Here is a 55,648-nt window from a genome sequence, read left to right as displayed (position 1 = left end):
CCACGGGCGCCGTTCCGTACGGGGAAGGGGCCGCCCTGAGCGAAGGGGACAACCGCTGTCCAAAGTCAGCCGGTAATATGGAAAAGGGCGCCCGCGAGGGGCGCCCCGAAGCAGCGCAGTCCTTGGGAGTGCTTAGAAGGACAGCACCGCGCCGACGCTGTAGTTGGACGAGGAGTTATCATTGCCGTTGTGGTTCTCGGCGGTGAAGTCGCTGTACTCGCCCACCAGCAGCAGGTTGTCGGTCATGTTGTGATAGACGCCCACGGTGTACTTCTCATGCTTGTCGAGAAGGGTATCCGGATCGTTATCGGTCTGGTCCAGGTTGCTCACGCCGTAGTTGACGCCGAGCTTGGTGTCACCGAAGGCATACGTGGCCTGGGCCAGGAAGCCGTCTGAATCCCGCTTGTCCCCCTGGCCATCGAAGCCGTCGAAGAACAACGCGGTGGTGCCGAGACCTTCGCCGGCATAGTAGGAGCCGAGCAGCGAAAGGTCGGCTACATTCAGCGTGGCGGTTACATCGTAGCCCGTGGACTCGCTGCCGTTATTCCCAACCGCCGGCATATCTTGCTGAATGAAAGAGGCGGATACGAACCCTTCCACCATTTCTGCGCCATACCGGTATTTAACCCGGCCATGGTATCCAGGGGTTTCAACCAGCTGTCCAGTAGTACTGGAAGAAATAGTTCCTTGGGCATTGCTAGCGGTTATGTCCGCCAAAGAGAACGTATCCAGGGGTTCAAACACGCCAACAGTGGCGGTAAAGCCCGAGAAATTGGGAGTGGTATAGTTGACCTGCGCCAGGGTGTCGGTATAGAGGTAGCCTACACCAATGGAGCCCAGGGTGGTGTTGGCGGGCGCCCCTACACTGCCATGAATGGGGCCCATACCCTGAATGGTCATGTCATTAATGATGGCGTCGAAGCCGAAGATGCCGTAATCGCGGCCCAGCTTGAAGGTGCCCACCTCATCCTTACCAAATTTCAGGAAAACCTGGCGGACATCCAAACCGGTGCTCCCCAGGCCAGTATTCTGTCCAGCACCACCGCCCCGAAGATTGGGTCCGCCTCCTCCGAGGGTATCGTTAGTGGCAATGCCGGGATACAGCCCGAGCTGGGCGTGAAGGTCCCAGCCATTCTGAACAGTGGAAGCGCCGAAGACGAAAGAAGCGGGAAGCAGGCCATTCTGAACGGAGAAGTTATCCTGATCTGTAGAACTAGTCGCCTGCGCACACGCCAAACCTGCGTCAACGGAAACAGCTGAAGAAGCGCTTTCGCAGCTCGTCATCGCCGCATGAACGTTCACCTGCCCGGACATGCTAAGCGTCCAGTCACCGGCCTCCCAGGACGCTGCTTGGGAGGAAGTGGCGGCGCTCATCAGTAGCGCGCCCGCCGCAGCGACAGATAAAGACTTGTAGTGCATTGCTCACCCTCTAGCGAGTGGGGGGAGCGCACCTGCCGGCGGTCTGTCCTTCCAGGCAGGGGCTCCCGTCCGTGGAAGTGCTATCCCATCCTGAAAGCAACTGGTATGCCACTATGTCGTATGCCCCTTGGAATATGCCGGGCATCCGGTGTCCCGGAAGTTTTCGGCTCCAAGGAAAGGGCAGGCTGATACAAAATGGGAACGAGCCTATTCCGTCAATGCTTCGTTTTTGGCGCAACGGAGCGGCATTGCGCAGCAAAAATATAAGCATATTTTTCTTTTTGTCAGGTATATATTTAGAACGTGTCTAAGGCAAAAAAGTCGGTGAATCGGACATAACGTCTCCTACGGACGCCGGAATATCCTGGGGAAGGGCATGCTATGGGTGCTCGGCCGGGATGAGCTGGTGACGGCTCAGGGGGTCAGCAGGCCCTTGATTACGGCGGTCACGCAACGGCCCAGGACGTCTGGGATATAGCCGCCTTCCAGGACCAGCCCAGTGGGTGGCGGGACGGCCGTCCCCGAGGCGGCGCGGCATTCCGTCACGAGCCGGGAGAAGTCACCTTCCGACAACCGCAGGTCGGAGAGGTCTTCGTCCCGGTGGCCGTCGAATCCGGCCGAGAACAGTAACAGGTCCGGCTGGAAGCTGTTCAGCGCGGGGAACAGCGTGTCACGGGCCAGGGCGTCCAGCTCGATGCCGGTGCAGCGCACCGGCAGGGGGATGCGGCTGGAATTGGCCGGAGCCGGTCCGGCGGGCGCGCCGAAACCGCCCTCCTGGTACAGGGAGAAGAACCGGACCTCCGGGCAGTCGGCCACCAGCCCCTCCGTGCCGTCGCCGTGGTGGGCATCGAAATCCACGATGGCGATACGCTCCGCGTTCAGGTTGCGGCGCGCATGGTGTGCCGCGATTGCCACATGGTTGAGCAGACAGAAGCCCCCTGCGGTGGATGTTCCGGCATGATGACCCGGGGGGCGCGTTAGGGCGAAGGCCGCCTCGGCCTCGCCCGACATCGCCAGCTCGGCGGCACGCAGGGCGGCGCCGGCCGCTCCCCGGGCGGCCTCCAGGGAGCCGGGGACCAGCAGGGTGTCCCGGTCCAGTGCGCTCCAGCCGCTCTCGGGCAGGTTCCGGGCGAGGTCCGCCAGGTATTGGGGGGCATGCAACGCGGTGATCTGGGCATCCGTGGCCGCTTTCGCCTCCACGTGCCGCACCAGGGGATCCAGGCCGGAGGCGATCAGCTGGTCGTTGACGGCATCCAGCCGGCCCGGCTGGTCCGGGTACGGGGCGGGCAGGCTGTATCGCTCGCACGCGGGATGCGAGACCACGGCAAGACTCATGACGGCTCCGTTGTAGGGGGACGCTACTTTACACCCCCGGAGACCCGGCTTGAAGGCCCCGGATCGGGTCCGTGGAGCCCGGGGAAGCGTGCCCTTCGCGATGCCCGTCGGGGTTCCAAAGGCCGCCGCTCGGACCTATCAGGGAGAACGGAATACCCGGCGGGCTGTGGGGGCTTTCCTCCCGATCCGTTCAATAAAAAGCCCCGCCGTTTGGCGGGGCTTTTGGGTGCTGCGGTCGGCGGGGGCTACTCCAGCTTGTACTGGTCCACCGAGGCGCGCAGGTTGTGGGCGAGCTCGCCGAGCTGCTCGGCGGCGGACTCCACCTGGGTGACGCTGCCGGCCACCTGCTCCACGGAGCTGGAGATCTCGGTCATGTTGCTGGTGGTCTCGCCCATGGTGGCGGCGAGCTCCTCGGCGGCGGCAGCGATCTGGTTGGCGGTGCTGTCGGTGTGCTCGATCATCTCCAGGACCTCCTTCATCTGGGTCTGGACATCGCTCATGGCGGTGACCGAGGACTCGGACTGCTCGCGTAGCTCGGAGACGATCTTGTTCACCTGGCCGGTGGCGTCGGAGGTCTGCTCGGCGAGCTTGCGGACCTCGTCGGCCACCACGGCGAAGCCCTTGCCCTGCTCGCCGGCGTTGGCGGCCTCGATGGCGGCGTTTAGGGCCAGCAGGTCGGTCTGCTTGGCGATGTTCTCGATGGTCTCCATGATCTCGTCGACGCGCTGGGTAGAGCCCTTGAGGTTGTCGATGCGCTCGGCGGCCTGGTCCACCGTCTGCATGCCCTTCTGGGTGCGGTCGGTGGTCTTGGAGGCGGAGTCGGAGACCTCGGCGATGTTGTTGGCCACGTCCTGGACGACGTTGTTGACCTCCTGGGCGGAGCTGGAGACCTCCTCGACGCGCTGGCTGGAGGAGCGGGCGTTGCGGGTGATCTCGTCGGCGGTGGAGGACAGCTCCTCGCTGGCGGCGGCCACCTGGGCGGTCTGCTGCTGGAGGCCGTTGAGCAGCTCGGTCTGGTTGTCCACGAGGTCGTTGACGGAGCCCGCCATGCGGCCGATCTCGTCGTTGCCGTCGGCGCGGGCGCGCTCGGTGAAGTCCTTGTCGCGCTGGATATGCTGGACGGTGGCGCTCACCGAGTTGATGGGGCCGAGGATGATCCGGGTGGTGACGAAGGCGATCAGGCCGATCACCGCCATGGCCGCCAGGGTCACCGTCAGTACCGTGGTCTCCATGCCGGCTCGTACCGCATTCCTTTGCTGTTTCTGGCCTTCCATGAAGGTGATGGCCGCCTTTTCCATGGAGTGGGCCGCCCCTTCCAGGTCCAGTATCTGCTTCTGGAATTCATCCCGGGTGGCGCTGTACTCGTCGAGGAGCTTCTTGTAGGTCGCCCCTTTCTCCAGGATGGTGTCCATGCGCGCCCGATCCCTGGCTTCCCGCAGGGCGTCCTTCTCGCTCCGGGCCAGCTCGCGAAGCTGGTCCACCCGGTCCTTGGCCTCCTGGAATTCCGTCTTGTTGTCGCGCCGCTTGTAGTTCTTCTCGGCGATGCGGGCTTCTTTCTTGAGGAAGACGATGCGGTTGGCGGCCTTTACCCGCTCCTGCCTGTGCCCGATTTCCTGCTGGCTGCCTCCGGAGCCGGCCACCGCGTTGAGCTCCCGCCGTTGGTCCTCGGCTAGGGCCGTGGCCGCCTGCTCCACGGCCTGGGCGGAGCTTACCAGCTTCTCATTGACCCCCCGGAAGCTTTTCCGCAGCTCCACCATGTGATGAAACCCTGAGCGATAGTTTTCGAGCGCCTGCAGGGTACGGTCCATGAGCGCCCGGTCTTCCTCCGCGCTGAGCGTGGTCCGGGTTTTCTGGGCCAGCGCTTCCACCTTGCCCAGGGCCTCGTTCAGCTTCTCTATTTCCTGGTCGTTATAGGTGTTCAGGTAGGTCTGCTCGGCGATGCGGGCCTCCCGCAATTGCTTGATGACGGCATCCGCATCGGCGGCGTGGTCCACCTTCGTCTGGTAGGACTCCAGGTTGATCTTGGTGATCAGGTACACGCCCAGGAGGGCGACGATGGCCAGAACCGGAATGACGGCCATCTTCCAGGCCATTGGCAGGTTTTTCAGAAAATTGAGACGAGACCCGTCCATGGGCAGGGCTCCTTTCCCCGGGGGTTGCGGAGGAAGTCTTAGTCCATCAGCTTAGTCGGCATTCTGCGACCAACGGCGGCGCATTGTGTCGTCCAGCGGCGACGAAGTCTCGTAAAGTTACCACTTTTTGAAAACGCTCAAAAAAAGAATGTTGGGTGCGACACAGGGGTTTCGGGTATGCCTTCCGAAGTACGCAAGGCGGAGCCCAAGGCCGGCGTATGGACGAAATCGGGCCTTGTCCGAAGAGGGCCCGTGCTGGTTGCCCCTGGGAATACCGGACGGAGTCGTCAAGTAGGGGGCCGGACATTTGAAGGGGAAGTCGGCAGGTTTCGGCGAGTACTTGGCAGACGACCGATAATCCCAAAAAAAGCCCCGCCTTATGGCGGGGCTTTTGGGTGCTGCGGTCGGCGGGGGCTACTCCAGCTTGTACTGGTCCACCGAGGCGCGCAGGTTGTGGGCGAGCTCGCCGAGCTGCTCGGCGGCGGACTCCACCTGGGTGACGCTGCCGGCCACCTGCTCCACGGAGCTGGAGATCTCGGTCATGTTGCTGGTGGTCTCGCCCATGGTGGCGGCGAGCTCCTCGGCGGCGGCAGCGATCTGGTTGGCGGTGCTGTCGGTGTGCTCGATCATCTCCAGGACCTCCTTCATCTGGGTCTGGACATCGCTCATGGCGGTGACCGAGGACTCGGACTGCTCGCGTAGCTCGGAGACGATCTTGTTCACCTGGCCGGTGGCGTCGGAGGTCTGCTCGGCGAGCTTGCGGACCTCGTCGGCCACCACGGCGAAGCCCTTGCCCTGCTCGCCGGCGTTGGCGGCCTCGATGGCGGCGTTTAGGGCCAGCAGGTCGGTCTGCTTGGCGATGTTCTCGATGGTCTCCATGATCTCGTCGACGCGCTGGGTAGAGCCCTTGAGGTTGTCGATGCGCTCGGCGGCCTGGTCCACCGTCTGCATGCCCTTCTGGGTGCGGTCGGTGGTCTTGGAGGCGGAGTCGGAGACCTCGGCGATGTTGTTGGCCACGTCCTGGACGACGTTGTTGACCTCCTGGGCGGAGCTGGAGACCTCCTCGACGCGCTGGCTGGAGGAGCGGGCGTTGCGGGTGATCTCGTCGGCGGTGGAGGACAGCTCCTCGCTGGCGGCGGCCACCTGGGCGGTCTGCTGCTGGAGGCCGTTGAGCAGCTCGGTCTGGTTGTCCACGAGGTCGTTGACGGAGCCCGCCATGCGGCCGATCTCGTCGTTGCCGTCGGCGCGGGCGCGCTCGGTGAAGTCCTTGTCGCGCTGGATATGCTGGACGGTGGCGCTCACCGAGTTGATGGGGCCGAGGATGATCCGGGTGGTGACGAAGGCGATCAGGCCGATCACCGCCATGGCCGCCAGGGTCACCGTCAGTACCGTGGTCTCCAGGCCCGCGCGAACCGCGTTGCGCTCCCGTACCTGGCTGCTGGAAAATTGGGAGGCCTCCTGCTCCAGGGAGCGGGCGGCCTGTACCATGGTGTCCACCTGTTTCTGGGACTTCTCGCGGGTGCTCGCGTATTTGTCCAGCAGGGCCCCGTAATTGCCGCCCGCCTCGAGGATGGAATCCATGCGGGCCCTATCCTCGGCCTGATTCAGTCGGTCCTTGGTCTGCTGCGCGAGGGTGCGCACCTGGTCGATGTTCTCCTTGGCCTTCTGGAGGGCGCCCTCGTCGTCGCGCCGGATATAGTTCTTCTCGGCGACGCGGGCCTCCTTCAGCAGCAGCACCATGCGGTTGAGGGTTTCCAGGTGCATCCGCTTGTCGGCAATGGCCCCGGAGGCATCGCCGGAGTCGATGAGGGACTGCAGCTCCTGGCGGAGCTCCTTGGCCAGGTTGACGGCCGCCTCTTCCACGCTGCGGGCCGCCGTCACCATCTTGTCGCTGACCGTCTGGAAGGTCTCCCGGTACTCCGCCACCTGGTCGAAGCCTTCTGCGTAGCGCTCCTTGGCCTGAAGAATGCGCTCCATGCGCGCCCGCTCGGACTGCTCGTCGAGCGAGGCCTTCGTTTCCTGCACCAGGGTGTCGATTTGCGCGAGATGCTCGCGCAGCTTCTCGATTTCTTTTTCCGCATCCCGGCGCAAGTAGTTCTTCTCGGCGATGCGGGCCGCCTTCTCGTGCTTGATGATGGCTTCCGCGGCGGCAGCCTGGTCCACCTTGACCTGATAGGTGTCCAGGTTGGTTTTGGTGATCAGGTACACGCCCAGGAGGGCGACGATGGCCATCACTGGAATGACGGTCATCTTCCAGGCCATCGGTAGGTTTTTCAGAATATTGAGACGAGACCAGTCCATTGGAGGATGGCTCCTTTCCCGGTGACGTGGGGGGTGGGGCCTTGCTCTATCCGTCAGGTCGGCATTTTGCTGCCCACGGTAGTACGTAATTTCACGTAGGGGGTGCGCACTATAAAAGAGTTATTAAAATTAGTAAATGCTTAAAAAAGAAAATTGATTGTGGCGGAGCGCTTTTGCAAAGCCCCTGCCGGGATCTGCAATGTGGAAGCCAAGGCCCTGATCATCGGCACATGCAGCGAGCGAGGTCGCCGTATCCATGCGCCCCCATTACCTGAACAAGCTGTTCGCACCGGAATCCGTGGCCGTCTATGGCGCCAGCGAGAAAGGCGGCTCCGTGGGCGGGCAGGTGCTGCACAACCTGCTGGAGGGGGGCTTCTCCGGGGCCCTCTACGCAGTCAACCCCAAATACGAGGCGGTGATGGGCCAGCCCTGCTACGCGCGGCTGGCGGATATCGGGCAGCGGGTGGACATGGCGGTGGTGGCCACGCCCGCGGAGACCGTGCCCGGCATCGTCCGGGAATGCGGAGAGACCGGTGTGGAAGTGGCGGTGATCATGTCCGCCGGCTTCGGCGAGGCCGGGGGCAGGGGACGCCGGCTGGAGCGCGAGATCCAGGAGTACGCGCGCTACTACGGAATGCGGGTGCTGGGCCCCAACTGCCTGGGTGTCATCCGGCCGGGCCACGGCCTGAACGCCACTTTCAGCAACAACAGCGCCGAGCCCGGGAATCTCGCCCTGGTGTCCCAATCCGGGGCCCTGTGCACGGCGATCCTGGACTGGGCGCGTCCCCACCAAGTGGGCTTCTCCGCCATGGTCTCCCTGGGCGACGCCGCCGACGTGGATTTCGGCGACGTCCTGGACTACCTCGCCCTGGACCCCCGTACTTCCAGCATCCTGCTGTACGTGGAAGGCATCCACAACGCGCGCCGGTTCATGAGCGGCCTGCGCATCGCGGCGCGCATGAAGCCGGTGATCGTGGTGAAGGCCGGGCGCCATTCCGAGGGCTCCCGGGCCGCCATGTCCCATACCGGGGCCCTGGTGGGCGGCGACGACGTGTTCGAGGCCGCCCTGGGCCGGGCGGGCGCGGTCCGGGCCCGGAGCATCGATCAGCTCTTTGCCGCTGCTCAGATGCTGGCGGAGCGGCCCAAGGTGGCCGGCGACCGGTTGGGGATCATCACCAACGCCGGAGGACCGGGCGTGCTGGCCACGGATCGGGCCATCGACGTGGGCGTCTCGGTACCCCGGCTCGCCGAGCCGACCCTGGAGCGGCTCAATCAGCGCCTGCCGGCGCACTGGTCCGGGGGCAATCCCCTGGACATCCTTGGCGACGCCAGCCCGGAGCGCTACGGCGAGGCCCTGTCCGCCTGTTTAACCGATCCCAATCTGGACGGCGTGCTGGCCATGCTCACGCCGCAGGCCATGACCCGTCCGCTGGAGGCCGCCGAGGCGGTGATCGAGGCCCGGCAGGGTAGCGATAAGCCGGTGCTGGCCTGCTGGATGGGCGAGGAGCAGGTGGCGCCCGCCTGGAGCCGGTTCCTGGAGGCGCAGGTACCCTATTTTGGCAGCCCGGAGGCGGCGGTGGAGGCCTTCTCCTACCTGGCCACCCATCGCCGCAACCAGGAAATGCTCATGCAGGTGCCGGGTCCGCGCTCCTACCGCAGCGAGCCGGACGTGGAGGGCGCGCGCCTGATCATCGAGGGCGCACTGGCGGAGCACCGCAAGGTGCTCACGGAGATGGAGTCCAAGGCGGTGCTCACGGCCTTCGGCGTTCCTGTGCTGCCGTCCATGGAGGTGACCTCCGCCAATCAGGCCCTGGTGGTGGCCGAGTCCATCGGCTTCCCGGTGGCCATGAAGATCAACTCCCCGGACATAACCCACAAGTCCGACGTGGGGGGCGTCCGGCTGAATATCGCCAATGCCCAGGCGGTGCGCCATGCCTACAACGATCTCATGGACAAAGTGCGCCAGGAGCGTCCGGAGGCGCGCCTGCACGGCGTGGTCCTGGAGCGCATGTACACCCAGGCCCATGGCCGGGAGCTGCTGGTGGGCGTGCTCCGGGACGCCGTGTTCGGTCCGGTGGTGAGCTTCGGTGCCGGCGGAACGGCGGTGGAGATCATGCGCGACCGGGCCGTCGCGCTGCCGCCCCTGAACAGCTTCCTTGCCGGGCGGCTGGTGGGGGAGACCCGGATTTCCCGATTGCTGGACTCCTATCGCAATATGCCCGCAGTGGACCGAACGGCACTGGAGAACGTCCTGCTGCGCGTCTCGGAGCTGGTATGCGAGCTGCCGCATATCCAGGAGCTGGATATCAACCCGCTCATGGCCGATCCCGGCGGCGCTTGGGCGCTGGACGCCCGGATCCGCGTGGAAGCGCCAGCGCCGACCCTGGAGCCCTACGGGCACATGGCGGTCCATCCCTATCCTTCCGAGCTAGGGGGGCACTTCCAATTGGTGGACGGCACGGAGATCTCGATTCGGCCCATTCGTCCCGAGGACGCGGAGATCGAGCAGGAGTTCGTCCGCAACCTCTCGGAGGAGTCCAAGTACTTCCGGTTCATGCGTACCCTGCACGAGCTGACCCAGGAGATGCTGGTACGCTTCACGCAGATCGACTACGACCGGGAGATGGCGTTCATCGCCGTTACCGAGCGCGAGGGGCGGGAGGTGGAGCTGGGCGTGGCCCGCTACACCATAAACCCGGACGGCGAAAGCTGCGAGCTGGCCATCGTGGTGGCGGACGAGTGGCGGCGTCTGGGCCTGGGGACCCGCCTCGGCCGGATCCTCATGGAGTCCGCCAAGGACCGCGGCCTGCAGGTCATGGAAGGGGAGATGCTCTCTAACAATTCCGAGATGCGGGCGCTGGCCGAGCGCCTGGGCTTCACCATCCGACCCAGTGACCAGGACCCGGGGATCCTGGTGATGCGCAAGGAGCTGTGAGCGGGCGAGCCTCCCCTGGTGGCCCGGGCCGGGATCGTGATGCGCGCTTGCGGAAGGGGGAAGGCAGGGTAAGGCCCCGGCCCGGGCCACCCGGGGAGGCCCGCCTCGGGCCTCCCCGGCCGGAAGGGCTTAAAGCCCGCCGAACTGCAGCCGGTCGGCCACCTTGTCCAGGCTGGCTTGGGCACACTCGGCGTCGATGTCGCCGCCCGGGGCCCCGCTCACCGCCACCGCGCCCACCAGGGAGCCCTGGCTCTCGATGGGGAGGCCGCCCGCCATGGTGAGTACCTCTTCCAGATGGTTCAGGTCGCTGGCGATGTCGGAGCGGTTCCGGTCCAGCTGGGCGCTGGAAGCCCCCGAGAGGATGACGGCGCCGGCCTTTTGGCGGGCGATGTCGATGGTCATGCGCGGGGCGTAGACGTCGCGGAGCATGGCCTGCATGTCGCCGCCGCGGTCCAGGACCACCGCGGAGACCTGGTAGCCCTTCTTCCGGCAGGCCTTCACGGCGCCCTCCGCGATGTCCTGCGCCAGCTCCATGGACATCCGTTTCACGTTCACCAAGTCGGCCGCCTGGACGCCGGTGGTGCCGGCGGAAAGAGTGAAGGCGGCGACCATTCCGGTTAATGCGCTCTTCCAGCGGTTGCTTCCTTGCATGGCGTTCCTCCTAGGGGTGGGTTGGGGTTGCTCCCGCAGGGGTTGAACGGGGGGCTGGGCCCATCCAACAATCGGGATCTATATTCGCTATCTCTGCCCGCGGAGCGGGCCGGGACATCCTTTGGAGGGCAGCAAGCATGGCCGAGGTAACCTTTCAGGGCGTTCCCATACATACCAACGGCGACCTTCCCGCGGAGGGTGCCCAGGCTCCGGGATTCATCCTCGCGGACCAGGAGCTCAACGACCGCACGCTGGAGGAGCTCCGAGGCAAGAAAAAGCTCCTGAATATCGTGCCCAGTCTGGACACCCCCGTGTGCGCCCAGTCCACCCGCCGCTTCAACGAATACGCGCGGAACCACGCGGACACGGTGACGCTGATCATATCCGCGGACCTGCCCTTCGCCCAGCAGCGATTCGTCCAGGACGAGGGGCTGTCCAGCGTCCTCCCGCTGTCCATGATGCGGGATAAGCAGTTCGCGCGCGACTACGGCGTGCTGATCGAGGACGGTCCCCTCGCCGGACTGACCGCCCGCGCGGTGGTGGTGCTCGATGAGAACGACCGGGTGATCTATCGTCAGCTCGTAAAGGAGATCGCCGAAGAGCCGGGCTACGAGGACGCGCTGGCGGCCCTCGGCTGAACGGGTGCGCTATTGTCCGCGGCCGGAACGGGCCGTCCCCATGGGGGAACCCCGAAGTCAAAGGGGCATCCTACCCTGGTAGGGTCCGATAGCCCCATGGAGGATCGGATATGAGTCAATCCCACGGCCACAGGCCGGATATGGAAAAGGCGCGCAGGGACCCCGTATCGGTGTTCGCCTCGCCGGAAGCGGTGCGGGATCATCCCACCCTGAGTCGGGCGGAGAAGTTGGAGCTGCTGCGCCGCTGGGAATACGACGCCCGCGAACTGGAGATCGCCGAGGAGGAAGGCATGGGCGGCGGCGAGCCGGATATCCTGGACCGGATCGAGGCGGCCCTGCTGGCCCTGTCCGAGGAGGACCGGCCCCATCCGGCCAGCGGCAATTAGGGGGTCAGGGCGCGCCCACCACCAGAGCACCCCGCTCGCGGGCCGGCAGCAGGCCGGCGGGAATCCGGAACCGGCAGCGGTCGCCCGGTTCCACGCCGTGCCGTCGGAACCAGCCCCGGTTGGCTTCCAGGGCGAATCGGGCGGCCCCGCGGGAGCGGTAGTGGCGGTCCTCCCGCAGGGGCGCCATGGCTTCGATGTTGAGGATTCGGCCCCGGTCGTCCAGAAAGGCCACCGAAAGGGGCAGGGGGGTATTCTTCATCCAGAAGGTCCGGGATCCGGATCGCCGCCAGACGAACAGCATGCCGCTATCCGCCCCCAGGTGCTCCCGGCCCATCAGGCCCCGCCTGTGCGCCTCGGGCGTGGCCGCCACCTCCGCGTGCAGCCGGGCATCGCCGACCGCCACCGTTACCGTGGGCGCTGCGGCGGCTTCCGGGGCCGCACCGCCGGCAATCAGGAGGGGGAGCAGGCAGAGGCGCAGCGCCCGGCGCATCATCCCCCGCCGCCTCCGGCCGCTGCCTCTTCGACAAGGTCTTCCTTGAGGGCCCGGATGCGCCGGTAGGAACGCTGAATCCGCTCCTCGCTAACCCGCCCCTGTTCCACCAGCTCGCGGATGATCCGGTGCGCGCGCTCGGTGATGCGCGGCTGGTAGACCAGATTGTTGCCGAACAGCAGTATATCCGCGTCCGCCCGCAGGGCGCGCCGGATCACCGTCCGCAGCTCGTAGTGCTTGCGGATGGCGCCCATCTGCAGGTCGTCGAGGATCACCACGCCCTCGTAGCCGAGCTTCTCCCGGAGCAGTCCGTGAACGGTGCGGCGGGACAGGGAGGCGGGCCAATCCGGGTCCAGCTCGCGGTTCACCAGGTGCCCCACCATCACCGTATCCGCCAGCCCGGCGTCTATGAGGCGCCGGTACGGCGCCAGCTCCACCGGCTCCCAGGTGGCGGTTATATCCACCAGCCCCTTGTGCGTGTCGCCGCGCGAGCTGCCGTGGCCGGGGAAATGCTTGAGGGAGGTGCGCACGCCGGCCGCCCTGTGCGCCCGGACCACCTGGCCGGCATTCCGGGAGACCGGCCCCGGGCGCGCGCCGAAGCTCCGGTCCAAGCCCGCTATGATGGGGCTCGCGGGGTTGCGTGCCAGGTCCACCACCGGAGCCAGATTGAGGTTGAAGCCCAGCCCGGCCAGTTGGCGCGCGGTTCCAAGAGCCGCACGCCGGGTGGCGTCGGGTCCCCGCTCGGCGAGCGCGGCCGGGGAGGGGGCCACGGAGAATCCCCGCTCCGGCGAGAGCCGGTTGACCTTCCCTCCTTCTTGGTCGACGGCGATCAGCAGCGGATAGTCCGCCGATGCCTGGAGCCGCCCGGTGAGCCGGCGGACCTGTTCGGGGCCGCGAATATTGCGCTCGTCCGACTCCAGGGCCACATCCCGGTCGAACAGGATGACCCCGCCGATATGCTGTTCACGGATCGCCCGGCGGACGGGATGGTCAGGACCCGGCTGCATGCCCCGAAAGCCCACCATCAGCATCTGGCCGATCTGGAAATCCAGGCCCGGATGGGGCGGTATCTCCCCGGAACGGACCGCCAGCGGCTGAATCAGGAGCGTCAGCAGAACGAGGGCGGCATGAATACGCCGCGCGGGAGCTCCGTGGCCGGCCATGGAGCTTATCGGCCCAGGAATTCCGCAAACCCGGCCAGGAAGCCCCGGAGGCGCTCGCGGTAATCGGGGTCCATCAGGGTGCCGGATTCATCGAAGGCCTGCCGCGCCTGGGACAGATAGAAGGCGCCACCGAACCAGGGGCGCATCCCCAGGTTCTGGATGACCGGGAGCCAGGCCGTCTGGGCGTAGCGGGTACCCGTGGGACCCGGTGTCGCGCCCACCAGGGCAACGGGCCGTCCGTGAAAAACGCGGGGCTGATCCGCCTGCGGCCGGGACAGCCAGTCCACGGCGTTCTTCAGCGGACCGGGCAGGGAATGGTTGTACTCTGGCGTGGCGAGCAGCAGGCCGTCGCATTCGGCGATTCGGTCCTTGAGGGCCGTCACCACGTCCGGAACGCCCTCCCGCTCCACATCGCCGTCGAAGAGGGGGATGCCGTGCAGGGTGGCGATCTCCAGGCGAACGCCGTCCGGGGCCAGGGATTCGGCGGCGTGCAGCAGGGCGGTATTGAAGGAGCCGCGACGCAGGCTGCCGGAGATTCCTAGAAGGGTGGCCATGGGCTTGCCGTCCGTTGCTGCTCAGTTGGAGGAGTGGTCGTCGCCGTTGCGCCCGTCGCCCGGCTGCTGGACCTGGCCTTGGGCTTCCAGGGCGAGGTTGTTTCGAAGGGTATGGGTATAGGAGCGGGCCTTTCTGAGGTAGCGGTCGGTTATCTCCGAATCTCCCTGGCCGAGCTCGGCCAACCGATCCGCCGTTTCCCGCAGGACCTCGTCCAGCTCATGCAGGGTCGCCATTTCCACCTCCGGTGGCGTCTGAATTACCCGCAGATTGGCGCATTGCGCCCTCGGCTTCAAGCCGCAGGAGCAGTCGGCTGTGCCGGACCAGGTCCGGAACCCCCTGGCAGAGGGGCCCGGGCAGGTGGTCCGGTGCATACCAGTCCGCCGCGAGGGCATCATCGCTGGCTTCCGGGGTGCCCGAGCGGTAGAGGAGGTGGACGGCGATCAGGGCGTAATGGTGCCGCAGGATGCCCGATTCGTCCCGGTCCAGGACATCCAGCGCACTGAAGGCCTCGCGGGGCTCGCCCACGATTCCCGTCTCCTCCCGGAGCTCCCGGCGGGCGGCCTCGAGGAGTGTCTCCCCCCATTCCAGCCGGCCGCCCGGAAATCCCCAGTGCCCGGCCTGGGGTGGATTGCGGCGCTTCACGAGCAGAACCCGGGGACCGTTCCAGACCACCGCCAGAACGCCGGGCCGGGGCTGCGGAGCCTCCGCCTCCCGACCTTGCTGACCTTCTCCCATGATTCCTCCGAACGACTGAAGGACGACCGGATCCGGGCGGGCCGTGACGAGCGCCGCTGGACACGGCTACACTCTGGGCCCGAAAGGCGGATTCCCAAGGCGCGCGCTCCGCGAGCCCGCAACCCGGAGACCCCGGATGACCGATGCCCAGAAGTGGCTGATCCTGGCCGGAACCGTGGCCGTAGGCTGGCTGCTCTACCTGCTGGCCCCTATCCTAACGCCATTCCTGGTGGCGGCGCTCCTCGCCTATCTCGGCGACCCCCTGGTGGACCGGATCGAGGCGCGGGGAACGGCGCGTACGGTGGCGGTGGGTATCGTGTTCATGATTCTGGTGGCCGGCCTGCTGGCGCTGGTGCTGCTGTTGATCCCCTTGCTGGACCATCAGGTGCGCTCCCTGATCCGGCAGCTCCCCGATTACATCGCCTGGGTGCAGAATGCCCTGCTGCCGTTCCTGGCCACCAATCTTGGGCTGGAGCCGGACGGCTCCACCCTGGAAGCCCTCAAGCAATCCGTTCAGGAGAACTGGCAGGAAGCGGGCGGCATCGCCGCGGGCCTGGTTTCCTCCATTTCCCGCTCCGGACTGGCCCTGGTGGGCTGGATGGCGAACCTGCTGCTGATCCCGGTGGTGACCTTCTACCTGCTGCGCGACTGGGACCATCTGGTGGCCGGGGTGCGGGACCTGTTCCCGCGTCCCTACGTGGAAACGGTCTCCAAGCTGGCCCGGGAGTCGGACGAGGTGCTTGCCGGGTTCCTGCGCGGCCAGTTCCTCGTCATGCTGGGCCTGGGCGGGGTCTATGCCGTCGGCCTCTGGCTGGCCGGGCTGAATCTGGCCTTCCTGGTGGGACTGGTGGCCGGCCTTGTGAGCTTCGTGCCGTATCTGGGCTTCATCCTGGGCATGCTCATGGCCGGGATCGCCATGATCGTCCAGACCGGCTCGCCGCTGGACCTGTTGCTGGTGCTCGCCGTATTCACGGCGGGGCAGGTGCTCGAAAGCGTCCTGTTCCAGCCGCTCCTGGTGGGCGACCGGATCGGCCTCCACCCGGTGGCGGTGATCTTCGCGGTCCTGGCGGGCGGTCAGCTGTTCGGCTTCGTCGGCGTCCTGCTCGGCCTGCCCGCGGCGGCCGTGATCGCCGTTTTCGTACGCCATGCCCATGAGCGGTATCTGGAGAGCCAGCTCTATCATCAGGGAGCGGAGGAGGAATGAGCGGTATCGAGCCGTCCGCGCTGTTCCTGGGTGCCGACGTGGGGACCTCCGGGGTCCGGGTGTGCGCCTTGACCGAGACCGGAGCGCCGTTCGCGCAGGAAGAAGCGACCCTGCCCGCCGGGTACCGCTCCGGCAGCGGGCACGAGCAGGACCCGGAGAGCTGGTGGGAGGCACTGGTTGCGGCCATCTCGAAGCTGGCCGCCGCCCTGCCTGAGGTGCCGGTCCGGGGGCTGGCCTTGGACTCCACCTCCGGGACCCTGCTGCTCGCCGATGCACGGGGCGCTCCGTTGGGGCCGGCGCTGATGTACGATGACCGGCGAAGCCGGGGGGAGGCGGAGCGCATTGCCCGGAATGCGCCGGCCGATAGCGGCGCCCACGGCGCGAGCAGCAGTCTGGCGAAATTGCTGTACCGGGCCGGCCGGGGGGAGACGGCACAGGCCGCCCACGCCTTGCACGCCGCCGACTGGCTGACCGGATGCCTTCTCGGGCGGTACGGGGTAAGCGACGAGAACAATGCCCTCAAGCTGGGGTACGACCCGGTGCGCCGGACTTGGCCGGACTGGGTGCACGGGCTGGTGGATTCCGGGCTTCTGCCCGAGGTGGTGCCGCCGGGAGCCCGGGTGGGTGAGCTATCCGCGGACGCCGCGCGGCGATTGGGACTGCCGGGAGGTATTCCGGTCATGGCGGGCACCACCGACAGCGTTGCCGGCTTCCTGGCCACCGGTGCCGGAGGGCCCGGCGAAGCGGTGACCTCCCTGGGCTCCACCCTGGCGCTCAAGGTGGTGGGGGAGCATCCGGTGTTCGCACCGGAGTACGGGGTGTACAGCCACCGCCTCGGCGAGCGCTGGCTGCCGGGCGGGGCCTCCAACAGCGGCGGGGCCGTGCTTCGCCGGTTCTTCAGCGACGCGGAGCTGACCGAGCTCACGCCATATCTGCACCCGGAACGACCCACCGGGCTTGATTACCTGCCCCTTCCCGGTCCGGGAGAACGGTTCCCGGACAACGACCCGGATCTGGAGCCGCGGCTGGAGCCGAGGCCGGCGGAGCGGGCCGAGCTCCTGCAGGGCCTGCTGGAGGGCATCGCCGCCATTGAGGCGCGCGGTTATCGCCGACTGGCGGAGCTGGGGGCTCCAAATCCCGACTCCGTGCGCACGGTGGGCGGCGGGGCCCGGAATCCGGCGTGGACCCGCATCCGCGGCGATCTTCTGGGGGTGCCCATGCTGGGAGCCGGGGATGCGGAGGCGGCCTGCGGCACGGCCCGGCTGGCGGCGGGACGCCTGGAATAAGGATTCCGTGGGGAATCGGGGCCGGACTCCGGATCCTCGCACGGGTACGACGATACGGTTCATGCCCCGGATCGCCGTGGAAGGGCCCCAGGCGGGTGCCTGACGGGAAGGGGCTACCCGGAAGCGGAATCGAGGAACTGCAGCACCCGGCGAATACCGGGAACCCCTTCCTCCAGCATCAGATCCACCGGCCTCCGTTCCTCCAGGCCGGCCTCGGGCGTGACCATCCAGGTATAGACACGCGGGTCGTCCGCGGGATAGTGATCCGCCAGCTGCTGATGGATGGCGAGCAGGGCGCTGGCCCTGCCCAGAATCTCCGGCTCTTCGGGTAGTGGCTCCCCTTTGCGGAACCGGTCCAACTGTTTCTTATCCCGCCGGGACAGCCCCAGGAGGCCCGTCTGCTCGGCGTCCTCCAGGCCCCAGCGCTTGAACAGGGTGGTGACATTGTAGGCCAGGTAGGTCCGCTCCGTGGGCTCGGTGGTCGGCGAGCCGGACATACATCGTCCCTCCTCGGTGCAAATGGCGATACCGTATCACTCGTGCTCCCCGCGCGGGCATCCGTTCCGATCCCGTCCCGGCTCCGGGGGAATGGGCCCTGAAAAAACCGTATGAAATGTATTTCACTTTATCCGCCCGGAGATTGCGGAGGGGCTCGGCCGCCTCGGAACGCCCGACTTCCAGGGGCTTGGATGTCCCGGCCAGGGTATAGTCCCGGAAAAAAGCGGACCAACGGTTTTTGATGCTCGGGTCAGCGCGTTCGGGCGAGGGCCGGATACGATTGAAGGCGAAGACCGCCGGCTGGGGGCGCCGGTGCTAGGGGGAGGCCGGGGCGGACAGCTCCTGCAGGAATCCGTCCATGGCGGAAACGGACTCGGCCAGATTCTGCTCCGCGCTGCGTCCGGACCGCTTGCGCGGGGCGAGGTCGTGGTTGCCATCCTCCGCCCAGTGAAGGCGCATGGTCGGGGAAAGGGGGTAGCCGGCAACCTCTTCGGCATTGCCGAAGGGGTCCCGCGTGCCCTGGACGATGAGCGCGGGCGTCGCCAGCTCCCGCAGGTGGTCGATGCGGAGGCGGTCCGGCTTGCCGGGGGGATGAAAGGGATAACCGAGGCAGACCAGTCCCGGAACGCCGGATTCCTCCGCCACGAGGCTCGCCATGCGCCCCCCCATGGACTTGCCGCCGATGACCAGGCCTTGCGGGCCGAGGTCGGCAATCACCGCCCGCCAGGTGTCGAGCAGCACCGGTTGGCGGTCGGGGGGGCGCTTCTTGCCGTCCTCCCGCCGGCGCACCATGTAGGGAAACTCGAAACGGGCCACCCGCCAGGAGCGGGCGGCGAGGGCCTCGGCCACCTCCTCCATGAACGGGGAGTCCATGGGCGCGCCCGCGCCGTGGGCGAGGGCGATGGTGAGGGCGGCGTCCTCGGGGCCGTTGAAAAGGTAGTCCATGGCGCGTTCGTTACCGGCAGGGGAGCTTAGCCGCCGATGTGCGACATCTCCACCTTGGGAAGGTGGGCGGTCTCTTCGGTGCGCAGCTCCGAGTAGCGGTCCGCTCGGAGGGACCAGAGGCCGCTCAGGAATTCGGAGATCTCCGCATCGGAAGCGCCGCCGCGCAGGAGGGCGCGGAAGTCGTGTCCGCGCGATCCGAACAGGCAGGTGTACAGCTCCCCCTGAGCGGACAGGCGGGCGCGGGTGCAGGAGCCGCAGAACGGCTCGGTTACCGAGGAGATGATGCCCACCTCGCCGGCGCCGTCCCTGTAGCGATAGCGGCTCGCCACCTCGCCGGGATAGTTGGGGTCCAGGGGCTCGATGGGCCATTCCGCGTCCAGGGTATCGCGGATCTGGGCGGCGGTTACCACGTCGTCCATGCGCCAGCCGTTGCTGTTGCCCACGTCCATGAACTCGATGAAGCGCAGGATGTGGCCCGTTCCGCGGAAGTGGCGGGCCATGGGGAGGATCTGCTCCTCGTTCATGCCGCGCTTGACCACCATGTTGACCTTGATGGGACCCAGCCCGGCGGCGGAGGCGGCGTCGATACCCTCCAGCACCCGATCCACGGGATAGCCCACATCGTTGATCTGCCGGAAGACCTCATCCTCGATGGCGTCCAGGCTCACCGTGATGCGGCTCAGGCCCGCCTCCCGCAGCGCCTCGGCCTTGCCGGGGAGCAGGGTGGCGTTGGTGGTGAGGGTGATGTCCTCGATTCCTTCCACCGCCGCGACCATGGCCACGAAATGCTCGATGTCGTGCCGCACCAGGGGCTCGCCGCCGGTGATCCGGAGCTTGCTAACGCCGTGCTCGGTGAAAATCCGGGTAAGCCGGGTGATCTCCTCGAAGGAGAGGATCTCGTCCCGCGGCAGAAAGGCGTGCCCCGAGCCGAACAGCTCCTTGGGCATGCAGTAGACGCAGCGGAAGTTGCAGCGGTCGGTGACCGAGATGCGCAGATCCCGGAGCGGTCGATTCAGCGTGTCGCGGATACTCATGGCAGATGGGTCCCGTCGCCGGCCCCGGGCGCCTGGGAATCCCGGGCCGGGCGTAATTCCTGAGAGGGAAGCTCAGTCATTTGAGCCGATTATAACCCTAGTCCAGGCGGATAACGGCGTCAAACCACCCCAATGGGTAGGCAGTGGCGGACCGATGCGGGTTCCCCTTTGCCGGCCTATCCGTGGAGGCCGCGCCCGGCGGAAGGCCTAAGCCTGGACGCCGCCGGAAAATCCTTAACTTTCATTGGTCTGGAAGAAGAAAAGGGCTTGTGCACCCGTTTGTCGTTGGCAGAAGACGCGGGAAAGATTCGCGTAAGCCCAGGATGCGCAAGGGATTCAGGCTTGTCCCGGGTCCTGAAGCGGTGGCGCCCCGGTGCGCCGCGTCGGTAAAAGGAGACGCCGCGGCGAACGGGAAGAAGGATTTCCTGAGAAAACAGAAGGCATAACGCGCTGGCCCGGTGTTTGCTTAATCGGGGGTACCGACGTTCCACTTCTTGTTACCGGAGGCCTGACTATGTGGAGCTCCCTCTCCCATAATGCGATATCCCAGATCGAATCCTTCCGCACCATGGCGTCGATGGGGCTCTCTTCCTTCTTCCTGTTCGCGGCCTTGGCCATGGGCGGTATGGCGCTTTTCGAGATGCTACGCGGTTTATACGGCCTCCTGGCGGCGGCCATGCACAGCGGGGAATCCGTGAGCGGATTCATCCAGGGCCTCAATACCGCCGTCATAGCCATGGCTGCCTATGATCGGGCCACCTCCTGGCGCAACCCCCTCGTGGACAATAGAGGATAGCGGCGCTCAGCAGCGCATTGTCCTTCGGGCAGCGGGGCTGCCACGCCGTAAAAGGAAGCCCGCTCCCGGGACGCCGCGCTACCTGCTCCATACCGGCTCTCCGGCGGACTCGGCGGCGAAGGCCCGGCGTCCTCGTGGGAAGGGCCGGTGAAGCCGGGCGGCGGCAGGCCCCCGGGCACCGGAGCTAGAAATAGCGCCGCATCTGGCTCACCACCACACCCTGGATTCGGACCCGTTCCGGAGCGTATTCCTGCGGCGCGTGATCGGCATTGGCGGGATGCAGAACCACCTTGTCCGGGCGTTGCTCGATGCGCTTCAGCGTGGCCTCCTCGCCGTCTATGAGGGCCACCACCAGCTCGCCGTTGTCGGCGCGGTCCCGCTCCTCGACCACGACCCAGTCGCCGTCGAAGATCCCCTCGTCGATCATGGAGTCGCCATCCACCTCGAGGACGTAGCAAGGCTGGTCGCGCCGGAGCTGGGTGGGCACCTCGAGGGTTTCCGGCTGGGGGAGGGCGGCGATGGGCTGTCCGGCGGCGATCCGGCCCAGGAGGGGCAGCTCGTCGTCCCGCTCGTGCGTAGTCTCGGCGAGCCGCACACCCCGTTTCTTGCCGTCCATGGGCTCCACCAGGCCCGCGTCCACCAGGGCCTGCACGTGCCGGTGCAGCGATCCCCGGGAGCGCATGCCGAGTCCCCGGGCCAGCTCGTCCAGGGTGGGGGGCGGCTCGTCCGCGTGGGCCAGGAGGTATTCGTGGATCTCGCGTTGGCGTCGCGTCAGCGGCGTGTCCATGGCGCTTGTCCCTGAATGGGTTTTGGGGCTAGTATCGCATACGGAGAACATAACGAGAACACCCCCGTGCCCGAAACCATTCCGCCCCCGGCTGCCACTGACGATGACCCGGTCCGCGCCCTCGCCGAACGGCTGAAGGCCAAGTACGGCGGCCGGATCACGGGGCAGCGCGTCCTCCCGGCCCGGGAAGGGAGCTACGCCCCGTTCCCGGAGGAGCTCGACGGGCGGGTGCGCGCCGCCCTGGAGGCGCGCGGCGTTACCGCCCTCTACAGCCACCAGCGTGCCGCATGGGACCGGGTCCGGGCTGGCGGACATGCCGTGGTGGTCACGCCCACGGCCTCCGGCAAGACTCTGTGCTACAACCTCCCCGTCCTGCACGATGTGCTCGGCACGGGCGCCAAGGCCCTCTACCTCTTCCCCACCAAAGCGCTCTCCCAGGATCAGGTGGCCGAGCTCGCGGAGCTCAACGAAGCCGGGGACCTGGGCGTGCGGGCCCATACCTTCGACGGCGACACGCCCGGGGACGCCCGCAAGGCCGTACGCAGCCGCGGCGACATCGTGGTCTCCAACCCAGATATGCTGCACCAGGGGGTCCTGCCGCATCACACCAAGTGGGCGCAGTTCTTCGAGTCGCTGCGCTACGTGGTCATCGACGAGACGCACACCTACCGCGGCGTATTCGGTTCGCACATGGCCAACGTGATTCGCCGCTTGCGGCGGGTCTGCCGGTTCTACGGCGCCGATCCCGTGTTCATCCTCTCCTCCGCCACCATCGCCAACCCGGCGGAGCTGGCGGAACAGCTGGTGGGGGAGCCGGTATCCGCCATCACCGAAAGTGGCGCGCCGGCCGGAGAGAAGCACCTGCTGCTGTGGAATCCGCCGGTGGTGAACCCCGATCTGGGCCTGCGCGCCTCGGCGCGCTCCCAGGTGACCCGGATCGTGCGCACCGCCATGCGCACGGGCCTGAAGAGCATCCTGTTCGCCCGCTCCCGGCTCATGGTGGAGGTGCTCACCAAGTACCTGAAGGATGTATTCGATACCGACCCGCGCCAGCCGCAGCGTGTCGCCGCCTACCGGGGCGGTTACCTGCCCACGGAGCGCCGGGCCACGGAGAAGCGTCTGCGCGAGGGCGACCTGGGCTGCGTGGTGGCCACCTCGGCCCTGGAGCTGGGGGTGGACATCGGCGCCCTCGACGTCTGCGTGCTCAACGGCTACCCGGGGACCATCGCCGGGACCCTGCAGCGCCTCGGCCGGGCGGGCCGGCGAAGCCGTGCCGCGCTGGGGGTGGTGGTGGCCTCCAGCCTGCCGTTGGATCAGTACGTGGTCCGCAATCCGGACTTCTTCTTCGGCGGCTCGCCGGAGCACGCCCGAATAGACCCCGACCAGCTCCTGATCCTGCTCGATCACGTGCGGTGCGCCGCCTTCGAGCTGCCCTTCCGGGAAGGGGAGTCCTTCGGCGGGGAGGACCTGGAGGCTCTCCTGGACTATCTGGAAGAGGAGGGGCTGCTGCACCGGGAAGGGGAGCGCTGGCACTGGACCGCCGACAGCTACCCGGCCAATGCCGTCAGCCTGCGCTCCATCGCCGAGGGCAACTTCGTGGTGGTGGATATCACGGACGGCGGTCGGACCATTGTCGCCGAGGTGGACTACGCCAGCGCCCCAATGACCATCTACGAGGGCGCCATCTACATGATCCAGGCCCAGCCCTACCAGGTGGAGCAGCTGGACTGGGAGGGTCGCAAGGCGTACGTGCGCGCCACGCGGGCCGACTACTACACCGACGCCATCGACTACATCCGCCTGAAGATCCTGGATGCATTCGAGCGGGCGGGGCAGGGCAGTGGCGAGGCCGCCAACGGCGAGGTCCACCTGGTGCGGCGCATCGCCGGCTACAAAAAGATCCGCTACTACACCCACGAGAACGTGGGCTTCGGTGACATCAGTCTCCCGGATCAGGAAATGCACACTACCGCCGTCTGGTGGCAGCTTCCCGGCGGTGGGCTGGAGGCGGCCTTCGGCAGCCGCCAGGAGGCTCTGGACGGCTTTCTGGGCGCGGCCTACGCCGTGCACCACGTGGCGGCGCTGCGTGCCATGTGTGAGCCCGGCGATCTGGGCCGGGCCGTGGGCGACGGCGACGCCGAGTGGTTCGCCATCGTGGGTGCGGCCGGCCGCGGCCAGATCAAGCATTTCGATGGCAGCGACGGCGACCCGGAAGCCCAGGGCCGCTTCGTGCCCGCCCTGTTCCTCTACGACAACTACCCCGGCGGCGTGGGCCTGTCCGCGCCCCTGTTCGACCAGCGTCAGGCGGTGGTGACCCAGGCCCGCGAGCTGGTGGCCGCCTGCGACTGCGCCTACGGCTGCCCCGCCTGCGTAGGGCCGATACTGGCCTCCGACGCCGAGCGCGGCTTCTCGCCCAAGGGGGCGGCGGCGCGGGTGCTTGAGCTGCTGGGAGGCGCGGAATGAGCTGCTTCAAGGCCCATCTCGCTCCAATCGCCGGCCCCGGATGACTTTATCCTATCTATTGGGTATGGGGCATATTTCGATATTATGTTCTATATCCGATAATTCAAAGTTATGCGTTATCTCGCATAAGGCGGGCGGGAGTGGGACCGATGGCCGATCTCGTGCGGACGCCGGAGCAGCTCGGAAGTGTGGTACGCCGGGCCCGCAAGAAGCAGGGGCTGACCCAGGCAGCTCTCGGGAAGGTGGCGGGGGTGCGTCAGGAGACGATCTCCATCATTGAGACGGGCAATCCCGCGGCCAAGCTGGAAACGCTCCTGGCCGTCTTCGTCGCTCTGGATCTCGACCTCCGCATCGATCCGCGGTCCAAGGGCGGGGGCGTGGATCTCGAGGAGATCTTCTGATGCCGCGTCGGCCTCGGTACGAGCCGCTGCGAGTCCTCCTGAACAATCGCCCAGTCGGGCATCTCACCAAGCGCCCGGGCGGGGAGATCCGTTTTGGGTATGACCCCGCTTGGCTGGAATGGAAGTACGCCTTCCCGGTCTCGCTCTCCCTCCCACTGCGCGAGGATCCTTATCGGGGGGAGCCCGTCTCCGCGGTGTTCGACAACCTGCTCCCGGATGCCCAGGTCCTGCGGCACCGGGTCGCGGAGCGGGTGGGGGCCGCCGGGACCGATGCCTATAGCCTTCTTGCCGCCATCGGCCGCGATTGTGTCGGTGCCCTGCAATTCGCCCCGGGAGAGGAGAGGGAGGCGGTCGGCCCGGATTCCACCATGATCCATGGCGAGGCGGTCGACGGGGAGGCCATCGAGCGGCTTCTCCAGGGGCTCGCCCAGGCCCCTCTGGGGCTTGGCCGCGAGGACCCGTTCCGCATTTCGGTGGCCGGGGCCCAGGAAAAGACCGCGTTACTGTGGGACGGCGGGCAATGGCTGCGGCCGCACGGTACAACCCCGACCACGCACATCCTCAAGCCCCAGATCGGGACCCTGCCCTACGGCATGGACCTATCGAACAGTGTCGAGAATGAATTCTATTGCCTGAAGATGGCCGAGGCATTCGGACTGCCGGTGAACCACGCGGAAATCCGGACCTTCGGTAGCACGAAGGCCCTGGTGGTCGAGCGTTTCGACCGGCAGTGGACACGGGATGGCCGGTTGCTACGGGTCCCGCAGGAGGATTGCTGCCAGGCCCTGTCGGTCCCGCCGACACGCAAGTACCAGAACGAAGGCGGGCCGGGCTTGGTGGATGTGCTGGGCCTGCTGCGGGGAAGCGATCAGCCGCACGCAGATCAGGCCACGGTCCTCAAGGCGCAGACCCTGTTCTGGCTGCTGGGGGCAACCGATGGCCATGCCAAGAATTTCAGTGTGTTTCTTGCTCCGGGGGGCAGTTATCGCCTGACCCCGCTCTATGATGTGGTAAGCGTCCAGCCAAGCCTGGAATCGGGCCAGATCCAGCCCGAGCACATGCGTCTGGCCATGTCCGTGGGAGCCCGTCGTCACTACAAGGTCCATGAGGTCCTCGGCAGGCATTTCGCCCAATCCGGCCAAGAGGCGGGGCTGCCGGAAAGGCTCGTACACGATGCCCTTGAGGAGATGGCGGGCAGGGCTCGGGAAGCGGTGGAAAGGGTCGAGGCCGAGCTGCCGGCCGGTTTCCCCGAAGAAATCCATGAATCCGTGAAACGGGGAATGTTGGATCGAATCCGCAGGCTGGAGCGGGAATAGGCACCGATATGGCGAAGGGGGCTGAGAAAATGCGGGATCCTTGGGAGGAGCTGGTAGCCGCCTATCCATTGGAGGCACGGGCACGGGAGCAAGGGCCGGGCCGTCTGGGAGGCTCTGAATGAGCCGCCTCAAGGGCCGCCTCGCCGACCTGCGGCGCCAGACCGGCCAGCGGCCGGATGCGCCGGCGCCGGAATCGCGCCCCGCGCCCGCCGGCCCCAGCCTGGCCGAGCGGGTGCAGCGCGCCGGCGGTGCCCGCCGCCCGCCCCGGGAGAACCTGGGTCCGGAGGAACTGGCCGAGCGCATCGGCGCCGAGCCCCTGGCCGAGGGCGTGCTGGTGCGCGACCGCCGCCTGTCCCTGGCCGAAGGCTCCGAAGGGGCGGCGCTAGGCGGCGCGGCCGGTGTGCCGGAAGCGCTCCCCGAGGCCACCGGTTGGGATCCGGGGCGTGCCGTCTTTCTGGACACGGAAACCACCGGCCTCGCCGGCGGCAGCGGCACCGTGGCCTTCCTGGTGGGGCTGGCCCGCATCGAGGGGGACGCCCTGGTCCAGCGCCAGCTCCTGCTCACCCACTTCGGTGGCGAGGCCGCCCTGCTCGCGGCGGTGGCGGACTGGCTGGGGGAGGGCGATTACCTGGTTACCTTCAACGGCAAGCGTTTCGACGTGCCGCTGCTGACCACCCGCTGCCTGCTCGCCGGCCGTGCCGACCCCCTGGCCGGGCGGTCCCACCTGGACCTGCTCTACCCCTTCCGCCGCTTGTTCGGCCGGCGATTCCCCGACTGCCGCCTGGCCACCGCCGAGCAGCGCCTGCTCGGCGTCACCCGCCCCGACGACCTCCCCGGCGCCGAGGCGCCCCAGGCCTGGTTCGACTTCCTCCACGCCGGCGATGCCGGCCGTCTGCCCGCGGTGGTGCAGCACAACGAGCGCGACCTGCTGGCCCTGGCCGCCCTGGTTCCGGTGTTGGACCGCATCCATGCCGAGCCCGGCGCATGGGGCGCCGACGTCCTGGCCGCCGCCCGGGGCCACCTCCAGCGCGGCGCGGAGGAGCAGGCCTTCGCGCTGCTGGCCGCCCAACGCGACGCTTTGGACGGCGAAGGCCTGCGCGAGCTGGCCCGGCTGCACCGGCGCCGCGAAGAGTGGCCATTGGCCCTGGCCCTCTGGGAGGAGCTGGCCGCCCGGGGCTGCCGCGATTCCCGGGAGCGGCTGGCCAAGTACTGGGAGCACATTGCCCGTGACATGGAAAAGGCCCTGGCCTGGGCGGCGCCCCTGGCGGGAACCCCGGAGGGGGATCGCCGCTTGGCACGGTTGCGGGAGAAAGGAGCGGTAGACCGTGATTTGCAAGGGGAGAAAAGGCTCGGCGGCTAGGCTGCGCGGCTGTGGCAATCAGGGCCTTACCCAGAGCATGCCATCCACGATGGCAACCAACGGCGAGTCGGGGTCTGCTGTCAGCAGCCCCCCGACCACGATCCCCGTCCCCCCGGTTCCTGTCTAAAGCTACGCCACTTTCCTGAAAAGCCCTGCCAACGGACATCATCTTCCGCCCATTCCCCTTTCTGCCGTGCGTTCTTGTTGTGAGTCTCGAGATCTCCTGTCTCCCAGCGTGGACAAGCGTAGCCCTTCGGCCGGATACGGCCCTCCAGAGCAAAGCCCGAAAATTTTTCTGGGTTGCCCCCGATACTCAAGAAAAGTAGTTTTCGGTCAAGCAATTGCGCGTTGCTCCCGAAGCATTCCGATAGGGAGTAAGGACAGCAGGATCGTGTCGGGACGAGAAGCGAGGCGAGGAAGGCTCGGCGGCTCTCGAATCCGGGGAGCAGGCGGCTTCCAATACCATCAGCAGTGGCGTAGGTAAGTGCAATGGCAAAGGCGGGTTGGCAGCGCATTAAGAATCGAAATGGCTGGGGTCTGGTCCTGGTTGCGGGAGCCATGCTCCATCTACTGAGCGGCTGCTCCGGAGGAGGCTCCGGGGGATCGGAGGATAATGATCCTTCGCAGACGGACAACGGCGCCCCCACCGCCGAAACCGCCAGTCTGACCACGGCCCGCGGCCTGGAGGCCACCGTCTCCCTGACCGCCAGCGACCCGGAAAACGACACCCTCACCTACGCGGTGAGCGCCGCCCCCGACCACGGCTCGGCGGACATCGCCGGCGATGGCACGCTGACCTATACCCCGGACGCCGGATTCCTCGGCGATGACGCCCTCACCTACCGGGTCACCGACGGTAACGGCAACGAGGCCACGGCCGAGGTCACCGTCGCCGTGCCCGGCCTCAACGACACTGGCATCACGGCCTGCGGCGACTACGCCTACGGCAATACCGGCAATCATGACAACCATGTAGATTGCGATGACACTGCCGAGGCCACGCAGACCGAATCCGGCACCGATGCGGAAGGCGATCCGGTCCCCGCCGGCCAGGACGCGGTCTACGGCCGCGACGCCGCCGAGCGCAACGGTACCCTGACTAAGGAGGGCGGCGGCAGCGCCGGCTTCGACTTCACCAAGATCGGTTCCAACGGCAACGCCCTGGACGCCAATGCCACCGACTGGACCTGCGTGCGCGACAACGTTACCGGCCTGATGTGGGAGGGGAAGACCGATGACGGCGGCCTGCGGGACAAGGACCACACCTACACCTGGTACAGCCCCGACGGCGATACCAACGGCGGCAGCGCCGGCACCCAGGACGGCGGCACCTGCGCCGGGGGCATCGACTGCGACACCGAGAGCTACGTGGCTGAAGTCAACAACGCCGCCCTGTGCGGCCACAGCGACTGGCGCATGCCCACCCCGGCCGAGCTGGCCTCCATCGTCGACAACAGCACCATTGGCCCGGCCGTGGACACCGGCTATTTCCCCCATACCGCTGCTTCAAATTACTGGTCGGCCTCGCCGTACGCCGGGAATTCGAGCTATGCGTGGGACGTCTACTTCTTCTCTGGCTTGGTCGGCAACAATTTTAAGGGCGATGCCAACGGTGTTCGCCTCGTGCGCGGCGGACAGTGATGGGCTTTTGGGAGCCGGGAAGAAGGCGATGAAGCCCAAACCGAATAGGAACCTGGAGTAATCCCCATGCGCGCAACCTTGATCCGGCAATCCGTGGTCGCGGTGCTGGCCCTGGCCCTGGCCGGGCCCGCGGGCGCCCAGACCTGCAATGACAGCATCCCCAAGACCGCCCCGGACAGCCGCTACATTACGGACAACGGCACCGACGGCACGGTGACCGACAAGAGCACCGGCCTCACTTGGAAGCGCTGCTCCGAGGGCGAGACCTGGGACGGCTCCACCTGCACCGGCAGCGCGGCCACCTACACCTGGCAGGAGGCCCTGCAGCGGGCGCAGAATGTTAATGAGGGCACCGCGGGCGACAGCCTCGGCCACAGCGACTGGCGCCTGCCCAACAAGAACGAGCTGGCCTCTCTGGTGGAGCGGGCCTGCCATTCACCGGCCGTCAACGCCACCATCTTTCCCAACACGGGCGCTTCGTGGTACTGGTCGGCCTCGCCTTACGCCGACTTTTCGAGCCGCGCGTGGAAGGTCGACTTCGATGATGGCGTCGTCAAATTCAGCGATAAGGACGATGCCTACCGCGTTCGCCTCGTGCGCGGCGGACAGTGATTGGGCCTTTTGGGGCTGGTCCAGGGGCGGGAAGCCCGGCTGGCTGGCGAAGGCCGGGGCGGGATGGGCATGGGTCAGCCCTGCTCGCGGGTATGCCAGGCCCGGATGACCATGGGCCGGTCGCCCTCCAGCCGGTGGCGCAGTACGTACGCGCCGGCCCCGAACGCGGCAAACGCCTCGCCCCGCCCGCTGATCCATTCACCGGCAGCACCGCTAGAACGGGACCGCCGAAGAGGTTCTGAAACGCTGGACGGCCTCCCCTTTTCGCGGCCTTTCCCGTTGCAGGGGTTCCGACCGGGGCCACCTCCAGAGCGGGGTGGAGGAGTGGGCTTATGCGCTGCTGGCGTGGTTGCGTGGAAGGTGGACGGACAGGTTGACCCTACTGGAAGGGAGTTGGATAGATACCCCTATCTTTGTGTATGGAAGGGTGTGATGGTCATGCGGACCAGTATCGAGCTGGATGAGGAGCTGTTAGAGGCGGCGTTCCGCTACGCCCCGGTGAAAACCAAGCGGGAGCTGGTGGATCTGGCGCTGCGGGAGCTCCTGGAGCACCATCGCCGCAAGGATCTGCGGGAGCTACGCGGACAGGGGGGTATCGCTCCGGACTATGACCACAAGGCCCTGCGCGAGCGCGGGGGCTCTGCGTGATCCTGGTGGATACTTCCGTCTGGATCGATTATCTCCGGGGGGGCGTCCACCGCGGCGATGGAAGCGCTGGAGCGCACCATGGCCGGTGGCGCCCCCTTTGCCATCACCGGGGTGGTTTACCAGGAAATCCTGGAAGGGGCCGACTCCCCCGAGAGCCATGAACGGCTGCGGATTACTTCGGCACCGAGCGCTTTCTCCACCCGCTGGACCCCGTAAAAACCCATGCGGAGGCCGCGAGCATTTTCGGGCAGTGTCGGGGGGGAGATCACGGTGCGGAGCACCATTGATTGCCTCATTGCAAGAATCGCCATCGAGCACGGCGTGGCCCTGCTGCAAAGCGCTAGGGATTTCCGTTAAATGGCTACTGCGGTTCCCGGGTTGCAGCTCATTGAAGGCTAGAGGGGCGCCCCGTCACCCCTGCTCCAGCAGGTTGCGCAGGTCGATGACAGCGGCGTTGGCCCGGGCCATGTAGGAGGACATGGTCATGGAGTGGTTGGCCAGCAGGCCGAAGGGCTCGCCGTTGAGCACCATCCAGGCGTCCTTTTCGTGCAGGGCCATGCGCAGCTCGCGGATGACGTGGTTCATGCTGGGCAGGGCGTTCTTGTCCTTGAGCACCGGCCGGAAGTCGTGGCGGATGCCCTTCAGAAGATGGAGCAGGCCGTAGCTGGCGCCCCGCGCCTCCCACCAGACGTTGTCCACCTCCATCCAGGGCGTGGCGATGACCTCGTTGGAGGGCTCGTGCTTGGCCTTGGTGCCGGCGGGCTCACGTTCCAGATTGCGTTGGACACGGATCTCGGTCCGTGCAGCAGCGAGCTGCTGGGCGTAGTCGCCTAGACGCATCTCCACGGTTTTCAGCCAGTCCCGCAGATTGTCGGCACGAACGTAGAACTGGGCCTCGGCGCCGTTCTCCGCCTCGGCCAGACGGTCCAGATAGGCGCGCAGGGCCTCCTGGCCCTTACGGTACTCGTGCTCGGTGGAGGTGATGAACAGCACGCCCCATTTGTTGAAGTCGAAGGAGAACTGCGGGTCCGCCATCGCCAGGTCCGGGTCCTCGCGGGACTGGGTCTGCGAGCGGGTCATGTCGTCACGCAGCGCCTCGGCGAAATCGCGGATCTGGATGACCACGCCCCGTTCGAAGGAGGGCATGTTGTCCATGAGCATACCGGGCGGAAGGATGTCGTTGTGCAGGTAGCCGCCAGGCTTGTCCAGGAGGAAGCTAGTGAGCTGATCCAGGGCCGCCACGGAAACGTAGCCGGGTGTCAGCTCGCCCGTGTCCGGGTGACCGCGCTCCGCGGCCAGTTGTCGGGCGTTCTCCACCACATTGAAGCGACCGGGCTGAATGCCCCACCAGAGACTGAGGAGGAAAGGAATCACCAAGCCCAGGGTGAGCACTCCTCCGGCGAGGTAGCCGGTCCAAGCTCCCCCGGGCATCCACTGAAAGCTGAAGAGTCGACGAGCTCGTGCATAGATTTCTTGGAGGAAGTCCAGCAAGCGATTGAGGCGCTCCCCCCAGTCGATGGGCTCGTCCTTGGTGGTCAATGGTGGCTCCTATCCCGTAATTGATTGGGTACCGGTTTGGGCATGTCCCCCCGGATGTCCGGGCCGGGATTATAGCCCGCCATTTTGGGGCGCTCCAGCAGGGTGGGCCGATGGAGCTTGGCGCTTGTCCCTCGGGCTCTTTGGGGGGGTAATTAGGCCCAACGGCCGAGCGCGCCGTTGTTCGGAAAGGGAGGCAAGGCTACCGCACAAGGAGCCCTTTGTGGGAGCCCACTTTAGTGGGCGAAGGCCTAATTTGGCACTGTGCGGAGGTTGGGAATCGCCACTAAAGTGGGCTCCCACGGGAGGCGTTTTCCATTAGCGGAGCGCAATAAAGTGCGCTGCCGTAGTTTTTTGCAGCGCACTTTCGAAACAGGACACCAGGGGCCGGTACAACCCGAGGCGGTGCCATTCCGCCCTCGGCCAACAGGCGCCGAAGGCCTATGGAGCGGCCTGGCGGGGTGCCGCGTAAACCAACCTGTTACATATCCACTGACGGGGTAACTCCAGTCCCCCTGTTCCTTTCAATCCGGCGGACCCGCCTCCCTCCGGGCGGAAGGTGGTGGTCGGGCCCTCCCCGCCAGGAATGAATTGGCCGTCGAATATGGCTCAACCCTGGGGGCTCTGCTCCATTTCCCCGCAATACTTTTGCAGGTGCTCGGGAATATCGGATGGGCACTCGCCGCACGCTTGGTTCCCTGGCACGGCGTGGTCGATGAATTTGGGGTGGGCCAGGTTGAGGTTGCTCATGATCTCCAGGAACTCCGCCTCGCTTTTGCCCTGGCCCAGGCGCGCATTGCGGCCCTTTTCCTGACCGATTGTGGAGACCCAGCGTCCGTGGTAGTCGTGGCCCGGGTGGACGAGCTGGTCATCGGGCAAAGTGAACAGCTTGTCGTGGACGCTGCGATAGAGGGTGGGGGCGTGGCCGTTCTGGAAATCGGTGCGTCCGCAGCCGTCGATCAGCAGGGCATCGCCGGTGAGCACCCGATCGCCCAACTTGTAGGCCATATGGTTGTCGGTATGCCCGGGGGTGTGCAGCGCCTCCAGGCGGACGTCGTCCATCTCGAAAGGGTTGGCCTCGTCCACGGGCACATCCGTACACGGCAGGCCGTCCAGGGAGGGGCCGGCAATACCGCTGCCCACCTCCTGCTTCATCATGCGCGCCGAGGTTATGTGGTCGGCGTGGATGTGGGTTTCCAGGGTATAGGCGAGTGTCAGGCCGAGGTCACGGGTCACCTCCAGGTCCCGCTGCCAAGTTGGCAGCACCGGGTCCACCAGGATGGCGCGGCCCGTTTGCTCGCTGCCGATGAGGTAGGTGTAGGTGCTGGATATGTCCTCGAAGAGCTGGCGAAAGATCATGGTCCGTCCCCGCTAAGTTGTGGATCCTAATAGTGAGGCCACGGGCGGGACGGAGCCGTTCCCGGCAGGGGTGTGCCGCAGTGTGATCGCCTACGGATGGAGCGGGTGTATGGGCGGGGAGCACCGCCCGGGCCGCGGCGCGGATATCGCTTTGCCAATCAACGGTGCCGGTGCGGCGGCCGTGGGGTTTTATTGACCCGGCCACGGTAAGGCCATAAATTTTATGTGGTCTTTCCCGAAAAACCAGCAGGAGGGAGTACCATGGCCACATCCGGATCCAGGCCCGGAGCCCGGCGGTATTGGTGCCGCAAATGCGGTAAGGAGGTGGTTCTGGACAGCGACGACGAGGTCCTGCCGGATTGCCCGGCCTGCGGGCATTCCGAGTATCTGCCCTAGTACTACTTTGTTATTTAAGGTCCGGCACGAGCCTTTTGGGCCTCGGTAATGATCTGCTCAAACAAGGTTGTCAGGACACGGCGCCTCAGGGCGGCGATGCTCACCCGGTCCGCTGGGGGGAAAACCCCCGGGATCCGGGGGCTCGTTCCCCGGATCGCCGTCCTTCGGCGGCGGCCTTTCCGTGCTCGGGCCCAGTGCCCGCTGCAAGGCCAGGTAACTGTGTGCCAGCATGACCAGGGCCACATGGCGATGAAAGCCGGGCCATAGCCGGCCCTCGTAATCGTCGAGCCCCAGCTCGCCCTTGGCGTCCTGATAGAACCGTTCAATGGCCCAGCGCACGTGGATCAGGGCCACCAGCTCGGCCAGGGGCATCTCATCCAGTCCCCAGGCGAAGTAATACTTGGTGTCGCCCGCATGACCCGGCCGTGGACGCTCGCCGACCAGCCAGCCCCGGGTGGGCCGATGGGCGCCCCGGGAACCGCTTCGGTAGACCCGGTGAGCCGCGAATTCTTTGACCAGCGCGCCCTGCGTGCCCTGGCGCCAGGCCACCTCCTGCCAGGCCGATTCCGGCAGCTCACCAATCAAGGCCTCGGCCGTCGCCTTGGGCACCCGGTCGGCCAATGTGCTCGCCTTCCGCGGTCGGCCCACCCCCTGGTAGGGCGGCGGCTCGGGGTCGCCGGGATCCGATTCCACGGCGGCCGCGTCCCGGAAAGGGGCCTGCTTGCCCACGGCCACGGCATAAGGCTGGTCCCGGGCCTCCAGGCCATCCAGAAACGGCGCCTGATCGCCGTACCCGGCATCGGCCACCACGGCCCCCACCGTCAGGCCGGCCACCCGGGCCTCGTCGAACAGGGTCAGGGCGATCTCGCCCTTGGTCCGAAAGGGCACCGCTTCCGGCACCTGAGCCCGCCTCCGGCGGGCCGGATCGTCGGCCCAGTCCTGCGGCAAATACAGGCGGGCGTTCACCGGCCAGTCGAAGGCCCGGTCGACGTAATGGGCCGTAACCAGAACTTGGCAGTTGTCCACCCGGCCCAGCGTGCCCGAATACTGCCGCCCCACGCCCACGGAGGCACCGCCCTTCTTGGGCAGGCCCGTGTCGTCGAAGATCAGCGCGCCTTGCCCGGCGCGGGCATGCCAGCTCAGGTGCTGGATCCGGAGCCGGTCCATGGCCTCGGCGTTCCAGCGCGTTCGCGTCAGCAGCTCCTGGAGCCGTTGCCCATTCGTCCCGGGCAAGACCTCTCCCATCGCCGAGGCCGTCTTATGCGGAATGTTCGCCAAAAGCCCCGTCGTGTACCGTTCCAGGGCATGACGGCTCTCGGAGCGCTTGAGAAGCCTCCCAAAGGGGGCCAAAAACGCCTCCAGGTCCGGCAAAGGGTCTTCGCCCGCTTGCGGTATGCCCATCGCATCCCTCCTGATGGTCCAGGATACGAGGGCCAACATGCCGGACAAGATCGGATCTGGCAATAACTAACAAAGTAGTACTAGGGCAGATACTCGGAACCCTGTTCGCCCCGGGCAGCCACCCGTGCCCCGGGGCGCAGCTTGCTCGGGGGATGGACGATCACCCGCTGCCCCTCCTGAAGCCCGGCGAGCACCTGGGCGCGCAGACCCCCTCGATGGCCGACCTCCACTTCCCGCCGCCGTGCCTCGCCCTCCGCCACCATGAACACCGCCCAATGGCCCTTATATCGGAAGAGGGCGCTTTCGGGGACCTGTAAGGCGTCCTCGGCAGCCCACAGGATGAAGCGCGCATCCACCCGATAGCCGTGGCCCAGACGCCGCCATTGCGCACGGGGGCTCGTGAAGTCGGCTACCACGTCCACCCGCTGTTCCTCCACGCCAAGGGCGGAAACCTTCGTGTAGCCCGCCGGCTCAACGCGCCGGACGCGGCCTTCGAGGGCGCCCTCGCCGCCCCAGCCGATGAACTCCACGGCGGTGCCGGCCCGGATGCGGACGGCATCGCTGGACAGGACGTCCATGACTGCCTCCAGCGAGGCCGTATCGCCGATGGTGAGCAGCGGTTGGCCGGGTTGCACCGGGACGCGGCTTTCCTCCTGCACCGCCAGGATTTTTCCGGAGACAGGTGCCGTCAGGACCAGCGGCCGCATTGCATCGGTGCCCCGTTCGAGGGCGGTGCGGGCCATGTTCCGCTCAAACTCCGCGACCCGGACGCTGAACCGGGCCGAGCGCAGACCGGCATCCGCTACGCGGGCCCGGTTGCGGGCCTGGTCCAGCTCGGCGTCGGAGGCCTTGCCGCCCTGGTGCAGCCGGCGGATTCGGTTCAGGGAGTGCTCGGCGAAATCGGCCTGGGACTCGGCGGCCTCGAGCTCCGCACGCGCCCGATCCATGGCGGCCTCGGTCTGGGCAGCCCGGGCCTCGGCCCGGGCGCGGCTGCGGGGGTCGAGGAGGGGAGAGGCGGCCGGGTCGATACGCAGCAGCTCCTGGCCCTTTTCCACCCGGTCGCCCACCTCCCAGTCGTGGCGCACGAGCCGTCCGGTGACCGGGGCCGCCACCACGAAGCGGTCGCGAACCCGGGTCTGGCCCTCCTGCTCGATGGTCTCCCGCAGCGGCCCGCGGGAGACCACCGCAGTGTCCACCGGAAGGGGGCGGGGCCAGAAGCCGTAGGCGAGGGCGACGGCCAGCAGCAAGCCCGCCGTTCCCCCGATCAATCGCTTGCGCCAGTGCATGCGCCTCTACTCCCGTGCCTTGAGGGCTTCGATCATGTCCAAGCGGAAAACCCGGTACGCCATGACCGCCCCGGATAGCAGGCCGGCCACTAGCACCACCAGGGCGGCGAAGGCGTAGTCATCGGGCTTCAGGATCAGCGGAAAACGATACATCTCCGTCTGGAAGGCGGTGACCACCGCCGCGGCCATGGCCCGGCCCAGGAGAAAGCCGGGCGGGACGGCGGCCAGGGTGAGGATGGCCAGCTCCCCGAGCAGGATGTAGGCGGTCTCGCCACGGGTGTAGCCCAGCACACGCAGGCTGGCCAGCTCCCGGCTGCGCTCGGAAAGGGTGATGCGGGCGCTGTTGTAGACCACGCCGAAGGCGATGATGCCGGCCAGCACGGTGTTCACGGCGGCGAACACCAGGATGGTCTCCGCCAGGGTGTCGTAGAAGCTCTCCAAGGCCGTGCGCTGCAGACCCACGGCGGCCACCCGCGGCGCCTCCTCCAGCTCGTGGAAGATGGCGCGGCGCCGATCCGGGTCCGTGAGCAGATAGGCCCCGGAGACGGCGCGGCCCTCCTCCAGGAGGCGGTTGAGGGCGGGCAGGGCCATGTAGCCGGATACGCCCATGAAGTCCTGCGCCACCGCCGCCACCGGTACGCGGGTCACGGTGCGCGCCCCCTCCAGCACCTCCACCCGGAGCGAATCCCCCGCCCGCACCCCGAGCTGGTCGGCGAGGAAAGCCGAGAGTACCAGGCCCTCACGGGGCAGGGAGATGGGCTCGGTTTCCTCGTTCAGGACCCTATGCAGGTAGGCGTCGGGCCGGAAGCCCTGGATGGCGGTGCGCTCCGTGCGGTGCTCGTGCACCAGGCGCACCGGGGCCTGACGGAAGGGCTCGGCGAGGCGCACCCCGGGCATGGCTTGCAGGGAGTAGAGGGCGTCCCGGGAGGTGGGCTCGTAGAAGGTGACGGTCATGTCCTCGCGCTGCGCCTGACTGAACTGCACGTCGATCATGTGGTCGATGGCGCTCTGCTGCAGGGTGCCCACCAGGAGGATGCCCACGGACAGCCCGATGCCGAGCACGGACACGGCGGATTTGAAGGGGTGGCTCAGGATGTGGCGCAGGATCATGCGGGTGGGCTGGTCCAGGAGCCGCCGCAGGCCGGTGCGCTCCAGCCAGGACTCGCGGTAGCGCGGCGGCGGTTCCGGCTGCATGGCCTGAGCCGGGGGCAGGCGCGCGGCGCGGTGCACGGCGGCCAGGGTGCCGGCCAGGGCGGCCGCTGCGGTGACGCCCACCGCCGTCAGGACGGTGCCCAGGTCGACGACATAGGTGAGGAAGGGAAAGCGGAAGAACTCGCGATAGAGGGCGCTCAAGGACTGGCCCATCCAGATGCCGGCGGCGGTGCCGATGACTGCGCCGAGGCCCACGATGAGCCCCACCAGGCCCAGGTAATGGCGCGCCACCGCACCGTTAGAGTAGCCGAAGGCCTTGAGCAGGGCGATCTGGCTGCGCTGCCGCGCCAGGAGGCGGTTGAGGACTACGTTCAGGAGGAAAGCCGCCACGGCGAGGAACAGGTAGGGTACCGTCTCCACGGTAGCCTCGATGCCCCGGATCTCCTCGGCCAGGTAACGGTGCGAGAGCTGGTCGGCGCGCGCGTAGGCCCCCGTTCCGCCATAGGGGTCGAGGAGGCGGTCCAGACGGTCGATGACCGCCTCCGCCCGGGCGCCTCGCTCCAGGGTGACCGCCACGCTGTTGAAGGCGCCGTTCAGGTCGTAGGCGGCCGCCGCCGGGGTGCGGTTCATCCACAGCACGCCGTAGCGCTTGTAGTCGGGGAACAGGGCGCCGGGCCGGATCTGGTAGATGAACTCCGGCGACAGGGCGATCCCGGTGATGGTCAGCTCGCGCCGGCGGCCGTTTATGACGGCCTCCAGGGTGCCACCGGGGGAGAGGCCGTGGGCCTCGGCGAAGGGCTCGCTCACCGCTACCTCGTCGCGATGGCCCGGGGCGGGCAGGCGTCCGGCGCGCAGGTAGAGGCGGTTGAGGGGTGGCTGGCCGTGGTCGGGCAGGGAGACGATCTGTGCCGACACCGGCTGCTGGAAGCCGCCCACCTCCAGGGTGGCCTGGCCCATGATCCGGGTGTGGGCGGTCTGGACCCCCGGCAGGGCCCGAATCCGGTGAGTCAGCCGCTCGGGGGCGCGCTCCAGGACGGCGAAGGCCTCGGCGAAGCGGTAGTCCTGGTAGAACTCGGCGCGCGTGCGCTGCAGGCTCTCCAGGGTGCTCGATGAGCCCACGTAGGTGGCCACGCCGCTGGCCAGTACCAGGGCGATGGCCAGTGCCTGACCGCGCATGCCCCAAAGGTCACGCAGCAGCTTGCGCAGCAGGGCCGGCGGCGTCACCAGGAGAGCTCCGCCGGCTCCAGCTTGGCCTCGTTCACCTCGATGGAGCCGATGGTGCCGTCGTGGATCCGCACCACGCGGTCGGCCATCCGCGCGATGGCGGCGTTGTGGGTGATGACCGCGGTGGAAGTGCCCAGCTCGCGGTTGACCCGCTGCAGGGCCTCCAGGACCCGAATGCCCGTCTGGGAGTCAAGTGCCCCGGTGGGCTCGTCACAGAGGAGCACGGCGGGATTCTTGGCGATGGCGCGGGCGATGGCGACGCGCTGCTGCTCGCCGCCGGAGAGCTGGGCGGGGAAGTGGTCGAGGCGGCCCTCGAGGCCCACCAGCCCCAGGGCCTCCTCGGGCGTCATGGGCCGTTCGGCGATCTCCGTGACCACCGCCACGTTCTCGCGGGCGGTGAGGCTGGGGATCAGGTTGTAGAACTGGAAGACGAAGCCCACGTGGTGGCGGCGGTAGCGGGTCAGCTCCGCCTCGCCGGCGCTGGTGAGCTCCCAGTCGCGGTAGAAGGCGTGTCCCGAGGAAGGGACATCCAGGCCGCCGAGGATATTCAGCAGGGTGGATTTGCCGCTGCCGGAAGGCCCGAGGAGCACGGCCAGCTCGCCTTCGTACAGGTCCAGATCCACCCCCCGCAGGGCATAAACCTCCACCGCGCCGTTCCGGTAGACCTTGGTGATGGCTTGGGCCCGGAAAACCGCGTGGCTCCGGGCATCCTCTTGCGGCTCGTCCATTTCAGGGGCCCCTCCGGGAGCGGGTGGAGGAGCCGGAAAGCCCGGCGACCGGGGCGGAGCGCGTCGGAATAGGCATGGGCGATCGGGATCTCCCGAAAGGAGTGGGCCCGCTGGACACGGAGGCGCGGACCGGCGGACAGATTCTCGGCCTTAATGTACCTTTCACTGCGGACCGGGGCCAATGCGGGACGGCTTGGCGGCGTTTGTCGGCATTGCTCCCACTTTGTCCGGTCACCTGTGGTAGCCTTTGAAGCCGTGCGCTCGCCGTTACAAAGCCCCGGAGGCGCGATGACTCCAGCCGGTCACCGAATCGCCGCGGTCTCGCTTTTCGCGGGGCTGTCGGGCCTGGCCATCTGGCTTCGGCTCCTCTACCAGCAGCTGTCCGTTGCCCAGCAGGCCACCGCCAACCTCGTGCCGCTGGTTATCGGCGCCATCGGGATGGCGCTGGCGTTGTGGTTCCACCGCAGCCGCGTCGTGCTCGCCCTGCTGGTGCTGCTGGGGGCGTATGGGCTTCCCCTGGTCTTCCTTCCGGACAACGGCGTTTCCGCGGCGGTCCTCTTTTCCGGAGTTGCCCTTCTGGTGCCGCTCAATCTCGCCGTGCTCGCCTTCCTGCCCGAGCGCGGGCTCTGGACCGGAAGCGGCATCGCCCGGGCTGCCTTCCTGCTGGTACAAGCCGGATTCCTCGCCTGGGCCACGGTCCACCCGCAAGGCCGCCTCGGCGAGCTTCTGCAAAGCCCCTGGCTGTTTTCCGGGAGTAGCCAGGCCGGCGGACTGGCCCCGGTGGTCCTGGGCATATACGCGCTGGCCGCCGTTGCCCTGCTCGCCGTCTGGGTGCTGCGGAACAGTCCGCTCGACGGCGGGTTCCTGGGCGCCCTGGTGGCCACGGCGCCGCCCCTGGCCTGGGGGGGCGAGGCGGGCATGACGGTGGCGTTCTGGGGGCTTGCTGTCCTGGTGCTCAGCACCGCGCTGGTGCAGGAATCCTATCGCCTGGCCTTCATGGACGAGCTGACCGGGCTTCCCGGGCGCCGGGCACTGGAGGAGCAGCTCCAGCGCATGGGGGCCGGGTTCGTGATCGCCATGGTGGATGTGGACCATTTCAAGAACTTCAACGATACCTTCGGGCACGACATCGGCGACCATGTCCTGCGCATGGTCGCCGGGAAGCTGCGGTCGGTGGGCGGCGGGGGACGCGCCTATCGCTACGGGGGGGAGGAGTTCACGGTGCTGTTCCCCAACCGGACCCTGGAGGAAGCGGCGGAGACCATGGACCGCGTCCGCGAGGAGATCGCCGGGTCCGGATTCCGGCTGCGCGGCGTGGACCGCCCGGAATCCCCGAAGAAAGGCGCCAAAAAGCGCGGCAAGGGGCAAGGGCAGGGCGGCAGGGTGCAGGTGACCGTTAGCGCCGGACTCGCCGAGCGCACCGGGGATCGGATGCGGCCGCAGGAGGTGATCAAGGCTGCCGACGAGCTGCTTTATCGGGCCAAGAAGAAGGGCCGTAACCGGGTATGCCGCTAGTGTCCTCTCAGGACACTAGTACCCGGCAAGATCGTCGTTCCATAAGGGTCGTGTATGCGCGCTGCAAGCTGGACGCTGTTCCTGGCCGGGGGGCTGGTGCTTCCGCTACTGAGCGGACCCGCCCCGGCGCAGACCGAGGGGAAGGGCCGGTCCGCGGAGGGGGAGCACCGCAAGGAGGATCTGGCCGAGGAACTGGAAAGCCAGGAGCGCCGCATGGAGGAGCTCCGGGCGGAGCTGGAGAGCCTCGAATCCATGGTGCCGGGCACCAACGGCGCAGAGGCCGACATGCCCGAGGAGCCTCCCATCCGGATCGGCGGTGCCCTGCGCTTGAATTATTCCTGGCTGGGCTACGCGCCGGGCTCGCGGGAACGCGGCGGTGATCTGGGCCTGGAGCTGTTCCGCCTGAATGTGGACGGCACCAAGAACGGCGTCGAATTCTCCGCCGAGTACCGGTGGTATCCCTACCTGGACGCCGTGCATCACGGCTGGGCGGGCTTCCCGATGGGCGAGGCGGGCACGGTGCGGGCGGGGATCATGCGCGTGCCTTTCGGGCTGCTGCCTTACGCCGCCCACAACTACTGGTTCGGCGTGCCCTATTTCATGGGCTTCGCCGACGATTACGACGCCGGGGTGCAATACCTGCACAAGCGCGGGCCCCTGGACGTCCGGGCGGCCTTCTTCAAGAACGCCGAGCTGGGCAATCCCGCCAATCTGGAGCGGTATTCAATCGACGTGGTGCAGGTGCCACGCACGCCCGCCAACAATGCCAAGGGGGACCTGAACCGGGAGAGCAACCAGGCCAATGTGCGTCTGGCGTACACCCTGGGTGCCCAGACCGCCTGCAGCACCGAGCTGGGAATCTCCGGCCAGGCCGGCGCGCTCTACAACGCCGACACCGGGAAGAGTGGCGAGCGATGGGCGGCCGCCGGGCACCTGGATCTTCGCTGCGGGCGCTGGAACCTCCAGCTGGAGGGATTCCGCTATGCCTTCAGCCCGGAGAATCCGGCGGGCATCGGCGACGAGACCATTACCGTGGGCGGGCTCGCCAGCTCCTATCCGTTGGCCACCCGGGGTACGGTGGGGGTGCTCAACGTGGCCTACAACGTTCCGGTCCAGTGGGGTCGGATCGACCTGCTCACCTGCTACAACGATTTCAGCATCCTGGCCAAGGACGCGGACGGCTTCCGCGATTCCAAGCTGAATACCACCGGCTGTGCCGTGGGGTCCGGACCGCTGTTCGTCTATCTCGACCTGATCCAGGCGCAGAACATGGTGTTCTTCGGCGGGGACGGCTCCCTGGGGGCCGGGGGAAGCCGGGGCTGGGACACCCGCCTCAACCTGAACCTCGGCTATTATTTCTAGTTTCCGTCCGCGGCCCGCGAACGGCAGGAGAAAGACAGTGCCTAGGCGAATGGTCCGTACGCTCTTTTTGACGGCCGCCCTGTTCACCGCGTGGTCCGGCGCTTCGCCGGCCCGGGCCGCTAGCGAGGAGCTGACGGTGGTGTCCTGGGGCGGCGCCTATACGCGGAGTCAGATCCTGGGCTTCATCCGCCCTTACGAGAAGGAAACCGGTGTGGCCGTCGAGGTGCTGGATTATGACGGCGGCCTGGCGGAGATCCGGGCCCAGGTGCGGTCCTACAACGTCAAGTGGGACGTGGTGGACCTGGAGCTCGCCGACGCCATCCGGGGGTGCCGGCAGGGACTCCTGGTCCGGGTGGATCCGGATACGCTGCCGCCTTCTCCGGAGGGGATGCCGCCGGGGGCGGATTTCCTGGAGGGGGCGCTGCGCGAGTGCGGCGTCGGCAGCGTGCTCTGGTCCACGGCCTTCGCCTTCGACGGGGGTGATTTTCCCCGTAGGAAACCGCAGAGCGTGGAGGATTTCTTCAACGTGACGGATTTTCCCGGGCGGCGGGGGATGCGGCGCACCCCCAAGGGGAACCTGGAATGGGCGCTGATCGCCGATGGGGTGCCACCGGACCGGGTCTACGACGTGCTCGGCACCTCCGCGGGGCTCGACCGGGCCTTCGGGGTGCTCAGCGCCATCAAGCCCTACGTGGTCTGGTGGAGCACCGGAATGGAGGCGGTGCGCCATCTGGAGAACGACGAGGTGGCCCTGACCACGGTTTACAACGGCCAGATCTACGATGCCAACGTGAACCGCGGCAAGGACTTCAAGCTGTTCTGGGATCATCAGATCCTGAACATGGATCTCTGGGGGGTGGTCAAGCATACCCCTAACCGGGAGAAGGCGCTGGGCTTCGTCCGCTACGCCACCTCGACCCGGAGCCTGGCCCGGCAGGTGCAGTACATTCCCCACGGGCCCGCGCGCCGATCCTCGCGGGAGCTGGTTCCGGAGGCCATGAAACGCTACCTACCCACGCTTTCCCACCGGCTGGAAGGTGCTCTGCGACTCGATGCGCAGTGGTGGGCGGAGCATTACGAGCGGATCAATGCCCGCTTCCAGCGTTGGCTGGACCGGCCCATCCAGGTACCCCGCGCCCTGCCGCACTAGGCCGAGCCTCCCCGCCCTCCCCGGAGGCCACCGGCCAAAACGGCGAGGCGGACCGGTTCCCGGCTGAATGCCCCAATCCGCGGGAGGGCGCCTCGCCACGCCGCCGGGGCTGCTCCCGAGCCCTTCCCCACGGGCCCCTCCCCTTGCAGTACCAGCCGCGACCCCGGAAATCCGGACGATTCCGCTTGCCCAATGCAAAAGGGCCGGATCGCGGGCGTGAAGGCCCGCATCCGGCACCCGGTAATGGCATGCTGGGTAGGTTGGCCCGGCAAGGGAGGGGAAAAATGGTCCAGCTTCCGGTAGTCCGGCTTGCGTCCGAGGATTGGCGAGCCCTGCAGCGGGCGCACTTCTTCCTGGAGCACCCGAGTCTCGCGGCACGCTTGACCAGCGTGGTGGGGTCGCCCATGGAACAGGCCTTCGCCTTGCTGCCTCGGAGGGGCTATGTCCGGCTGCAAAAGGCATCGCGCCAGGCCGTATCACGGGCCATGGAAACGGCGGTGTATACTTTGGGCACGCCCGCCCGCATGGGTACCGGATCGCAGGCCAGGAGCCAGCGCCTGCTAGGAGTGGGTACCGGGGCCGCCGGCGGCTTTTTCGGCCTGCCGGGACTCCTGGCGGAGCTCCCCGTAACCACCGTGCTCATGCTACGGGCCATCGCCACGGTGGCCCAGAGCCAGGGGGAGGATCTGTCCGATCCGGAGGCGCGCCTCGCCTGCATCCAGGTATTCGCCCTGGGGGGACGCTCCCGCGACGATGATTCGGCAGAGATGGGCTATTTCGGGGTGCGGGCCGCGCTGGCCTATCACTTCTCCCCCGTTTCCTATCACTTGGCCAGGCAGGGACTTACCGCCATGGACCTCCCGGTCTCGGTGCGCTTCGTCTCCGCCATCGCCGGGCGTTTCGGCGTTCCCGTCTCGGAGAAGGCCGCCTTCCAGATGGTGCCCCTCATGGGCGCAGCCACCGGGGCATTGATCAATACCATCTTTTTTCACCATTTCCAGAACATGGCCTGGGGGCACTTCACCGTGCGCCGTCTGGAGCGGCGCTACGGCACCGAGCGCGTACAACGCTGGTACCGACGCATTCCCGACGAAGCGGGGGCCACCGAAAACCTGGGGCCTTGAGTGCGGACGTCCGTCACCGATGGCGGAGCGACCCTTTAATCGGCTGCATTTCGTCCCAATCCTCCTTGGAAGGGGCCGAGGTTCCGCCCATCAAAACGGCTCCCGGATCCCCATTCTCACTGAAAACCGTCAGCCAAGGAGGGGCAGCCATGGACGGCAAGCTCCAGGGGCGGCGTATCGCCCTGTTCGCCGCCGATCTCTTCGAGGACATCGAGCTGTATTATCCGTATTACCGTCTGGACGAAGAGGGCGCTGAAGTGGTGGTGCTCGGCGGGACCAGGCGGACCTATCACGGCAAAAAGGGGCTTTCCGCCGAGGCGCAAACCACGCCCGAGGAGGTGACCACCGGCGACTTCGATGCCCTGGTTCTTCCCGGCGGATATGCGCCCGACCATCTGCGCAGGGAGGAGCGGCTCCTGGAAATGGTCCGGGAGGCGGACCAGGACGGTAAGCCCATCGCCGCCATCTGTCACGCGGGCTGGGTGCTGGTGTCCGCGGGGATCGTCCGCGGCCGCCGGGTAACCGGTTACTGGTCCATCAAGGACGATCTGGTGAATGCCGGTGCCGAATACGAGGACAGCCAAGTGGTACGCGACGCAAACCTGATCACCTCCCGCTACCCCAATGACCTCGGGGCCTTCTGCCGGACCTTGATCGATTCGCTGGCCTGAGGCGGCCTGCCCGGAAGGGGAACCGCTGGGGCCCTGGGTAACCGCCGGTATTGCCACGTTAGCCGGTATCGGCTAATCAAGGGGCTGGGGCCCCGTTCCGCGCCCCGCCGCCCGTTCCGGCTGTACGCAAGAGGTGGCCATGCCCAAGAACGTATTCGTGATCGGTCCCGATGCCTTCAATCTGGCCCGGCTCGAAGAGCTGTCCCGGTCCGGCGCGGTCCGGTTCCACCCCTTGCTGCGGTACGAAGACGTCCGGGGCGCCCACTATCCCCTGGAGGCGCTCCTTGATCGGGCCGAGTCGGAGGTGCGCTCGTTCGAGGGCAGCATCGACGGCTTGGTGGGCTTCTGGGATTTCCCGGTGAGCGACATGGTTCCCATCCTGTGCCGACGCCTTGGGCTGCGCGGGCCGTCGCTGGAAGCGGTGGTTAAGTGCGAGGACAAGTTCTGGAGTCGGCTGGAGCAGCGCAAGGTCATCGCCGACTGCGTACCGCGGTTCTGCCGGTTCGACCCCTTCGAGGAAGCCCCCGCATCCCGCGTGGATCTGGAATATCCTTTCTGGATAAAGCCGGTGAAGGCGTGGCGCTCGCAGCTGGGGTTCCGCATACGCAACGAGGCCGAGCTCCATGAGGCGATCGGGATTATCCGCGAGCGAATCGGGCGGTTTTCCGACCCCTTCAACCGCCTTCTCGGGCTGCTCGACCTGCCCCGGGGCATCCCCATGGAGGAGGGCAGCTTCTGCATCGCCGAGGAGATCATAGGCGGCAGGCAATGCACCCTTGAGGGCTTCTCCCTGGACGGGGAGGTGGGCATCTACGGCATCGTGGATTCCATCCGCTACGCCAACGAGACCACCTTTTCCCGCTATCAGTATCCCTCCGACCTGCCGGCGGACATCCAGGCGCGCATGATCGAGAAGTCCCGGGCGGTGGTCCAGTTCCTGGGCCTCGACAACACCACTTTCAATATCGAGCTCTATTACGACGAGAAGCGGGACCGGATCTGGCTGCTGGAGATCAACCCCCGGATCTCCCAGTCCCACAGCGTTCTATTCGACAAGGTGGACGGCTATTCCAATCTCCGGATCCTGGCGGACGTGGCACTCGGCAATCTGCCGGATCGGGTGCCGGGACGGGGTGCGTTCCGTTACGCCGCGAAGCATTTCATCCGCCACTTCGAGGATGCCCAAGTGGCCGCGGTGCCCGGCGAGGAGGACATCCGGGCGCTTCAGGAGGAGATTCCCGGCACGCTGGTAGATATCCACGTGCAGCCGGGTATGCGGCTGTCCGAGCTGCACGAGCAGGACAGCTACAGCTATGAGCTGGGGTTTCTCTTCGTGGGCGCTGAGGACCGGCGCCAGCTTCTGGAGCGTATCCGGCGCTGCGAGGAGCGCCTGCCCTTCAAGCTGGAGCCGGTGGCGGGATGAAGGAGCGTGAGCCGCGGCCGGGCTAGCGGACGCGCAACAGCTCCATGGTGGTGAAGGGATGGGAGTGGCGCTCGTCGGCTGGGTGATATTCGCTGCTCATCACCTTCCACTTGTTGGGGTCGGGATCGGAGATGAAGGTATCGCCCTCGAAGTCCCCGTGGACCCGCGTGAGCAGGAGCCGGTCGGCAAAGGGCCAAGCCTCCATGAAAACCGAGTGTCCGCCGGCCACCATGAGCTCCTCCTCGTCCAGGGCCTCGGCCATGGCCAGCCCTTCCTGGACGGAGCCCACCGGTACCACCTCGTCGTTCTCGTAGGGGAACTCTCCGGGGCGCCCGGTAACCACCAGCAGCTTGCGACCGGGCAGCGGATTCGGTTTCTCGGGGGTGGGCTCCAGGGACTTGTAGGTCCCGTTGCCCATGAGGATCATCTTGCCCCGGGTCTGCCGGACGAAGAAGCGGAGGTCATCGGGGAGGTGCCAGGGTAGCTGGTTGTTGAAACCGATGACCCCATCATCCGACGCTACCATGATCATCGTTATCTGCATGAATCACCCCCTGCGCCCGTGCGGGATCATGGTCACTGACTACCCCGTTCGGGTCAATTTCTCATTGCAAATGGCATAACGGAACACACGACCCGGCCGGGAAACCAATTTCAGAAGGGGTACGGCCTGCAAGGTATGCGGCCCCGTCCCGTGGTTCCCCCGGATACGGAGTGTGTCATGCTCTTCGAGCAATTCTATCTGCCCAGCCTGGGCCACGCATCATACATGATCGCCTCGGAGAGTACCGGGGAGGCACTGGCTCTGGACGTGCGCCGGGATGTGGACACCTATTACCAGTATGCCCGGGACCACGGCCTGCGCATCCGCTACGCCGCGGATACCCATCAGCACAACGACTACCTCACGGGCATTACCGAGCTTCAGCAGCGCAGTGATCTGGAGCTGCTGGCAAGCGCGCGCTCGGAGCTCGGATATCGCGCCAAGCCCCTGGAGGACGGGGAGCGCCTGCAAATGGGCGAGGTGGAGCTCGAGGTCCTGCATACCCCCGGCCATACCCCCGAGCACATCAGCCTGCTGGTCCGCGATCGCTCCCGCGGGGAGGACCCCCTCATGCTCTTGTCCGGCGGCGCGCTTCTGGTGGCGGATGTGGCGCGCCCGGACCTCCTGGGCGACTGGGAGCAGACCCAGCGCCATGCCCGGGAGGTGTGCCAGACGCTGCGCGACAAGATCCTGCCGCTCCCCGATCATGTAATGGTGTTCCCCACCCATGTGGCCGGCTCCCTGTGCGGAGGATCCATTGGCAGCATGTTGTTCACCTCGCTCGGCTACGAACGCCGGCTCAACGGAATTCTTCAGTCCGTGGAGGACGAGAGCGCCTTCACGGAGCAGTGCCTGAGCCTGGAGGGGTTGCCCACGGTGCCGCCCTACTGGCCGCGCATGCGGGAGCGGAACCTGGCGGGCCCCGAGCCCCTGGGCGTGCTCACCGAGCCCGAGCCCCTGGGTCCGGAGGCGGTGGAGAGGGCCCGATCCGACGGGGCCTTCGTTGTGGACTGCCGCACCCCGGAGGCTTTCGGTGGCGGGCATATTCCCGGCGCCCTCAACATCGGGCTGGGCAATTCCTTCCCCACCTGGGCGGGCACGGTGCTGCCCGGGGACGCCCGGACGGTGCTGGTGCTGGACGATCCGGCCGACCTGTGGGAGGCCGCTTGGCACCTGCTCCGCATCGGCTATCCGGTGCCGCAGGGGTGGCTGAAGGGCGGCATGTTCGCCTGGCGCACCTCCGGGCGGCAACCGGAATTCCTGCCCCAATGGACTCCGACGGAAATGAACGCGGAGCGGGAGAAGAACGGCGACCTGCTGGTGCTCGATGTCCGCCAGCCCAACGAGTGGCAGGCGGGGCACGTTCCGGGGGCCATGCACCTGTCCGGCGGGGACATCCACCAGCGGCTTTCCGAGGTGCCATCGAACCGCCCAATCGCCGTTTATTGCGGCAGCGGTTACCGCTCCTCGGTGATCGCCAGCGTGCTCAAGCGAGCCGGGCGCGGTCCGGTTTTCAATACCCTGGGCGGATTCAACGGGTGGCGAAACGCCGGTCTTCCGATGGAATCCTGAGCCCGTCAGAGGTGGGGCCGGGACGCACGGCGTGATCCGCTCCGGAGCCAGCGGCCCGTCCGCCCCGCGGGAGCGGGACTCGGCCGCGGCAACGGTCGGGTATCTTGGCGCCGGGGCTCGGAGTGGGGCAGGATGGTGTGATCGAGGCCACTTCGAGGGCGACACCGTGATCGACGATTACGCCTTTGGCCGGATCACCATCGAAGGCCGGGTGTATACCAAGGATGTGCTCCTTCTGCCCGGTGAAGAGGTGCATTCGCCATGGTGGCGGAGGGAAGGGCACTCCCTGGACCCCGCCGACCTGGAGGCGCTGCTGGAGGATCCGCCGGAAACGCTGGTGATCGGGACCGGCTTCTACGGCAACATGGATGTTCCGGAGAAGACCTTGAAGGCCCTGCGCGACAAGGGGGTGGAGCCCCGAGTAGCACGGACCACCCAGGCGGTGGAGGAGCTGAACCGGCTGATGCGGACCTCCGCCCGGATTGCCGCGGCCCTGCATCTGACCTGTTAAGGCTTCGAGGTCCTCGCTAACTTCCCCGTGCCAGTACCCGGCTTGGCCCTCGCGCATGGAATGTTCCAACCTGGTTGCTGAGAGGCTCATGAGCAGGGATTTGCCCGAGCTGTCAGCGGGGGTGGTGGTGATCCGTGTGGTGGAGGACGGATGCAGGTTCCTACTTCTGCGGGCCTATAATTACTGGGATTTCCCCAAGGGCCTCGTGGAGCCCGGCGAGGAGGCGCTGGAAACGGCCGCCCGAGAGGTGTGGGAGGAAACGGGAATCGTGGATCTTACGTTCCCTTGGGGGTATGACTGCCACATTACCGAGCCCTACAACCGTGGCCGGAAGAAGGCGCTCTATTTCGCGGGAAGGACCCGGCAGGAGCGGGTCACCCTGGGAGTGGGCCCGGAGCTCGGCAGGCCGGAGCATCATGAGTACCGATGGGTTACTGCTCCGGAGGGTCGAGCGCTGGCTGGGGAGCGGGTGGGCCGAGCCCTGGAGTGGACCCGCGAATATGCCGGCTGTCCGGAGGGGTAGTGCGCTGTCGCGGGAATTCCCTTCAAAAAAGCTGTGGGAGCCCAGTAAGCGGGGCAGCAGGGAAGCCCCCAGGGCAGGGATCCCTTCGAGCACGGAGCCCTTGTCCCGTGTCCAGGGGGTCATTTGCGGCGCTTTTCCGGGAGAGCGCACCAGTGGGACGGCAAAAGTTGACCGTTTTCTCCGGACTCCGGGGGAAAACCGCTACAGGAATTTGGGCCGCGACCGGCTCAGCTCTCGCCCCTCGGGATCGAGATAGAGGTCCCCGAGCTGCACGCCCCGTACGAGCGCTCCCTCCACCGGGAGCGGAGCAGCAGCTTGCGGGCGCGGAAATCAAGGTGCTCCAGCACGCCCAGACCAACGCAAGTCCCCTCGGTATCCAGCATTCCACAGAGGAGGCCGCGCTCGAAGCCGGCCGGAATCCGTTTGGTCCCCGGGTCCGGTAACGCCCGGTTCCCCACTACCACGCGCCCTTCGACGGTATCCTCCGCATACAGGAAGCCGTGGGGTTCGACAGGGACTCCCGTGAACAGGAGGCAGCGCTCCATGCGCAGGTGCTCCAGGTCCAGGTCCAGGGCCGAGCGCCGCGCTTCGCTGAAATATTGCCGGAAGGCGCCCAGCCGGGCCGCCCGGCGCTGGTCGGATGTGCGCTCCCGGGCGGCGGGGGCGGGGGAAAGGCGACGGATCCGTATGCCCGTGTGGACGGGGATCGTGCCCTGCTCCCCTTCCCGCTCAATGGCTACCAGCGTGTCCGGCGCGAGCGCCTCTGTCTGGTAGTGGCGCAGGACTCGGCCCGGGCCGCGTACCAGGCCGTCCGTATTGACGATGGCGATATCCTGTCCGTTTCCGCGCAGAAGGGCTTCGGAGCCCGTGGCTATGGGCAGGAAATGGCCCCTGGGGCTTACAGAGCCCACGAAATAGAACCCGTCGGGAGCCTCCGCCGCGGGATGAGTGGGGTGCAGGAGCTTCAGGGTCAGGGCCGCCGGGGGCCCGATGTCCTTCTGCCCCACATCCGTATCCAGGAAAGCCACCCTCTTGCCCATTTCCAGAGCGCGGGCCGCCAGGTAGCGGCAGAAGCTGGATTTGCCCCGGTCCGCGCCTCCCGCGACCATGACCCGTGTGCGGCCCTCCGCCAGCAGGGCGCTCGCGGTCCGGACCCAGGAATCGGGGATGTCCAGGTCCTGGGCCTCGGAAATCGGCTTCTGGAGCGGCAAGAAATGTCCCGGGTGCGAAGGTTTTCTATAGTAGAGTGCCTGACCACCGGCTTCCACGGAAAGGACTCCCCGCATCTTGAGTGGCAACGCGCATGACATCCTGGTGGTGGGAGGCGGCTTGGCCGGAACGCTGGTGGCCCTTTCCCTGTTGGAGCGTGGCCAGCGGGTGGCCCTCGTGGATGAGTACCGTGCGGCGTCCGCCTCCCGGGTCGCAGCGGGGCTGCTGACGCCCATCGGCGGACGGCGGCTGACCCGGGTTGGTCCCCTGGAGCGCATGCTGCCCACCGCCCGGCGCATCTATCGCAAGGTGGAGCGCCAACGCGGCCGGGCGTTCTTCCGGGAGGTCGATACCCTCCGCCTGTGCCGGAACGAGGAGGAGGCGGGCCATTACCGGCGTCGGCGGGCGGATCCCGATTACCGGCCCTATCTGGATACGCCCATCCATGGCACGGAGGACCGTCCCGAGGCCTATTTCATACGCGGCGGCGGCATCCTGGACACGGAGGCCTTCCTGGAGGCGGCCGGGGCGGTGATCGCCAGCCGGGGTGTGCGGCAGGAGGCCCGGCTGGAGCCGGGAGATGTCAGAGTGGACCGCGAAGGCGTGGAATGGGAGGGACTGCGCGCCGATCGGGTGGTCTTCTGCGAGGGGTACCGGGTGCGGGAGAATCCTTGGTTTCACTGGCTGCCGCTCACCCCGGTCAAGGGAGAGATGGTCGGCGGGCACCTGCAAGGGGAGGTCCCGGACCAACCGGTGAACCGGAAGGTCACCCTGGTCCCGTGCGGCGGCGAAGCCTTCCTGCTGGGCTCCACCTTCGACCGGCATCATCCCGATGAGCTGCCCACCGAGGCTGGCCGCCGGGAGCTCCTGGCCCACCTACCCGCGCTGCTCGGCGGCATGCCCGAAGCGACGGTCACCCGCCATCGCGCCGGGATCCGTCCGGCGCCCACCGACCATCGGCCCATGGCCGGCTGCCACCCGGAGGAACCGCGGGTGGCGGTGCTCAACGGACTGGGCGCGCGCGGCGCGCTCATCGGGCCCTATTATGCCGAGCGCCTGGCGGCCCATCTGGTGGCCGGGGAAGAGCTTCCCGAGGAGGCGGATATCGCCCGATTCCGGGAGCGCGCCTGATGGCGGCCCGGGGAGCGGTGGCCCGGGCCCATCGGGCCGTTGCGGAATGCCTATATGCCGGGGCCTGGGCGGTGGATGCCACGGTGGGCAATGGGCACGATACCCTGTTCCTCGCGCAGATGGTGGGGGAGGGCGGCCGGGTGGACGGCGTGGATACTCAGACCCCGGCCCTGAGCGCGGCGCGTGCCCGCCTCGCGGAGGCGGGGGTCCTGGACCGGGTACGGCTCCATCAGGGCGGTCATGAACGCCTGCCGTATCTGCTTCCCGGCCAAGCGGCAGGCCGGGTGCAGGCGGTCATGTTCAACCTGGGCTTTCTTCCCGGCGGTGAGAAAACCTTGATCACCCGTCCGGAGACCACCCTGGCCGCGCTAGACGCGAGCATCGCCCTATTGGCTCCGGAAGGTCGGCTTTCCGTGGTGGCCTATCCGGGACACCCCGGGGGCGCGGAGGAATGCGCCGCGGTCATGGAATGGGCGGAGGGCGGGAGCGGTAAGGAGCTCCATATCTTGGCGCGTGATGCGCCGGAGGAGTCCGACCGCGGCGTTCCGCGGATGGTGGCTCTCGAGCGTATCCCTTTCTGAGCGATTCCCCTCCTCGGAAGCGACTCGTCGCTCCGACGAGCTGCCGGGCTCTGCGAGCGCAGGGTGCATGAAGAGGGAGGGCCCCGGATGGATATCCGCGTCGGCACCTGCGGCTTCGCGGAGGCCCAGGCCCGAACCTTCCGCGACCTCGAAATGCTCGAGGACCAGAAGACCTTCTACCAGCCGCCCCGGGTGGCCACCGCCCGCCGCTGGCGGGAGCGCGCCGGACCGGCCTTCACATTCGCCGTGAAGGCCTGGCAGCTCATCACCCATTACCCCAACAGCCCCACGTATCGGCGCCTCCGGGAGTCGCTGGACGAGCGGCAGCGCCGCGAGGCCGGGGGTCTGCGCTGGAATCCCACCACCCGGATGGCCTGGGAGCGTACCCAGGCCATCGCCGACGCCCTGGTAGCGGAGGCCGTGCTGCTCCAGACTCCCGCGAGCTTCCGGCCCACGGCGGGCAATCTGGAAAACCTTCACGCATTCCTGCGAAACGCCGAACGGCGGGGCCGCTACCTGGTCTTCGAGCCCCGCGGCGGGGAGTGGACGGATGCGCTCGTTGCGGAGCTTGCCCGGGAAACGGGTGTGGTGCACGGCGTGGATCCCTTCCTGCGCGCGCCGGCCACCGGCGGTTACCGGTATTTCCGCCTGCATGGCCACCCGGCCTACGGCTACCACTACCGGTACACGGACGAAGAGCTGGACACCCTGGCGGGGTGGGCGAGGGACGAGAGTCCGGTACGCATCCTGTTCAATAACGACGCCATGGCCGAAGACGGGCGTCGTTTCCAGCGTCGGCTGAAATTGACCGGCCGGGGATGAGGAGCGTGGCCGTCCGGTGGGGCACCGAAATCGAGTTGATGGTAAGCCGACGGTTATAGTCTCTAAAGGACCTCCGGAAGCCCCTGAAGGGCTAGGTAAGGAGGCCCCGAAGGCGGGCTCCCCGGGGAGGCAAAGCTCCCCGGGCTATTGCGAGCTCTCGGAGGGCGGGGTTTCGGCCCGGCGCAGGAGGATGGCCACCGGCCGCAGGGTCGGGATCTGGTCGCAGATGATGATGATGGTGGTGGTCAACAGCACGCCGATCAACGCCCCTACCACGCCCCATACCCAGCCCCAGAAGACGATGGAGACCAATACAACCATGGGGGAAATAGCCAGGGTTCGCCCCTCCAGCCGGGGACCGACCAGATTGCCCAGGATCTGCTCGATCAGGGTCAAACCGCCCACCACGATCAGTCCGCCCCAGAGGCCGAACTGGATGAAGGCCAGGATGGTGGGCGGAAAGACGGCGATGATCGAGCCGATATTGGGAAGGTAGTTGAGCAGGAAGGTCAGCAAGCCCCAGAGCAGGGCGAAATCCACGTCCATAAGCCACAGCCAGAGTCCCGCGGAAACCCCCGATAGCAGGCTAACCGCGGTTTTAACCAGCAGATACTGCCGGACCCGGAAGGCGATGGCGTCCACTGCTTCCACGGTGGCGGCCGATTCCTCGAAACCAAGGCCGCGGCGGACCTTCACCCGCCATTCCTTGGACTCCAGCAGCATAAGCAGGACCAGGAAGAAGACCAGCACTAGCATCCCGGCCACGATCCAGAAGGACGCGAGGCTGGAGGTCAGGAAGCCGATCAGGGTGCTGGAGATTCCTTCGGTCTGCCGCAGAGTCTCCTGAAGGGGAAGTCCCTTCCGTTTCGCCCAGGCCTGGATCTGCTCCCAATACTGCTGGACAGTGTCCGCGTACTGGGGCGCCTTGTCCAGGACGGCCCCGAAGCTGTACCACATCGCCGTGATCAGTGCACCGACCACGATCAGTATCCCCAGCATGGTGGCGATGATGCTCAGCCACCACAGGCGGTCCGGAAGTATCCGGCTCAGCCAGTTCTGGAAGGGCAGAACCAGAATCGCGATGAAGAACGCCACCGCGAGGGGCATGGTGACGATATAAGTAGCCTTCAGCGCCCCGCCGACCAGGATGGCGGTGATTGCGGCCAGTAGGAACAGGGCGATCTTCTGTGCCTGGCCGGACGGATAGGAGAAACCTGCAGGCATGGTCCCGCCTTCCTGGATGGATGCCTGGATGGCGATGTCTTCCCGGCATCCAGCCGGGCGGCATCCGCATGTACATGGACCCTTCTGCTCCCATTGAGCCAGACTCGCCGGAAGCCGCGAACCCATTGGGGGAGGAGGGAAATAGCGGTAGGGGGAAGGGGCAGGACGAAAAAAACGCCCCTAACGGAATGCAGGGGCGCCGGAGAGGTGGCTGCAAACGGCTTGGTTACGCTCTAGCCCCCTTGCTTCTCCGGAATGGACGGGGCCGGAGGCGCGTCAATCTATAGCGTCGAAGAGGTCCTGCAGGTCCTGGTACATCTCGCCGCGCTCCTCGAGCTCCTGGTAGCACCGCAGCCACCACTCGGCCTGGTCCTGGGGAACTTCGGGATCGGCTTCCGGCTCTTCCACCCCGAAATGGCCGGTGGCCGAGGACATGGCCACGTTGTAGAGCCCGAGGAGCGGCGTTTCCTCCCCCATACCGGCGATGCGCCCTTCGTGCTCGAGAATCCGGGCGTTTAGATCCTGTAGCCTCATGACAATCCCCTTGCGGCAGCGACGATTCAGGGACTATTACCGTAAACAGGCGGCGGCTCCGGAAGATACCCTCGGAAGGATTACCTCTCATGGCTACTGGATCGGGTTTTATGAGGCGAAGCGGTTTCGCGGTGGGGAGAGGGGCGGGCTCACGGAGCCCCGGCGTAACACCCTCGGCGATACCTCCACCACCGCTGGTTCCGATCAGGGGGGTTGAAGGTTCCGAGGCCTTGTTGGCTCCTACTTGATCGTAGTCATCGTGCATCCCCGGTAGTGTTGGTCCTATAAATTTTGGGGTGCCGGGTTCTACCCTCAGTCATAGGACGCAGCCATGAGCCATTTTCTCGATCGACGCACCTTTTTCAAGCGGGTCCAGGGCGGGTTCGCCGTAGGCCACGGCCGAACCACCAACGAGGACCGATCCTGGGAAAGGGCCTATCGGCAGCGCTGGCAGCACGACAAGGTGGTGCGCTCCACGCACGGAGTGAACTGCACCGGTGCCTGTTCCTGGAAGATCTACGTCAAGGACGGGTTGGTTACCTGGGAGACTGAGCAGACCGAAAATCCCCGTACGTGGCCGGACCTGCCTAACCATGAGCCGCGCGGCGCCAACTATTCCTGGTACCACTACAGCGCCGCCCGCCTCAAGTACCCCGTGGTGCGCGGCGCCCTGCTGCGCTTGTGACGCCGAGCCCGCCAGCAGCATGCCAACCCCGTTGGCCTGGGCCTCCTTTTTCGATAACCGAGTGCCGCGGCTGCACCCGGATTCATTTAACGGTATGGCCCTTTCAAAACGGTAGAGCCCTGAACAATGAGGAGTTAGGGAAACCAGGGGCATTGCCCGGTAGGAGCGGGGAATACCTGTAAGGACTCGGGTGATTGTCTCCCTCCCCGGAGCCTGATGTATTTTGAGGCGCGGTCGGTGATTGAATACCTACT

At 66.9% G+C, this 55,648-nt stretch carries 51 protein-coding genes and 1 pseudogene; 28 read left to right on the top strand and 24 right to left on the bottom strand.

All coding sequences use genetic code 11. The features are described 5' to 3' along the window. Positions 1–132: 132 nt before the first annotated feature. The 4 genes from ACERLL_RS09515 to ACERLL_RS09500 form a co-directional block, all read right to left on the bottom strand. Positions 133–1,419 carry a porin gene (locus ACERLL_RS09515; protein WP_373655849.1) on the bottom strand — a complete coding sequence of 429 codons (1,287 nt, stop codon included), beginning with the start codon at positions 1,417–1,419 and terminating at the stop codon, positions 133–135. Between the two features lie 414 nt (positions 1,420–1,833). Beyond that, positions 1,834–2,754 (bottom strand): histone deacetylase family protein, encoded by a 921-nt coding sequence (locus ACERLL_RS09510; protein ID WP_373655848.1) that lies wholly within the window; start codon positions 2,752–2,754, stop codon positions 1,834–1,836. 245 nt (positions 2,755–2,999) lie between these two features. After that, positions 3,000–4,886, bottom strand: coding sequence for a methyl-accepting chemotaxis protein (locus ACERLL_RS09505; protein ID WP_373655847.1), 1,887 nt, complete (start codon positions 4,884–4,886; stop codon positions 3,000–3,002). Between the two features lie 414 nt (positions 4,887–5,300). After that, the gene (locus ACERLL_RS09500) at positions 5,301–7,187 is read right to left on the bottom strand and encodes a methyl-accepting chemotaxis protein (RefSeq protein ID WP_373655846.1); all 1,887 of its coding nucleotides are present in this window, start codon (positions 7,185–7,187) and stop codon (positions 5,301–5,303) included. A gap of 256 nt (positions 7,188–7,443) precedes the next feature. Between ACERLL_RS09500 and ACERLL_RS09495 the strand changes: the two genes are divergently transcribed. Continuing rightward, the gene (locus ACERLL_RS09495) at positions 7,444–10,122 is read left to right on the top strand and encodes a bifunctional acetate--CoA ligase family protein/GNAT family N-acetyltransferase (protein WP_373655845.1); all 2,679 of its coding nucleotides are present in this window, start codon (positions 7,444–7,446) and stop codon (positions 10,120–10,122) included. A gap of 129 nt (positions 10,123–10,251) precedes the next feature. On the opposite strand, the gene ACERLL_RS09490 is transcribed toward ACERLL_RS09495, so the two are convergent. Then, positions 10,252–10,773, bottom strand: a complete 522-nt coding sequence (locus ACERLL_RS09490) for a GlcG/HbpS family heme-binding protein (protein WP_373655844.1) — start codon at positions 10,771–10,773, stop codon at positions 10,252–10,254. Between the two features lie 137 nt (positions 10,774–10,910). Between ACERLL_RS09490 and tpx the strand changes: the two genes are divergently transcribed. Together tpx and ACERLL_RS09480 are read left to right on the top strand one after the other, a co-directional pair. After that, positions 10,911–11,411 carry a thiol peroxidase gene (gene tpx / locus ACERLL_RS09485; RefSeq protein WP_373655843.1) on the top strand — a complete coding sequence of 167 codons (501 nt, stop codon included), beginning with the start codon at positions 10,911–10,913 and terminating at the stop codon, positions 11,409–11,411. Positions 11,412–11,521: 110 nt separating this feature from the next. After that, positions 11,522–11,797, top strand: coding sequence for a hypothetical protein (locus ACERLL_RS09480; protein ID WP_373655842.1), 276 nt, complete (start codon positions 11,522–11,524; stop codon positions 11,795–11,797). Positions 11,798–11,801: 4 nt separating this feature from the next. Here the strand turns inward: ACERLL_RS09480 and ACERLL_RS09475 are convergent, their stop codons facing one another. From ACERLL_RS09475 to ACERLL_RS09455, 5 genes are read right to left on the bottom strand one after another with little or no spacing between them, the layout of a single operon-like run. Next, positions 11,802–12,290 carry a DUF192 domain-containing protein gene (locus tag ACERLL_RS09475; RefSeq protein WP_373655841.1) on the bottom strand — a complete coding sequence of 163 codons (489 nt, stop codon included), beginning with the start codon at positions 12,288–12,290 and terminating at the stop codon, positions 11,802–11,804. Beyond that, positions 12,287–13,450: a glycoside hydrolase family 3 protein gene (locus ACERLL_RS09470; RefSeq protein WP_373655840.1), complete on the bottom strand. Its 1,164-nt coding sequence runs from the start codon at positions 13,448–13,450 to the stop codon at positions 12,287–12,289. Before ACERLL_RS09470 ends, ACERLL_RS09475 begins: the two co-directional genes overlap by 4 nt. Positions 13,451–13,455: 5 nt before the next feature. Continuing rightward, entirely contained in the window at positions 13,456–14,004 is a 549-nt protein-coding gene (locus ACERLL_RS09465) for an NADPH-dependent FMN reductase (protein WP_373655839.1), read from the bottom strand. Between the two features lie 21 nt (positions 14,005–14,025). Continuing rightward, complete coding sequence (locus ACERLL_RS09460) at positions 14,026–14,238, bottom strand: hypothetical protein (RefSeq protein ID WP_373655838.1); 213 nt, start codon at positions 14,236–14,238, stop codon at positions 14,026–14,028. Next, a complete protein-coding gene (locus ACERLL_RS09455) occupies positions 14,222–14,740 on the bottom strand; it encodes an NUDIX hydrolase (RefSeq protein WP_373655837.1) in 519 nt (172 codons plus the stop codon). The genes ACERLL_RS09460 and ACERLL_RS09455 overlap by 17 nt, the downstream gene beginning before the upstream one ends. Before the next feature lie 136 nt (positions 14,741–14,876). Between ACERLL_RS09455 and ACERLL_RS09450 the strand changes: the two genes are divergently transcribed. Both ACERLL_RS09450 and ACERLL_RS09445 read left to right on the top strand, forming a co-directional pair. Then, positions 14,877–15,944, top strand: coding sequence for an AI-2E family transporter (locus ACERLL_RS09450; protein WP_373655836.1), 1,068 nt, complete (start codon positions 14,877–14,879; stop codon positions 15,942–15,944). Then, a complete protein-coding gene (locus ACERLL_RS09445; protein WP_373655835.1) occupies positions 15,941–17,230 on the top strand; it encodes an FGGY-family carbohydrate kinase in 1,290 nt (429 codons plus the stop codon). The genes ACERLL_RS09450 and ACERLL_RS09445 overlap by 4 nt, the downstream gene beginning before the upstream one ends. A 113-nt stretch (positions 17,231–17,343) precedes the next feature. Here ACERLL_RS09445 and ACERLL_RS09440 read toward each other — a convergent pair whose 3' ends face one another. The 3 genes from ACERLL_RS09440 to moaA form a co-directional block, all read right to left on the bottom strand. Then, positions 17,344–17,727, bottom strand: a complete 384-nt coding sequence (locus ACERLL_RS09440; protein ID WP_373655834.1) for an antitoxin Xre/MbcA/ParS toxin-binding domain-containing protein — start codon at positions 17,725–17,727, stop codon at positions 17,344–17,346. A gap of 316 nt (positions 17,728–18,043) precedes the next feature. Continuing rightward, complete coding sequence (locus tag ACERLL_RS09435) at positions 18,044–18,673, bottom strand: alpha/beta family hydrolase (protein WP_373655833.1); 630 nt, start codon at positions 18,671–18,673, stop codon at positions 18,044–18,046. A gap of 26 nt (positions 18,674–18,699) precedes the next feature. Beyond that, positions 18,700–19,707: a GTP 3',8-cyclase MoaA gene (moaA, locus tag ACERLL_RS09430; RefSeq protein ID WP_373655832.1), complete on the bottom strand. Its 1,008-nt coding sequence runs from the start codon at positions 19,705–19,707 to the stop codon at positions 18,700–18,702. Positions 19,708–20,221: 514 nt separating this feature from the next. Between moaA and ACERLL_RS09425 the strand changes: the two genes are divergently transcribed. Further along, positions 20,222–20,503 (top strand): hypothetical protein, encoded by a 282-nt coding sequence (locus ACERLL_RS09425; protein ID WP_373655831.1) that lies wholly within the window; start codon positions 20,222–20,224, stop codon positions 20,501–20,503. Between the two features lie 184 nt (positions 20,504–20,687). Here the strand turns inward: ACERLL_RS09425 and lexA are convergent, their stop codons facing one another. Continuing rightward, positions 20,688–21,290, bottom strand: coding sequence for a transcriptional repressor LexA (gene lexA, locus ACERLL_RS09420; RefSeq protein WP_373655830.1), 603 nt, complete (start codon positions 21,288–21,290; stop codon positions 20,688–20,690). Positions 21,291–21,305: 15 nt separating this feature from the next. Between lexA and ACERLL_RS09415 the strand changes: the two genes are divergently transcribed. The 8 genes from ACERLL_RS09415 to ACERLL_RS09380 all read left to right on the top strand — a co-directional run bounded on the left by ACERLL_RS09415 (position 21,306) and on the right by ACERLL_RS09380 (position 29,947). Continuing rightward, positions 21,306–23,753 carry a DEAD/DEAH box helicase gene (locus ACERLL_RS09415; protein WP_373655829.1) on the top strand — a complete coding sequence of 816 codons (2,448 nt, stop codon included), beginning with the start codon at positions 21,306–21,308 and terminating at the stop codon, positions 23,751–23,753. Positions 23,754–23,902: 149 nt separating this feature from the next. Continuing rightward, positions 23,903–24,154 carry a helix-turn-helix transcriptional regulator gene (locus tag ACERLL_RS09410; protein WP_373655828.1) on the top strand — a complete coding sequence of 84 codons (252 nt, stop codon included), beginning with the start codon at positions 23,903–23,905 and terminating at the stop codon, positions 24,152–24,154. Beyond that, positions 24,154–25,470, top strand: a complete 1,317-nt coding sequence (locus ACERLL_RS09405; RefSeq protein WP_373655827.1) for a type II toxin-antitoxin system HipA family toxin — start codon at positions 24,154–24,156, stop codon at positions 25,468–25,470. The genes ACERLL_RS09410 and ACERLL_RS09405 overlap by 1 nt, the downstream gene beginning before the upstream one ends. Before the next feature lie 118 nt (positions 25,471–25,588). Continuing rightward, positions 25,589–26,830 (top strand): ribonuclease H-like domain-containing protein, encoded by a 1,242-nt coding sequence (locus tag ACERLL_RS09400; protein ID WP_373655826.1) that lies wholly within the window; start codon positions 25,589–25,591, stop codon positions 26,828–26,830. A 489-nt stretch (positions 26,831–27,319) separates the two neighbouring features. Further along, a complete protein-coding gene (locus ACERLL_RS09395) occupies positions 27,320–28,471 on the top strand; it encodes an Lcl domain-containing protein (protein ID WP_373655825.1) in 1,152 nt (383 codons plus the stop codon). Positions 28,472–28,537: 66 nt separating this feature from the next. Next, positions 28,538–29,083, top strand: coding sequence for an Lcl C-terminal domain-containing protein (locus ACERLL_RS09390; protein WP_373655824.1), 546 nt, complete (start codon positions 28,538–28,540; stop codon positions 29,081–29,083). Positions 29,084–29,521: 438 nt separating this feature from the next. Next, complete coding sequence (locus tag ACERLL_RS09385; RefSeq protein ID WP_373655823.1) at positions 29,522–29,731, top strand: type II toxin-antitoxin system VapB family antitoxin; 210 nt, start codon at positions 29,522–29,524, stop codon at positions 29,729–29,731. Positions 29,732–29,788: 57 nt separating this feature from the next. Next, positions 29,789–29,947 (top strand): PIN domain-containing protein, encoded by a 159-nt coding sequence (locus tag ACERLL_RS09380; RefSeq protein WP_373655822.1) that lies wholly within the window; start codon positions 29,789–29,791, stop codon positions 29,945–29,947. A 195-nt stretch (positions 29,948–30,142) separates the two neighbouring features. Here the strand turns inward: ACERLL_RS09380 and ACERLL_RS09375 are convergent, their stop codons facing one another. Beyond that, positions 30,143–31,270, bottom strand: a complete 1,128-nt coding sequence (locus ACERLL_RS09375; RefSeq protein WP_373655821.1) for a DUF2333 family protein — start codon at positions 31,268–31,270, stop codon at positions 30,143–30,145. Between the two features lie 606 nt (positions 31,271–31,876). Continuing rightward, on the bottom strand, positions 31,877–32,626 hold the full coding sequence (locus tag ACERLL_RS09370; protein ID WP_373655820.1) for an MBL fold metallo-hydrolase: 750 nt from the start codon (positions 32,624–32,626) through the stop codon (positions 31,877–31,879). Between the two features lie 261 nt (positions 32,627–32,887). Between ACERLL_RS09370 and ACERLL_RS09365 the strand changes: the two genes are divergently transcribed. Further along, the gene (locus ACERLL_RS09365) at positions 32,888–33,022 is read left to right on the top strand and encodes a hypothetical protein (protein ID WP_373655819.1); all 135 of its coding nucleotides are present in this window, start codon (positions 32,888–32,890) and stop codon (positions 33,020–33,022) included. Positions 33,023–33,079: 57 nt separating this feature from the next. Here ACERLL_RS09365 and ACERLL_RS09360 read toward each other — a convergent pair whose 3' ends face one another. The 4 genes from ACERLL_RS09360 to ACERLL_RS09345 form a co-directional block, all read right to left on the bottom strand. Beyond that, entirely contained in the window at positions 33,080–34,423 is a 1,344-nt protein-coding gene (locus ACERLL_RS09360; protein ID WP_373655818.1) for an IS701 family transposase, read from the bottom strand. A gap of 80 nt (positions 34,424–34,503) precedes the next feature. Beyond that, positions 34,504–35,709: an efflux RND transporter periplasmic adaptor subunit gene (locus tag ACERLL_RS09355; protein ID WP_373655817.1), complete on the bottom strand. Its 1,206-nt coding sequence runs from the start codon at positions 35,707–35,709 to the stop codon at positions 34,504–34,506. Positions 35,710–35,715: 6 nt separating this feature from the next. Continuing rightward, positions 35,716–38,085 (bottom strand): ABC transporter permease, encoded by a 2,370-nt coding sequence (locus tag ACERLL_RS09350; RefSeq protein ID WP_373655816.1) that lies wholly within the window; start codon positions 38,083–38,085, stop codon positions 35,716–35,718. Beyond that, complete coding sequence (locus tag ACERLL_RS09345) at positions 38,082–38,813, bottom strand: ABC transporter ATP-binding protein (protein WP_373655815.1); 732 nt, start codon at positions 38,811–38,813, stop codon at positions 38,082–38,084. The genes ACERLL_RS09350 and ACERLL_RS09345 overlap by 4 nt, the downstream gene beginning before the upstream one ends. Positions 38,814–39,101: 288 nt before the next feature. Here ACERLL_RS09345 and ACERLL_RS09340 point away from each other — a divergent pair, with 288 nt between their 5' ends. From ACERLL_RS09340 to ACERLL_RS09315, 6 genes are all read left to right on the top strand, one after another. Further along, entirely contained in the window at positions 39,102–40,328 is a 1,227-nt protein-coding gene (locus tag ACERLL_RS09340) for a GGDEF domain-containing protein (protein ID WP_373655814.1), read from the top strand. 54 nt (positions 40,329–40,382) lie between these two features. Then, the gene (locus ACERLL_RS09335) at positions 40,383–41,690 is read left to right on the top strand and encodes a porin family protein (RefSeq protein WP_373655813.1); all 1,308 of its coding nucleotides are present in this window, start codon (positions 40,383–40,385) and stop codon (positions 41,688–41,690) included. 37 nt (positions 41,691–41,727) lie between these two features. Further along, the gene (locus ACERLL_RS09330; RefSeq protein WP_373655812.1) at positions 41,728–42,840 is read left to right on the top strand and encodes an extracellular solute-binding protein; all 1,113 of its coding nucleotides are present in this window, start codon (positions 41,728–41,730) and stop codon (positions 42,838–42,840) included. Between the two features lie 284 nt (positions 42,841–43,124). Next, positions 43,125–43,964, top strand: a complete 840-nt coding sequence (locus ACERLL_RS09325) for an EcsC family protein (RefSeq protein WP_373655811.1) — start codon at positions 43,125–43,127, stop codon at positions 43,962–43,964. Between the two features lie 149 nt (positions 43,965–44,113). Further along, positions 44,114–44,635 carry a type 1 glutamine amidotransferase domain-containing protein gene (locus ACERLL_RS09320; protein ID WP_373655810.1) on the top strand — a complete coding sequence of 174 codons (522 nt, stop codon included), beginning with the start codon at positions 44,114–44,116 and terminating at the stop codon, positions 44,633–44,635. 139 nt (positions 44,636–44,774) lie between these two features. Then, complete coding sequence (locus ACERLL_RS09315; RefSeq protein ID WP_373655809.1) at positions 44,775–46,058, top strand: ATP-grasp domain-containing protein; 1,284 nt, start codon at positions 44,775–44,777, stop codon at positions 46,056–46,058. Between the two features lie 22 nt (positions 46,059–46,080). Here the strand turns inward: ACERLL_RS09315 and ACERLL_RS09310 are convergent, their stop codons facing one another. Beyond that, positions 46,081–46,602: a dihydrofolate reductase gene (locus ACERLL_RS09310; protein WP_373655808.1), complete on the bottom strand. Its 522-nt coding sequence runs from the start codon at positions 46,600–46,602 to the stop codon at positions 46,081–46,083. Between the two features lie 177 nt (positions 46,603–46,779). Here ACERLL_RS09310 and ACERLL_RS09305 point away from each other — a divergent pair, with 177 nt between their 5' ends. The 3 genes from ACERLL_RS09305 to ACERLL_RS09295 all read left to right on the top strand — a co-directional run bounded on the left by ACERLL_RS09305 (position 46,780) and on the right by ACERLL_RS09295 (position 49,208). Further along, positions 46,780–48,174: an MBL fold metallo-hydrolase gene (locus ACERLL_RS09305; protein ID WP_373655807.1), complete on the top strand. Its 1,395-nt coding sequence runs from the start codon at positions 46,780–46,782 to the stop codon at positions 48,172–48,174. A 166-nt stretch (positions 48,175–48,340) separates the two neighbouring features. Next, positions 48,341–48,685: an Mth938-like domain-containing protein gene (locus ACERLL_RS09300; protein ID WP_373655806.1), complete on the top strand. Its 345-nt coding sequence runs from the start codon at positions 48,341–48,343 to the stop codon at positions 48,683–48,685. A gap of 88 nt (positions 48,686–48,773) precedes the next feature. Continuing rightward, positions 48,774–49,208: an NUDIX domain-containing protein gene (locus ACERLL_RS09295; RefSeq protein ID WP_373655805.1), complete on the top strand. Its 435-nt coding sequence runs from the start codon at positions 48,774–48,776 to the stop codon at positions 49,206–49,208. A gap of 227 nt (positions 49,209–49,435) precedes the next feature. Here the strand turns inward: ACERLL_RS09295 and ACERLL_RS09290 are convergent, their stop codons facing one another. Further along, complete coding sequence (locus tag ACERLL_RS09290; RefSeq protein ID WP_373655804.1) at positions 49,436–50,419, bottom strand: Clp1/GlmU family protein; 984 nt, start codon at positions 50,417–50,419, stop codon at positions 49,436–49,438. 76 nt (positions 50,420–50,495) lie between these two features. Here ACERLL_RS09290 and ACERLL_RS09285 point away from each other — a divergent pair, with 76 nt between their 5' ends. From ACERLL_RS09285 to ACERLL_RS09275, 3 genes are all read left to right on the top strand, one after another. Beyond that, the gene (locus ACERLL_RS09285; protein WP_373655803.1) at positions 50,496–51,548 is read left to right on the top strand and encodes an NAD(P)/FAD-dependent oxidoreductase; all 1,053 of its coding nucleotides are present in this window, start codon (positions 50,496–50,498) and stop codon (positions 51,546–51,548) included. Continuing rightward, positions 51,548–52,129: a tRNA 5-(aminomethyl)-2-thiouridylate-methyltransferase MnmM gene (gene mnmM, locus ACERLL_RS09280; RefSeq protein ID WP_373655802.1), complete on the top strand. Its 582-nt coding sequence runs from the start codon at positions 51,548–51,550 to the stop codon at positions 52,127–52,129. Before ACERLL_RS09285 ends, mnmM begins: the two co-directional genes overlap by 1 nt. An 87-nt stretch (positions 52,130–52,216) precedes the next feature. Continuing rightward, positions 52,217–52,951: a DUF72 domain-containing protein gene (locus tag ACERLL_RS09275; RefSeq protein WP_373655801.1), complete on the top strand. Its 735-nt coding sequence runs from the start codon at positions 52,217–52,219 to the stop codon at positions 52,949–52,951. A gap of 144 nt (positions 52,952–53,095) precedes the next feature. On the opposite strand, the gene ACERLL_RS09270 is transcribed toward ACERLL_RS09275, so the two are convergent. Beyond that, entirely contained in the window at positions 53,096–54,175 is a 1,080-nt protein-coding gene (locus tag ACERLL_RS09270) for an AI-2E family transporter (RefSeq protein ID WP_373655800.1), read from the bottom strand. A 276-nt stretch (positions 54,176–54,451) separates the two neighbouring features. After that, positions 54,452–54,709 carry a hypothetical protein gene (locus ACERLL_RS09265; protein WP_373655799.1) on the bottom strand — a complete coding sequence of 86 codons (258 nt, stop codon included), beginning with the start codon at positions 54,707–54,709 and terminating at the stop codon, positions 54,452–54,454. A 331-nt stretch (positions 54,710–55,040) separates the two neighbouring features. Here ACERLL_RS09265 and narZ point away from each other — a divergent pair. After that, positions 55,041–55,452 (top strand): annotated as a pseudogene (narZ, locus tag ACERLL_RS09260) (nitrate reductase subunit alpha); the annotation flags it as partial. Positions 55,453–55,648: the final 196 nt, after the last annotated feature.

The organism is Thiohalorhabdus sp. Cl-TMA (genome assembly GCF_041821045.1).
GTDB lineage: Bacteria > Pseudomonadota > Gammaproteobacteria > Thiohalorhabdales > Thiohalorhabdaceae > Thiohalorhabdus > Thiohalorhabdus methylotropha.
Note: the sequence above shows the minus strand (reverse complement) of the source record. Positions and strands in the feature narration are given on the sequence as shown.

Bases quoted from the DNA above. Each gene is read 5' to 3' on its own strand.
- ACERLL_RS09490 (WP_373655844.1), bottom strand. From the start codon at position 10,773: ATGCAAGGAAGCAACCGCTGGAAGAGCGCATTAACCGGAATGGTCGCC.
- ACERLL_RS09310 (WP_373655808.1), bottom strand. From the start codon at position 46,602: ATGCAGATAACGATGATCATGGTAGCGTCGGATGATGGGGTCATCGGT.
- ACERLL_RS09465 (WP_373655839.1), bottom strand. From the start codon at position 14,004: ATGGCCACCCTTCTAGGAATCTCCGGCAGCCTGCGTCGCGGCTCCTTC.
- ACERLL_RS09325 (WP_373655811.1), top strand. From the start codon at position 43,125: ATGGTCCAGCTTCCGGTAGTCCGGCTTGCGTCCGAGGATTGGCGAGCC.
- ACERLL_RS09440 (WP_373655834.1), bottom strand. From the start codon at position 17,727: ATGTCCGGCTCGCCGACCACCGAGCCCACGGAGCGGACCTACCTGGCC.
- ACERLL_RS09510 (WP_373655848.1), bottom strand. From the start codon at position 2,754: ATGAGTCTTGCCGTGGTCTCGCATCCCGCGTGCGAGCGATACAGCCTG.
- ACERLL_RS09415 (WP_373655829.1), top strand. From the start codon at position 21,306: ATGGGTTTTGGGGCTAGTATCGCATACGGAGAACATAACGAGAACACC.
- ACERLL_RS09505 (WP_373655847.1), bottom strand. From the start codon at position 4,886: ATGGACGGGTCTCGTCTCAATTTTCTGAAAAACCTGCCAATGGCCTGG.
- ACERLL_RS09495 (WP_373655845.1), top strand. From the start codon at position 7,444: ATGCGCCCCCATTACCTGAACAAGCTGTTCGCACCGGAATCCGTGGCC.
- ACERLL_RS09435 (WP_373655833.1), bottom strand. From the start codon at position 18,673: ATGGACTACCTTTTCAACGGCCCCGAGGACGCCGCCCTCACCATCGCC.
- ACERLL_RS09455 (WP_373655837.1), bottom strand. From the start codon at position 14,740: ATGGGAGAAGGTCAGCAAGGTCGGGAGGCGGAGGCTCCGCAGCCCCGG.
- ACERLL_RS09315 (WP_373655809.1), top strand. From the start codon at position 44,775: ATGCCCAAGAACGTATTCGTGATCGGTCCCGATGCCTTCAATCTGGCC.
- ACERLL_RS09320 (WP_373655810.1), top strand. From the start codon at position 44,114: ATGGACGGCAAGCTCCAGGGGCGGCGTATCGCCCTGTTCGCCGCCGAT.
- ACERLL_RS09500 (WP_373655846.1), bottom strand. From the start codon at position 7,187: ATGGACTGGTCTCGTCTCAATATTCTGAAAAACCTACCGATGGCCTGG.
- mnmM (WP_373655802.1), top strand. From the start codon at position 51,548: ATGGCGGCCCGGGGAGCGGTGGCCCGGGCCCATCGGGCCGTTGCGGAA.
- ACERLL_RS09380 (WP_373655822.1), top strand. From the start codon at position 29,789: ATGGAAGCGCTGGAGCGCACCATGGCCGGTGGCGCCCCCTTTGCCATC.
- ACERLL_RS09275 (WP_373655801.1), top strand. From the start codon at position 52,217: ATGGATATCCGCGTCGGCACCTGCGGCTTCGCGGAGGCCCAGGCCCGA.
- moaA (WP_373655832.1), bottom strand. From the start codon at position 19,707: ATGAGTATCCGCGACACGCTGAATCGACCGCTCCGGGATCTGCGCATC.
- tpx (WP_373655843.1), top strand. From the start codon at position 10,911: ATGGCCGAGGTAACCTTTCAGGGCGTTCCCATACATACCAACGGCGAC.
- ACERLL_RS09400 (WP_373655826.1), top strand. From the start codon at position 25,589: ATGAGCCGCCTCAAGGGCCGCCTCGCCGACCTGCGGCGCCAGACCGGC.
- lexA (WP_373655830.1), bottom strand. From the start codon at position 21,290: ATGGACACGCCGCTGACGCGACGCCAACGCGAGATCCACGAATACCTC.
- ACERLL_RS09480 (WP_373655842.1), top strand. From the start codon at position 11,522: ATGAGTCAATCCCACGGCCACAGGCCGGATATGGAAAAGGCGCGCAGG.
- ACERLL_RS09405 (WP_373655827.1), top strand. From the start codon at position 24,154: ATGCCGCGTCGGCCTCGGTACGAGCCGCTGCGAGTCCTCCTGAACAAT.
- ACERLL_RS09445 (WP_373655835.1), top strand. From the start codon at position 15,941: ATGAGCGGTATCGAGCCGTCCGCGCTGTTCCTGGGTGCCGACGTGGGG.
- ACERLL_RS09340 (WP_373655814.1), top strand. From the start codon at position 39,102: ATGACTCCAGCCGGTCACCGAATCGCCGCGGTCTCGCTTTTCGCGGGG.
- ACERLL_RS09470 (WP_373655840.1), bottom strand. From the start codon at position 13,450: ATGGCCGGCCACGGAGCTCCCGCGCGGCGTATTCATGCCGCCCTCGTT.
- ACERLL_RS09390 (WP_373655824.1), top strand. From the start codon at position 28,538: ATGCGCGCAACCTTGATCCGGCAATCCGTGGTCGCGGTGCTGGCCCTG.
- ACERLL_RS09460 (WP_373655838.1), bottom strand. From the start codon at position 14,238: ATGGCGACCCTGCATGAGCTGGACGAGGTCCTGCGGGAAACGGCGGAT.
- ACERLL_RS09360 (WP_373655818.1), bottom strand. From the start codon at position 34,423: ATGGGCATACCGCAAGCGGGCGAAGACCCTTTGCCGGACCTGGAGGCG.
- ACERLL_RS09335 (WP_373655813.1), top strand. From the start codon at position 40,383: ATGCGCGCTGCAAGCTGGACGCTGTTCCTGGCCGGGGGGCTGGTGCTT.
- ACERLL_RS09425 (WP_373655831.1), top strand. From the start codon at position 20,222: ATGTGGAGCTCCCTCTCCCATAATGCGATATCCCAGATCGAATCCTTC.
- ACERLL_RS09515 (WP_373655849.1), bottom strand. From the start codon at position 1,419: ATGCACTACAAGTCTTTATCTGTCGCTGCGGCGGGCGCGCTACTGATG.
- ACERLL_RS09475 (WP_373655841.1), bottom strand. From the start codon at position 12,290: ATGATGCGCCGGGCGCTGCGCCTCTGCCTGCTCCCCCTCCTGATTGCC.
- ACERLL_RS09450 (WP_373655836.1), top strand. From the start codon at position 14,877: ATGACCGATGCCCAGAAGTGGCTGATCCTGGCCGGAACCGTGGCCGTA.
- ACERLL_RS09265 (WP_373655799.1), bottom strand. From the start codon at position 54,709: ATGAGGCTACAGGATCTAAACGCCCGGATTCTCGAGCACGAAGGGCGC.
- ACERLL_RS09410 (WP_373655828.1), top strand. From the start codon at position 23,903: ATGGCCGATCTCGTGCGGACGCCGGAGCAGCTCGGAAGTGTGGTACGC.
- ACERLL_RS09295 (WP_373655805.1), top strand. From the start codon at position 48,774: ATGAGCAGGGATTTGCCCGAGCTGTCAGCGGGGGTGGTGGTGATCCGT.
- ACERLL_RS09345 (WP_373655815.1), bottom strand. From the start codon at position 38,813: ATGGACGAGCCGCAAGAGGATGCCCGGAGCCACGCGGTTTTCCGGGCC.
- ACERLL_RS09305 (WP_373655807.1), top strand. From the start codon at position 46,780: ATGCTCTTCGAGCAATTCTATCTGCCCAGCCTGGGCCACGCATCATAC.
- ACERLL_RS09395 (WP_373655825.1), top strand. From the start codon at position 27,320: ATGGCAAAGGCGGGTTGGCAGCGCATTAAGAATCGAAATGGCTGGGGT.
- ACERLL_RS09270 (WP_373655800.1), bottom strand. From the start codon at position 54,175: ATGCCTGCAGGTTTCTCCTATCCGTCCGGCCAGGCACAGAAGATCGCC.
- ACERLL_RS09370 (WP_373655820.1), bottom strand. From the start codon at position 32,626: ATGATCTTTCGCCAGCTCTTCGAGGACATATCCAGCACCTACACCTAC.
- ACERLL_RS09355 (WP_373655817.1), bottom strand. From the start codon at position 35,709: ATGCACTGGCGCAAGCGATTGATCGGGGGAACGGCGGGCTTGCTGCTG.
- ACERLL_RS09365 (WP_373655819.1), top strand. From the start codon at position 32,888: ATGGCCACATCCGGATCCAGGCCCGGAGCCCGGCGGTATTGGTGCCGC.
- ACERLL_RS09385 (WP_373655823.1), top strand. From the start codon at position 29,522: ATGCGGACCAGTATCGAGCTGGATGAGGAGCTGTTAGAGGCGGCGTTC.